Below are 55,571 nucleotides of genomic sequence, written 5' to 3'. Positions count from 1 at the left end.
CCTCCGCCAGGATCTCCTCTTCGACTTCCGCCTCGAGGAAAGCGATCAGGCCGCGTTCGAAGCGGCTCAGATAGCGTTTCGCCCGCGGCAGCCGCAGCGTTTCCCGAAACTCGGTCTGGCCGTGTTTCACCAACTCGATTAGACGCGGGTGGACATAGGATTTGCGGGCGATCGCCGGCGTGTTGCCGAGCGCCTCCACCACCGGTTCGAGCATCGTCTTGAGGCTGATGTCGTGCGGTGCCGTCGCCAGTGCCTCGAACGCCAGGACGCTCGCGCCCCAGGTGCGGAAATGCTTGGCGGTGTAGTCGGCGCCCATCGCCTCGCGGATGTAGCAGTTGACGTCGGTGGAGGTGACGGGATGCGTCTCCCCCGCGGCGTCCACCCAGCGGAACAGGTGCTGCCCCGGCAGGTCCTGGCACCGCTTCACGAAGCGGATCAGCGAGCCGTCGGTGACGGTCAGCGTGCGCATCTTGCCCGACTTGGCACGGTATTGCAGCTTCAGCCGATCGCCTTTCAGCGTCGCGTGCCGCTTGCGCAGGGTGGTCGCCCCGAAGCTCTTGTTCTCCTTCGCATAGCCCTCGTTGCCGACGCGTACGCGGCCCAGGTCGAGCAGCCGGACGACCGCCGCGACCGCGCGATCCTTGTCCAACGTGCGGTGGCGAAGGTCCGCTTCGACCTTGGCGCGAAGCTTGGGCAGCAAATGGCCGAACTGGGCGCAGCGGTCGTACTTTTCCGCCTCGCGCGCTTCGCGAAAGGCGGTGTGGTAGCGATACTGCTTGCGGCCCCGCTCGTCCCAGCCGATCGCCTGGATGTGGCCGAACGGGTCGGGCGAGAACCAGGCGTCGCGATAGGCGGGGGGCAGGCCGATCGCGTTCAGCCGGTCGATCTCGTCACGATCGGTGATGCGGGTTCCGTCCGTCCCGAAATACCCCCATCCGTGACGCATCTTGCGGCGGGTGATGCCCGGCTGCGCGTGGTCGATGAACTGGATTTCCCCGCCTGTCATTGGATCCTCTCGATTGTCGCTCCCAATGCGCCGCTCGTCGCTTCGTTCCGGAACCGCGGGGAGTGCGGCTTGTTCGACCTTCGCGTTCCCAACAGGATAGGAGAATTCCAATGGCAGACCTTGGCGATGCGCGCGTGCTGATCCTGGCGGCCGACGGGTTCGAGGAATCCGAGCTGTTCGAGCCGCGGCAGGCACTGCTCGACGCGGGTGCGACCGTCACCCTGGCCTCGATCAAGACCGATGCCATCCAGGGGATGGTGCACGACACCGAGAAGGGAAAGACGATCACGCCCGAACTCAAGCTGGAGGACGTGGACGTCGACGATTACGACGCGCTGCTCCTGCCGGGCGGCGTCGCCAATCCGGACAAGATGCGGATGCAGGACCGCGCCGTCGAGATCGTCGGCGAGTTCATGGACGAGGGCAAGATTGTGGCTGCGATCTGCCACGCGCCCTGGCTGCTGGTGGAGGCGGACGTGGTCGACGGCCGCCGCGTCACCAGCTGACCTTCGGTCCGCACCGACCTGGAAAACGCCGGCGCCGACGTGGTCGATGAACAGGTGGTCGTCGACGAAAACCTCATCACCAGCCGCAAGCCCGACGACATTCCCGCGTTCAACCGCGCTCTGATCGAGGCGCTGGAGAACGACCTCGGCGAAGAGGAGGACGACGACGTGGACGCGGAGGCAGGCTCCGGCGACGATTGAGCGTTGCGGGCGGCCGGCTCGCCCGGCCGCCCGTTTCTGCTATGACGGTGCTGGCGGCGCGGGGCCGCTCCAGCTCGAGGATCGCCCATGCGCCTGTCCGCCGTCATCACCGCTGTCCTGCCCCTCTTGGTCGGGGCCGCCAGCGGCCCGCTCGCGGCCCAGTCCAGCGGCCCGTTCACGGTTGCGGAGACTGGCCGCAGCTACGCGCGCCTCCAGGATGCGATGGGCGCGATCGGCGCCGGCACGGGCACCATCCGGATCGCGCCGGGCACCTATCGCCAATGCGCGGTGCAGGAACAGGGGCGGATCGCCTATGTTGCCGCCGAACTCGGCAGGAGCGTGTTCGAGCGGGTCACGTGCGAGGACAAGGCGGCCCTGGTGCTGCGCGGCGCAGGCGCACGGGTCGACGGGCTGGTCTTCACCCATCTCCAGGTGGCCGACGGCAACGGCGCGGGCATCCGCATCGAGAAGGGCGACCTCGCCGTGGCGAACACCCGCTTCATCGACAACCAGTCCGGCATCCTGTCCGCAAGCGACCCGACCGCCACGATCACCGTGGATCGCTCGACCTTCGCTGGCTTGGGCAAGGACCCGACCGGCAATGGTGCGCACGGCATCTATGTGGGCGGATATGGCGCGCTGACGGTCACGCGTTCCCGGTTCGAACGCGGCACCGGCGGACATTATCTCAAGAGCCGGGCCCCGCGCGTGACGATCGTCGACAACAGCTTCGATGACAGCGCGGGACAGGGGACCAACTACATGATCGACCTGTCCAACGGCGCGACCGGGCGCATCGCGGGCAATAGCTTCGAGGTGGGTCCGAACAAGGACAACTATTCGACCATGATCACCGTCGCGCCCGAAGGGGCGGAGAACCCCTCGACGGGGCTGGTGATCGAGAACAACCGCGCCTGGCTCACGCCCGCGTTCCGCTGGAAGACCACCTTCGTGGGAAATTGGTCCGGTGACCGCGTGACGCTGCGCAACAACCAGCTTGCGGAGCGGATCGCGCCCTACGCCGATCGCTAGCGATCACGTCGCCAGCCGCGACCCCAGCCAGCCGGCAAGATACTCCAGGCACGCGATCCGCCGCCACAGGCCGGAGTCGGTGATCCGCTCCATGTCGAAGTAGCGCCGCATTGCCGGGAACGCGGGGTCGATCACCCGGTGCATATAGTCGGGCGACAGCAGCCCGCCATGCTCGTCGCCCATGGGTCGCAGCCGGCGCTGGACCGCATAGCTGTGCTGGCGCACCCAAGCCGGCCGGATGCGCGAGGACCATTCGTCGAACCGGTGGCGCAGGCTCGGCGGCCCGGCGAAGTCATGGCCGTAGGCGGAAGCGTAGCCGGCGAGCACCGGGTCGATCGCCGCCAGCAGCCGCGCCTCGAACGCACCCGCGTGCTTCGCGGCCATGGGCAGCGTCAGCGCGGCCGACACCAGCTGATGGTCCAGGAACGGCATCAGATAGGCGCCGTGCTGCGCCTCCAGGCTGATCTCACGGCCGAACAGCGCCCGGCAGCGCACGCGCGGATAGGTCTGCTCGGCATGGGTGCGCGACATGCTGGTCCGCGCGTCCGGCAGGTCCAGGGTATCGGCGATCTTGTCCGCGATGCGGTCCAGGAACGCCCGCCCTTCGAACCCCGGTGTCGCGTCTCCGGGCGTGAAGCGGGCGAAGAAACTGCGGGCGATGGTGTTCGCGGTCAGCTTCCGATCGGGCAGCAGGAAGAAGTCGCGATAGACCTCCCCACATCCGCCCGAGGCGGCGAGGCCGCCGTTCGCGTGCCGACGCAGCTGGGCTGCGGCATGGCCGCCGTTGTCGAAGATGTTGCCATAGGTCGGCAGCCCGTCGAACTGGTGGAAGTTCGCCTCCACCTGCGCCGGGAACCCCTCAGGTGTCATCGGCGCGGCCGACTTGTCGATCCAGTCGACTGCGAACCCCTCCGCCCGGCCGATTGCCTGCGCGATCCGAACGTCCGCGCTACCCTCCGGCCCATAGACATAGACCGATGGCGTGCTGCCGGCCGCGCGCAGTCCCGCGAACAGCAGCCGTGAATCGATCCCGCCGGAAAGCGGGCAGTGAATGCGGTCGCCGTACGCATCCACATAGGGTGTCACGGTCGCGCGCAGTCGTTCCGCATGCTCGGCGACGCGATCGGGAAGGGGCGTCCGGCTTGGCGCGTCGGGCAGCGGCTTCGCGGTCGCGTGGCGGGTCACCCCGTCGCGGGTGAGCTCCAGCACCCATTTCGGACCCAGCGTCTTCAATTCGGCAAACACCGTGTCGTCGCCGATCGGCACCACGTTGAACGCCTGTTCGTACACCCCCTGCGCATCGAAGCGGACGCTCGGCAGCGCCTGCAAGGCGGCGAGCAGCGAGGTCGAGAAGATGCGCTGGTCCGGGTCGTGGAACAGCTGGAACGCCGCGAAATAGTCGCCGAATAGGAAGGCGCGGCCGTTCTTGCGTACCAGCGCCACGAACTCGCCGCCGATGCGTGACCAGTCCAGCGCCGGCAGCTCCGTCTCGCGCAGCAACGCGGCAAGTGCCGGCGCGCCGAGACGACCGTCGAACACCAGCGTCCCCGCCACCGCTACCAGGTCGTCGCCCGCGACCAGCAAGCCTCCGGCACCGCCGCTCGGCGGCTCGAAATGCAGCAGGGACCAGCCGGGAAAGCTGTGCCTTGTCGGGGCGGCCAGCCCGGCCCGTGCCCCCTGCGCCTGCGCCGCCGCGAACGCCTGCTCGCAGGAGGGGCCGCTGTCCGTACGAGCGAGAAACAGTCCCCCCATCGCTTCCCTATCCCTCCGCCGGCTGGAGTGGCGCCGCGCCGGGCCTCGGTCGCGCCTGCCGTATCGGACGCCACTGGCTCTCCGCACGCTTGCGCGCGAGATAGCCGTCGAGCCCCATCTGCGCGCCCAGCAGCATGAAGACGAAGGGATTGAAGGCGATCGCCACGAACGCTGCGCCCAGCAGGTAGATGAGGTGCGCGTGCTGCAGCGCCGTCGCGAGCGGGGAGGCCCAGGCAAGCTCCGGCGGCGCCTGCGAATAGCGGCGGCGCAGCAGCTCCATCCGGAACAGCCCGCCCAGGTGGATCGCCAGCCACAGTGCCAGCCCGAAATAGCCCTGCTCGCCCAGCATCTCGAAATAGGCGCTGTGGTAGGCGCGCGCCTGGTCGACCTCGAGCGCGCGCTCCACCGTCGCGTTGTTGCGGTCGCCAACCGTGGCGACCGTGTCGTAGCGGATGCGGTTCTGGCGATAGGCGTCGAACCCGCCGCCCATCGGGTGATCCCGCACATAGTCGAGCGTCCACTGCCAAACCGCCAGCCGGGTCGAGGCGGACGTGTCGGCCTGATAGCTGCGGATCGTCTCCATGCGCTCCGTGAAGGTGGAGGGAAGCAGCGGCACTGCCACCAGCGCTGCCGCCCCCAGCATCGACAGGTAGAGCACCCGCCGCTTCACTTCGCGCAGCATCAGCACCGCGAGCAGCCCAACGCACAGCAGGCCCGTCCGTGCCGAGGTGCCGACCGGGATCAGCAGGCATGCGAAGCTCAGCGCATAGCAATAGGTCCGCACCCGCCAGTCCGGCGGAAAGATCGTCCCATGCCGCGTGAACCACAGGATGATCGGAATGGTCGCAATCGCAACGGTGGAAATGGTGCTGCTCTCGTACAGACCCGAATTGTTGGAGACCATGAGGTTCAGCTCGCCATAGCCGCCGCCGGTCACCAGCGTCTTGATGGCGCCCACCACGATGATCGAGGCTGCCGACAGGAGCATGAACAGCAGCAACGCCTCGATCCTCAGGCGCGTGCGCAGGGTCAGCGGCAGGAAGATGGCGAACGCCATCGCCTTCCATACCCAATCCCACTTGTACCGCGCCTCCATCGGGAAGTCGGCGTGCGCCGTCGTGTACCAGCACCAGCCGATCAGCATCATCAGCAGCACCTGCCGAGGAGCGATCCGCAGCCCGCGCTTGTCATCGGCAAGCAGCCATCCGCCGACCGCAAAGGCGGCGGCGATCGCGGAGATCGGCACCGAATTCAGCAGCAGATAGGTCAGCCGCTGCGGCGAGACGATGTCGATATAGGCATAGGCCAGCACGAACAGGAACGGCCGGCGGAAGCCAAAGGCGAACAGCGCTGCCAGGAAGCCGACAAAGGCAAGATCACGCACCGAAGCGGTTCCTGCGCCGCGGCTTGGCCCGTTCGGTATCGGCGTTTGTTTCCCGGTCCAGGTCCGGCCGCCGCAGCAGCAGCCACGCCGCCAGCAGCATCAACCCGTGCGAGAGACCAAGCGAGAAATTGTCGATCATCGTCCCGCTTTCTTACCTCTCGCCGCCCAGCGACTGCACAAGCACGGTTGACGCAGCGTTAAATGCTTTAGAGGCAGGACACCAGCCATGCGGATCCTGCACGTCCTTGATCATAGTCTGCCGCTGCACAGCGGCTATACCTTTCGCACGCGCGCGATCCTGAAGGCGCAGATCGCGCGCGGCTGGACCGTGGCCGGGGTGACGGGGGGGCGGCAGGGCAGCCACGCCGCCCAAGAGGAGGACGTCGACGGGCTGCACTTCTTCCGCACCGATCCGTCCAAACCCGCCCGTGCGCCCCTGGGCGAACTGCGCGAGGTGGCGGCACTCGCCCGCCGCGTCGAGCAGGCGGTCGAGCGGTTCAAGCCCGACGTGCTGCACGCCCATTCGCCGGTGCTCGACGGCCTGGCCGCGCTGCTCGTGGCCCGCCGCCGCAAGCTGCCGCTCGTCTATGAGATCCGCGCCTTCTGGGAAGACGCCGCGGTCGGCAACGGTACCGGGCGGGAGGGATCGTTCCGCTACCGGGCGATCCGCCGCCTCGAAACCTGGCTCGTCCGCCGGGCGAACGCGGTCGCGGTGATCTGCGAGGGGCTTCAGCGCGACCTCGTCACGCGCGGCATCGATCCCGCCCGCATCTTCGTGTCCCCCAACGGCGTGGACATGACGCTGTTCGGCGACCCGCCGCCGCCGGACGCGGCGCTCGCCCGCGAACTGGGGTTGGAGGGGGAGACGATCGGCTTCATCGGCAGCTTCTACGACTATGAAGGGCTGGACGATCTGATCGCGGCGATGCCGGCGCTGGTGGCCAGGCGCCCGCGATTGAAGCTGCTGCTGGTGGGCGGCGGCCCGATGGAGGCTGCCCTGCGCGCCCAGGCCGCGGCGTCGCCGGCGTCGGACGCGATCCGCTTCGTCGGGCGGGTCCCACACGAGGCGGTGGAGCGCTACTATGGCCTGGTCGACGTGCTGGTCTATCCGCGCAAGCACATGCGGCTGACCGACCTCGTCACGCCGCTCAAGCCGCTGGAAGCGATGGCGCAGCGCCGGCTGGTGGCGGCTTCCGATGTCGGCGGCCACCGCGAGTTGATCCGGGACGGCGATACCGGCACGCTGTTCCCGGCCGACGATCCGCAGGCGCTTGCCGAACGGGTGGCCGCGCTGTTTGAAGACCGGGGAGAGTGGGACGCGATGCGCACCCGCGCCCGCGCTTTCGTCGAGCGCGAGCGTAACTGGTCGTCAAATGTTTCGCGCTACGAACCCGTATACCACGCGCTTGTCAGAGGCTTCGCAACGGACGCACCATGGACGCCACAGTCGCTCCCCGACGCTTGAGCCTGCCCGCCGCCACCGCTGCCGCCGTTCTCGGCGGGGGCGTCGTCGCGCTGATCGTGCTGCTGCTGCCCACCGCGTTCCTGGAGCGGCAGGTCGGGGCAAGCGGGCTGCCGGACGTTCTCGCCGCCGCTGCGCCGCCGCTGGGAGTGACGGCGCGGCTCGCGCTGATGCTGTTCCTGGGCGGCGTCGCTGCGGGACTGATGTGGGGGCTGGGCCGGATCGCATTCGGCAAGCTGCCCCTGGTGATGAGGCTGCCGACGATCCGCCATCCAAGACGCGCCGCGCCGCGGGAGATCGCGGCCATTCCGGTCCTGCGCCGCGGCGATGCGCATCCGGACGCCCCGGCCCGCGCGCCCGTGCTCGCGATGCGCGACCTGGGCACGCCCTTTCTGGAGGTGACGGCGGCGAGCACGGTCGCGGCGCTTCCGGCCGAGCCCATCGAGCAGGCGCTGCCGGAAGACCTCGACCTCCCACTCGCTGCCTTCGACCCGGACGCCATCCCGGTGCCGGTCGAGCCGCCCCGGCCGCTGTTCCACATCGATGCGGCATCTGGCGAGGGTGCCGATGCGGTGCTGCTGACCCGCCAGATCCGCGCCGGTTTCGCCGCCCCGCCCGAGCCCGAACCGGAGCCCCCGGTCGAGGAAAGCTCGACCCGCGCATTGCTGGTCCGGCTCGAGCGCGGGCTGGCGCGGCGCGAACGCGGGGAGGGCGCGCCCCAGCTCGCGCGCGGCAGTGCCGGGGACGAGACGCTGCAGGCGACGCTCGCCTCCCTGCGACGCTGGGCCACCAGCGCCTGAGGATCAGCGTTCCTCCACCGTCAGCACTTCGATTTCGGCGCAAAGCCGCTCGCCATCCACCTTGCTCGACAGCATTTCTAGGTCGGCCACCAGGTGCCCACGCAGCGGCAGCTCCGCCTCCGGCAACGCCTGGAGCCACGCCTCTAGTTCCGCTGTCGCCCTCCCAGCCAGCCGGAACCGGTGGCGCGCGCCGTTGAAGGTGGCGCTCGCCCAGGGCGTGCTTTCGATGCCCTCGATCGTGATCCCGTGGCCGCCTGCCTGGCCGGCCAGCAGCAGCCGGCGTTCCAGCAAGGTCGTCACGTCCGGCCCGCGGCTCATGCGCGGCCCTCCTGCTCGGCGATATACGTCTCGATCCGCGCCACCGTGTCGGGCCGCGGTTCGCGTCCGTTGCGCAGGTCGCCGACCAGTCGCGGGTCGTGCACCGCGTTCCGCCCGAACAGCGTAGGCGGCATGCCGCTCGCGTGCAAGAACCGGTCGATCTTCTGCAGAATTGTCACCTGACAATCTCCTGATTCGCATCTTTCTGTTCCGGTTCTGTTCTCGCAAATCCAACTTGTCTAGGAAGATTCCTACGGCTACCAAGAGGCGTGGAACCGGAGCAGCAACGCGCGGTGCTCGCCGCGCTGGCGGCAGAGCGGGGCGAGAGCCTGGCCGCGCTGTCGCGACTGCTCGGACGCAACGCCGCCTATCTTCAGCAATATCTGGAGCGCGGCAGCCCGCGCATGTTGCGCGAGGAGGACCGCGAGAAGCTGGCCCGCTACTTCGGCGTTCCGGAAGCGCGGCTGGGAGGTCCGGTGGTGCCGCACACAGTCGCGATCCCGCGCCTGGACCTTGCGGCCTCCGCGGGACCTGGCGCCCTGGTGGAACTGGAATCCGCCGCACCCTTGCGCCTCGATAGCGAGTTCGTCCGCCGGCTCGGCACGCGGCCGGAGGCGCTGTCGATGATCGCCGTGCGCGGCGACTCGATGGCGCCGACGCTGGAGGACGGCGACTCAATTTTGGTCGACACCGGCTCGCGAGACGGCGGGGAGGGCGTCCAGGTCGTCCGCCACGAAGGCGTCCTGCTGGTGAAGCGCCTGCGCAAAACTACGGACTGCACCGCTCTCGTCAGCGACAATCCCGCCTACCCGCCGATCCTGGTGCGCCCCGGCGACCGCCTGGAGATCGTGGGCCGCGTCGTCTGGCTGGCCCGGCGCCTGCGCTGACCGTCAGCGGCGGTCGACCAGCCACACCGCCAGCGCGATTGCGACGCCCGCCGCCGCACCGACCAGAAAGCCGATCGTCGGCTGGTGGAAGCCGACAGCGCCGAGGATCGTGCCGCCGAGCACGCCGGTCGCGATGGCGAAGCCGCCGGCAGCGGTGTTGCGGGAGGGGCGCGGGTCCATGCCCTGCCTCTGCCATGTCGATGCCGCGCGCGCCAGCCATGCGACACCGCCCCAACGGACCGCCCCGTGCGTGCGGCGCATCGCGGGCCATCGTGCCTAAACGATTGGCGGGCGCCGTGGAGTCGGTCTAGGGAAGCCACTATGTCGTGGCCCTCCCGCCGGCTCGTCCTGCTCGCTGCCGCCGGGTGCGTCACCGCACTCGCGTCCGCAGGCGCGCGTGCGCAGCAGGCGCCCGCCACGCCGGCGCCTTCGGACGACCTGGGCTCGACCCTTGATCCCGCTTCGCCGCTGTCGCCGATGCCCGACATCGGCGTCGACTGGCCCGATCTGTCGCCGGACCCCGCAGAGGCGACCGCATCGACGGACCAGACAGCCGACCTGGCGACGGTGGAGCGCCGCTACGCCTATCGCGTCCTTGGCATCGAGGGGATCGGCGGCGACTTGTTCCGCGAACGCTTCGACGAACTGTCGACGTTGCGGGCGAACGAGGCGCATGCCGCCAACGTGGCCCAGATCGATCGGCGTGCACGCGAGGATGCGGCGCTCCTCAACGACCTGCTGCGCAACGAAGGCTATTTCGACGCGCGGGTGACGACGACGACGTCAGCGGAGGAGGGCAAGCTGCTCGTCACGCTGCAGGTCGAGCCCGGGCCGCTGTATCGCTTCCAGCAGGTGACGCTGCCGGGCGCCGAGGAAGCAGGTGCCAAGGCCCCGGCGCTCGCGACCGCGCTGGGTGTGAAGCCGCAGGACCCGGTCAACGGCGACGCGATCGAGGCGGGCGAGAAGCGGTTGCGCACCGCCGTCGGGCGGGAGGGGTTTCCCTTCGCGCGGGTGCGACCGCCGGTGGTGGCCTTGGATCATGCGACGCGCACCGCCACGCTGGAGATGCCGGTCACTCCCGGCGGGGAACGGCGCTTCGGCCGCATCAGCACGCCCGACGCGCGCGTGTTCGACGGCGAGCATGTGCAGGAGATCGCCCGCTTTGCTCCCGGCGATCCGTACGACGCGGCGGAGGTGGACGACCTGCGCCGCGCGATCATCCAGACGGGCCTGGTGTCTTCGGTCCGCGTGCGGGAGGTGGAGGGGCTTTCGCCCGGCTCCGTCGACCTCAACGTCTTGCTCGAGCCGGCGCCGCCGCGAACGATCGCCGGCGAGCTGGGCTATGGCACGGGGGAGGGGGCGCGCGCCGAGGCCAGCTGGACGCATCGCAACCTCTTCCCGCCCGAGGGGGCGCTGACGGTACGGGGCGTGCTCGGCACCCGCGAGCAGCTGGGCGCGCTCACCTTCCGCCGCAACAACTTCCGTGCACGCGACCGGGTCCTCACGGGTCAGATCTCCGCCTCGCATGTGGAGCGCGACGCGTATGAGGCGGATACCTTCTCCGTCTCGGGCGCACTGGAGCGGCAGACCAACATCTTCTTCCAGAAGACCTGGACCTGGTCGCTCGGTGCCGAGTTGGTCGCCACCGACGAGCGCGACGTGATCGTCTCCACCGGCGAGCCGCGGCGGCAGACCTATTTCATCGCGGCGGCGCCCACCTCGATCAACTATGACGGGTCGGACGACCTGCTCAATCCGACCCGCGGCTTCCGGTTGGGAGCGCGGGTGAGCCCGGAACTGTCGCTGTCGGGCAAGGCGTTCGGCTATACCCGCGCGCAGATCGACGCCAGCGCCTACCAGCCGGTCCGCGACGGGGTGGTGGTGGCGGGGCGCGTGCGGCTGGGCTCGATCCTGGGTGCGCCGCGCGACGCGGTGGCGCCGTCCCGCCGTTTCTACGCGGGTGGCGGCGCGTCGGTGCGCGGCTATGGCTATCAAGACATCGGCCCGCGCGACCCGAACAACGACCCGATCGGCGGGCGCAGCCTCGCGGAATTTTCGCTGGAGGCACGAGTGCGCGCCTTCGGCAACTTCGGCGTGGTGCCGTTCCTAGACGGTGGCAACATTTACACCTCGACGCTGCCGGACTTTTCCGGCTTCCGCTACGGTGCGGGCTTGGGCGTCCGCTATTATTCCAGCTTCGGGCCGATCCGCATCGACGTGGGAACGCCGCTCAACCCGCAAGAGGGCGACGCGTGCGTCGCCGTCTACGTCTCGCTGGGGCAGGCATTTTGAGCGACGAGGAAACGCCCGAAGCGCCGGCCGTCGCCGTGCGTCGGCGCCGACGCTGGGCGCGGCGGATCGCGGGCGCGCTGCTGCTGGTGCTGGGCGCGATCGCGGCGCTCCTGCTGCTGCTCGACACCGGTCTCGGTCATCGGCTGATCGCAAATCGGGTCGCCGCGCTTCAGCCCAAGGACGGCATGCGCTACCGCATCGGCCGCATCGAGGGCTCGATCTACGGCCGCGCGCAGCTGATCGACGTGCGCGTCTATGATCCGAAGGGACTGGTCTTCCGCGCGCCGGTCGCCAACCTCGACTGGAGCCCGTTTGCCTGGCTGTCGAACCGGCTCGACATCACCCGCCTGGTGGTTCCGCGCGGCATCCTCGCGAAATTACCGCAGCCGCGCCCGACCGGCCGCAAGGGGCCCATCCTGCCCGGGTTCGACATCCGCATCGGCGCCCTCCGCATCGATCGGCTTGAGGTGGAGCCCGCAGTCACGGGCGTGGCGCGCGTCGGCCGGCTACAGGGCCGGGCCGACATCCGCTCCGGCCGCGCGCTGGTCGATCTCGCCGCGCGCATCGACGGCAGCGATCTGTTGCGCGTCCATCTGGATGCGGAGCCCGACCGCGATCGCTTCGAGGTCGCCACCCGCGCGATCGGCCGCGCCGACGGCGTGCTGGCCCGGCTCACGGGAATCCGACGCCCGCTGACGCTGCGCATCGACGGCGACGGTACCTGGACCCGCTGGCAAGGCAGCGCGCTCGGGATCGCCGGCGACACGCGAGTCATCGACCTCACCCTCGGAAACCGTGCCGGCGCCTATACGCTCGGCGGTACGCTCGCCCCGGCATCGCTGCTCCACGGCAAGCTCCAGCGGCTGTCCGCACCGCGTGTCCTCGTCAACGGCGCTGCGACGCTGGCCAATCGCCGGCTGGAGGGACGGTTGGGGCTTCGCTCCCGCGCGCTTGCGCTGGAGGCGGAGGGTGGCCTCGACCTCGCACGCCGCGCCTATCGCGACCTGCGCCTCCACGCGCGGCTGCTTCAGCCGGCGGCGCTGTTCCCCAACATGTCCGGCCGCAACATCGAACTGCGCGCGATCCTGGAGGGGGAGTTCGCGACCGCCGCGTTCGACTATCGGCTCACGGCGGATCGCCTCGCGTTCGACGACACCGGCTTCGAGGGTGCTCGCGCAAGCGGGAAGGGACGGCTTTCGCCGGCGCCCGTGACGGTGCCGATCCGGGTGACCGCCCAGCGCGTGACCGGCGTCGGAGACGTCGCGGGCGGCATCCTTCGCAACCTGTCGGTCGACGGCGCGCTGAAGGTGACCGCGCGCACGCTGACGGGCACGAACCTCCGGCTGCGCTCGGACAAGCTCAACGGCACGATCATGCTGGTGCTCGATCTGCGGAACGGGCGCTATGAAGTCGGGCTCACCGGCGGGCTCCGGCGCTATCTGATCCCGGGGCTCGGCATCGTCGACGTCCAGTCGCGGCTGACGGTGGTGCCGGGCCTGAATGGGCGGGGGACGCGGATCGTCGGGCGGGGTGCCGCGCAGATGGTGCGGCTGGACAATGGATTCTTCCGCTCGCTCACCGAAGGCCTGCCCCGAATCACCACCGGGCTCGAGCGGGGCGCCGATGGCGTGCTCTACTTCCGCAACCTCGTCCTGACCTCGCCGGGGCTGACGCTCAGCGGCAACGGCTTGCGGCGGCGTGACGGCACCTTCCGCTTCGTGGGCCAGGGCCGCCAGCGGACCTATGGCCCCGTGTCGCTCGTGCTCGACGGGCGTATCGAGAAGCCGACGCTCGACCTGCGCTTCCAGCGCCCGAACGACACGCTCGGGCTCAGCGACGTGACCGCACACCTTGATCCGACGGCGGAGGGCTTTGCCTTCACCGCTGTGGGCGGCTCTCGTCTCGGCCCGTTCACGGGCGCCGGGCGCATCCTGCTCCCGCGCGGCCAGGACGCGAGCATCGCGGTCGATCGCCTGGACGTGAGCGGCACCCGCGCGAGCGGCGCGATCGCGATCGTCGAGGGCGGGTTCGACGGCCGGCTGGCATTCGGCGGCGGCGGCCTCTCGGGAGAAGTTCGCTTCGTGCCCCAGGGTGGCATCCAGCGCATCGACATCGCCGCCGATGCTCGCAACGCGCAGTTGGGCGGGCAGGGACGGGTGCGCACCGGCCGGCTGGAAGCAAGCCTGCTGCTCGATCCGGACGGAACCACGGTCGACGCCACGCTGACGGCGCAAGGGCTGCGCCGGGGTGCGCTTTCGATCGCGCGGCTCGCCGCCAACGCGAAGCTACGCGGTGGCGAGGGCGAGGTGCGGGCCTCGATCGCCGGCTCGCAGGGCCGCGCCTTTGCGATCCAGTCGGTCACCCAGGTAACCGCCGACGAATATCGCGTGCAGGCCCAGGGTAGCCTCGACGGCCGCACGCTTCGGCTGGAGACGCCGGCGGTGATCCGGCGCGAGGCGGACGGCGGCTGGACGATCGCGCCGACCCGCTTCACCTTTGCCGGCGGGGAGGCGCAGGCGTCCGGCCGCTTCGGCGGCGGCGACACGGAAGTCGCGCTGCAGCTCACCCGCATGCCGCTGACGGTGCTGGACATCGGCTATCCCGGGCTGGGCCTCAGCGGCAACGCCTCGGGCAAGCTCGATTATGCCCTGCGCGACGGCGTGCCGAGCGGGCGGGTCAACATGACGGTGCGCGGCCTGTCGCGCGCCAGCCTGGTGCTCGCGTCGCGGCCGATCGACATCGGCCTGGCCGCGGTGCTCGACTCCAACAAGATCGGCGCGCGTGCGCTGCTGGCCAGCGGCGGCAAGATCATCGGCCGTGCCCAGGCCCGGCTCGCGCCGCTGGGGAGCGGCGGCACGCTGGCCAGCCGCATCGCCAATGCGCCGCTCGCCGCGCAGCTCCGCTACGACGGCCCCGCCGATACGCTGTGGCGGGCTACGGGGATCGAGCTGTTCGACCTTTCCGGGCCCCTCGCGATCGGCGCCGACGTCAGCGGCCGGCTGGCCGATCCGCAGATCCGCGGATCGCTTCGGGCCACCAACGCCCGGATCGAGAGCGGCGCCACGGGCACGGTCCTGACCCAGGTGAACGCGCAAGGCCGCTTCGGCGGATCGCGGCTGGTGATCGACCGCTTCTCCGCCAGCGACGGCCGTTCGGGGCAGGTGAGCGGCACCGGCACGTTCGACCTCGCGGCCGTGCGCGGCTTCGGCATCGACCTGGCGCTGGAGGCGCAGCGCGCCCGGCTGATCAACACGGACACGCTGGCCGCCACCGTCACCGGCCCGATCACCATCCGTTCGGACGGTTCGGGCGGCACCATCGGCGGCGAAGTGCGCCTGAACGAGGGCCGCTATCAGCTCGGCAAGGCGTCGGCGAGCGCACCCCTGCCGCGCATCGCCATTCGCGAGATCAACCTGCCCGGCGGCGACGAGCAGGACGAGGTTCCCCGCCGCCCGTGGCGGTTGAACCTGCAGGCGCGCGCCAGCAAGGGGCTGATGGTATCCGGCCTCGGCCTCAGCAGCGAGTGGTCTGCCGATCTTACCATCCGCGGCGAGCCCACCAACCCGTCGATCCGCGGTCGTGCCGACCTCGTGCAGGGCGATGTCGAGTTCGCGGGCCGCGAGTTCGAGCTGGAGCGCGGCAACATCCGCTTTGATGGGTCGGTGCCCGCGAACCCGGCGCTCGACATCTCCGCCGATGCGGACGCCGAGGGATTGAACGCCAACATCCGTGTGACGGGCACGGCGCTCAAGCCGGAGATCGACTTCACCAGCACGCCCGCGCTGCCGCAGGACGAGCTGCTGTCGCGGCTGCTGTTCGGCACCTCCATCACCAACCTCTCGGCGCCGGAGGCGCTTCAGCTCGCAGCCGCGGTGGCAGCGCTGCAGGATGGGGACACCGGGCTCAACCCGATCAATGCCGTGCGCCGCGCGACCGGGCTTGACCGCCTGCGCATCCTGCCGGCCGACCCGCAGACCGGGCAGGGCACGTCGGTCGCCGCGGGCAAATATCTGACGCGGCGCTTCTATGCGGAGATCGTCACCGACGGGCAGGGCTATTCGGCGACCAACGTGGAGTTCCGCGTCACCCGCTGGCTCTCGCTGCTCTCCTCCATTTCCACGATCGGCCGCCAGAGCGCTAACCTTCGCGTTTCGCGGGATTATTGATCGGCACCTCCGGCGCGGTCGGGCGTTGAGCACAGCGGAAACTGGTGCTGGGGGACCCGCGTTCGCATGACAACGCCGCAAATCCTGTCCGTCTGTGTGCTGACGGGCATGATGCTGCTCTTCATCTGGGGGAAGTTCCGCTACGATGTGACGGCGGTCATCGCCCTCCTCGCGGCGATCGGCTTGGGCCTGGTGAAGCCGGAGGACGCCTTCAGCGGCTTCTCCGACGACATCGTCGTGATCGTCGCCTCCGCGCTGGTCATCAGCGGCGCCGTGCAGCGTTCCGGGGTGATCGAGCGGATGCTCCGGGTGGTGCAGAAATATGTGACCCGGCTGCCCTCGCAGCTCATGGTGCTGTGCGCCTCGGTGGGGTTCGCCTCCGCGCTGGTGAAGAACATCGGTGCGCTCGCCATGTTGATGCCCGCCGCCTTTCAGATGGCGAAGCGCTCGAAGAGCTCGCCTTCCGCGCTGCTGATGCCTATGTCATTCGCGTCGCTGCTGGGCGGCCTCATGACGCTTGTCGGCACCTCGCCGAACATCATCGTCAGCCGCGTGCGAGAGGACATGACGGGCATGCCGTTCCGCATGTTCGACTATCTGCCGGTGGGCCTTGGCCTGACGCTCATGGGGCTGCTGTTCCTGCGCTTCGGCTACCGCCTGCTGCCGGGCGACCGCCGCGCCGCACCGACGATGGGCGAGGCGCTGGACATCCAGGACTATGTGACGGAGGCACGCGTCGCCGAGCGATCCGAGGCGGTGGGGGAGACCATCGCCGCCTTCGTCGCCCGCCACGGCCATGACGTCACCGTCACGCAGGTGCTGCGCGCCGGGATCCGCACGACACCCTGGCGCGAGCTCGAGCTCCGCGCCGGCGACGTGCTGATCCTGGGCGGCGCGCCCGACACGCTCGAACAGGTCATCGCCGGCGACGGGTTGGAGCTGGAGGGGCACGACCGCGCCCAGCCGCAGGGCAGCGAGCACGACGAGGTCGGCGTGATCGAAGCCGTGCTCGGCGCCGACTCGGTGCTCGTCGGCCAGACCGCGGGGCGCATGCTGCTCCAGGCGCGCTATGGCGTGAACCTGATTGCGATCTCCCGCCGGGGCGAGCGACTGACGCGACGCCTTGCGAACACGGTGCTCTGCCCCGGTGACGTGGTGGTGCTGCAGGGCCCGCTCGGGCTGCTGCCGGAGCGGCTTCGCATGCTCGGCTGCCTGCCGCTTGCCGAACGCTCGCTGCGGCTGGGCAACGCGCGCAAGGGGCTGCTGCCGCTGGCGGTGCTGGGGGTGGCCATGGCCGCGACGGCGAGCGGGCTGGTCCCGGTGGCGGTCGCCTTCTTCGCGGCTGCGGCCGTCGTGATCCTCACCGGATCGCTGCCGGTGCGGGACGCCTATAGCCATATCGAATGGCCGATCCTGGTGATGCTCGGCGCGCTGATCCCGGTCAGCGACACGCTGCGCACGACGGGCATGAGCGACATCATCGGCGTCTGGCTCGCGCAGACGGCGGCGTCGCTCCCTGTCTGGGGTGCGGTGGGCCTGATCCTGGTCGCCGCGATGGCGGTGACGCCGTTCCTCAACAACGCCGCCACGGTGCTGGTGATGGCGCCGATCGCCGCCACGTTCGCAGGCGATTTGGGGTACCGGCCGGAGGCGTTCCTGATGGCGACGGCCGTGGGTGCGGGCTGCGACTTCCTCACCCCGATCGGGCACCAGTGCAACACGCTGGTTATGGGCCCCGGCGGCTACCGCTTCGGCGACTATGCGCGGCTGGGGGCACCGCTGTCGGTGCTCGTCCTGCTGCTGGGCACGCCCTTGATCCTGTGGGTATGGCCGGTGCACTGATCCGGCCCGGGAGGGTGCATCGGGTCGCGGCGCTATGGGCCGGGCGCTCCTGGGAACGGCAGGACCCCGGAAGAGAGGCTGCCTGGCGACGAAGTCGCTAGCCGCGCATCCGCCGTGCGATCAGGATCGCGACCAGCCCTGCCACGGCGGTGACGGTGCCGGTGAGCACCCAGTCATATTGGTCGATCATGAAGCTGGAGGCCGGCCAGCGGATGATGCCCATCCCCTGGCCGATCCAGAACAGCCCGACGATCGCCGCGACCGCGCCGGCGATCATCAGCAATCGTCGGGACACGCGCATCAGCGCTGGCCGATCTCGACATAGTCGCGCTGCGTCGGGCCCGTGTAGAGCTGACGCGGACGACCGATCTTCTGGGCCGGATCCGAGATCATCTCGTTCCACTGCGCGACCCAGCCGACGGTGCGGGCAAGGGCGAACAGCACGGTGAACATCTCGGTCGGGAAGCCGATCGCCGACAGGATCACGCCCGAATAGAAGTCCACGTTCGGGTAGAGCTTCTTGTCGATGAAATACTGGTCCTTGAGCGCGATCTGCTCGAGCTCACGGGCGGTATCCAGCACCGGATCGTTGATGCCGAGCTTGTCGAGCACCTCGGTCGCGGCCTTCGACAGCACCTTCGCGCGCGGGTCGAAGTTCTTGTACACGCGGTGGCCGAAGCCCATCAGGCGGAACGGATCGTCCTTGTTCTTCGCGCGGGCGATGTACTCGGGGATGCGATCCGGGGTGCCGATCTCGCGCAGCATGTTAAGCGCCGCCTCGTTGGCGCCGCCATGTGCCGGGCCCCACAGGCAGGCGATGCCCGCCGCGATGCACGCGAACGGGTTGGCGCCCGACGAACCGGCCAGACGAACGGTCGAGGTCGACGCGTTCTGCTCGTGATCGGCGTGGAGGATGAAGATCTTGTCCATCGCCGATTCGATGACCGGATCGACCTCATATTCCTCGGCCGGCACGCCGAAGGTCATGCGCAGGAAGTTGCCCGTGTAGGACAGCTTGTTGTCCGGATAGAGGAACGGCTGGCCCACCGAGTACTTGTACGCCATCGCTGCGATCGTCGGCATCTTGGCGATCAGGCGGTGGCTGGCGATCTGCCGCTGCACCGGATCCGTGATGTCGGTCGAGTCGTGGTAGAAGGCCGAAAGCGCGCCGACGACGCCGCACAGGATCGCCATCGGGTGCGCATCGCGACGGAAGCCGCGATAGAAGTTCGCCAGCTGCTCATGCACCATGGTGTGGCGCGTGATGGTGTTGGTGAACTTGTCGAGCTCGCCCTGGTTCGGCAGCTCGCCGTTCAGCAGCAGGTAGCTGACTTCCATGAAGCTCGACTTTTCGGCGAGCTGGTCGATCGGGTAGCCGCGGTGCAGCAGCACGCCCTGGTCACCATCGATGTAGGTCAGGCCCGACTCGCAGCTCGCGGTCGAGGTGAAGCCGGGATCGTAGGTGAAGGCGCCGGTCTGCGCATAGAGCTTGCGGATGTCGATGACGTCCGGTCCGACCGTGCCCGAGAGCACCGGATAGTCACCGTCCTTGCCCGCTACCTGCAACTTGGCGGTCTCGCTCATCGGGTGTCGTCCTTTCGTTCAGTGGTTGGCCGGAACGGCCATCTGGTCGGCGATGCGGCCGAGGCTTTCCTCGCGTCCGAGCAGTTCGAGAACGTCGAAGATGCCCGGCGAGGTGCGGCGACCGGTCAGTGCGGCGCGAAGCGGCTGTGCGACTGCACCCAGCTTCACTCCGGCTGCGTCCGCCACGCTGCGTACCGCATGTTCTGTCGTCTCCGTATCCCACCGCTCGACCGCGTCAAGCGCCGTGTGCAGCTGCGAAAGCAGCGCGGGCGCATCGCCTGCGAGCAGGGGAGCCGCCGACTCCTCGATCGGCAGCGGGCGGGTGGCGAAAAGGAAGGCGGTGTTGTCTGCGAGTTCGTTGAGGTCGGCCGCGCGCGGCTTCAGCGCCGGCATGGCGCGGCGCAGCAGATCGAGCCCCGCTGCATCCGGAGCCTGGGGCAGGCGAGCCGCGACGAGGTCGGCGAGTCGGGCGTCGTCCGCCTCGCGGATATAGTGGCCGTTCACGTGCGCGAGCTTCTTGAGATCGAAGCGTGCGGGCGAGCGGCCGACACCGGCGAGATCGAATACCTCGATCGCGCGATCGCGGCTGATGATCTCCTCGTCGCCATGGCCCCAGCCCAAGCGCAGCAGATAGTTGTTGAGCGCCTCGGGCAGGATGCCGAGCTCGTCGCGATAGGCGTCGACACCCAGCGCGCCGTGGCGCTTGGAAAGCTTGGCGCCGTCCGCCCCGTGGATCAGCGGGACATGCGCATAGACCGGGTCCGGCCAGCCGCCCTCGACGGCGTCCATCGCGCGGATCAGCGCCAGCTGCCGGAACGCGTTGTTGAGATGGTCGTCGCCGCGGATCACATGGGTGACGCCCATGTCGTGGTCGTCGACCACCACCGCCAGCATGTAGGTGGGGGTGCCGTCCGAGCGCAGCAGCACGAAGTCGTCGAGCTCGGCATTGGCGACGGTGACATCGCCCTGCACCCGGTCGGGGATCGTGACCGCACCGTCCTTCGGCGCCTTCAGCCGCACCACATAGGGCGCGCCTTCCGGTGCGGTGGCGGGATCGCAGTCGCGCCAGCGGCCGTCGTAGCGGATCGGCTTGCCCTCGGCCCGCTGCCGCTCGCGCAGCGCGGTCAGTTCCTCGGCGGTCGCGTAGCATTTATAGGCGTGGCCGGCGGCGAGCAGCTGGTGCGCGACTTCGGCATGGCGATCGGCGCGGGAGAACTGGAACACGGCGTCGCCGTCCCAGTCAAGGCCCAGCCAGCGCATGCCGTCGACGATCGCCTCGATCGCGGGCTCGGTCGAGCGCGCGCGGTCGGTATCCTCGATGCGGAGCAGGAACTTGCCGCCATGGTGGCGGGCATAGAGCCAGTTGAACAACGCGGTGCGCGCGCCGCCGATATGCAGGAACCCCGTGGGGGAGGGGGCGAAGCGCGTGACGACTGCGCCTTCAGGCGAGGTTCCGGTATCCATACTTGCGCGCAACTGCGCCTGCTCCCAAGCTCGAACAATCATGGCCACATCAGCCGCGCCCGCCCCTAGCACGGCCCCTCCGAGGCTTCAAATCAACCGGCGGGTGTATTTCTTGCATGTGGTCGAGCGATGGCTTGAAGCCGAGCGGGACCAGTTGCCGCTGTGGATCCCCGTGGCACTCGGCACGGGCATCGCCGCCTGGTTCGTGCTGCCCAACGTTTCCTCGTGGATGGCGTTCCTGCTCTGTGCGCTCGGCGTCGGTGCGTCAGGCATGGTCTTTCCCACGGCCGGGCGGCTCGGCCGGATCGTGGCGGGTGCCGGGTTGCTGGCCGCGCTCGGCTGCGCGCTGGTGTGGTGGCGTGCCGAGCGCGTCGCGGCGCCGGTGCTGGCGCGGCCCGGCGTCTTCGCCTTCACCGCGCGCGTCGACAGAGTCGAGCCCTTGCCAGCACGCGATCTGGTGCGGCTCCGGCTCGCGCCGGTCGATATGCCCACGCTGCCGCCGATCGTGCGGGTCAACGTGCCGCAGGAAGCACTTCCGGTCGGCGCAGGACCCGGCGCCGTCCTGCGGCTGCGCGCGCGACTCGTACCCCCGCCGCCACCTGCCGTGCCCGGCGCCTATGACTTCACCCGCGTGGCGTGGTTCGACCGCGTCGGCGCGACGGGCCGTGGCTTCGCGCCGGTCGAGGTGGTGGCCCCGGCGGTCAACCCCGCCGCGGGGCTGCGCAACCGCCTGACCGCCCACATCCACCAGCAGGTGCCGGGCAGCGAGGGCGGAGTCGCGGCCGCGCTGGTGACCGGAGACCGGGGGGCGATTGGCGAGGACGCGGACGAGGCGATGCGCCGCGCGGGCCTCGCCCACCTCCTGTCGATCAGCGGCCTCCACGTGACGGCGGTGGTCGGCGCGACCATGTTGCTGTTGCTCCGCGTGCTGGCGCTGGTGCCGGCGCTCGCCCTGCGGGTGCGCCTCCCGCTGGTGGCGGCCTCGGGCGCGGCGCTGGCGGCGATCGGCTATACTTGGCTGTCCGGGGCCGAGGTGCCGACGATTCGCTCCTGCGTCGCAGCCCTGCTGGTGCTGGCGGCGCTGGCGATGGGGCGGGAGGCTATCACCTTGCGGCTGGTCGCGACCGGGGCTTTCCTGGTGCTGTTGCTGCTTCCGGAGTCGCTCGCCGGCCCTAGCTTCCAACTGAGCTTCGCCGCCGTCACCGCCATCGTCGCCCTCCACGAGCACCCGCGAGTCCGCCGGTGGTTCCAGGCGTGCGACGAGGGGCTGCCGCGACGTTTGTTGCGGAACCTCGGATCGCTGCTGCTGACCGGCGTCGCGGTGGAGGCGGTGCTGATGCCGATCGGCCTGTTCCACTTCCACAAGGCCGGGCTTTATGGCGCGCTCGCCAACATCGTCGCGATCCCGCTCACCACCTTTGTCGTCATGCCGGCGGAGGCGCTGGCACTGCTGCTCGATCTCCTCCGCCTCGGCGCGCCGGCCTGGTGGGTAGTCGAGCACGCCCTGTCGCTGCTGCTGTGGCTCGCGCGCACGGTTGCGGCCGCCCCGGGTTCCGTCGCGGCACTGCCGTCGATGCCGGGCGGAGCGTTCGGGCTGATGGTCGCAGGCGGGCTGTGGCTGGCGCTATGGCGCACGCGCGCGCGGCTGCTGGGGCTGGCACCGTTTGCCGTTGGAGCGCTGTGGGCGCTCGCGACGCCCGCGCCGGACCTGCTCGTCACCAGCGACGGTCGGCACCTCGCAATTCGCACGCCCGAGGGAGGCATGGCGATCCTCCGCGACCGGGCAGGCGACTATGTGCGGGGCACCTTGGGGGAGGGGGGCGGTGTCGAGGGCGAGCTGCCCCCGCTCGCCGAGCAGCCTAACGCCCGCTGCACCGCCGACGTCTGCGTCGTCGATGTTGCTGCCCGCGATCGCGTCTGGCGCGTCGTCGCCACCCGCAGCGGCTACCTGCTTCCGGTGCGCGACCTGATCGCCGCATGCCGTGACGCCGACATCGTCGTCAGCGAACGCCGCCTTCCGCGCGGCTGCACGCCCCGGTGGCTGCGGCTAGACCGACCGGTGCTCGCGCAAACGGGCGGCATCGCCATCCGCTTCGATCCGCCCGAGGCGCGCCGGGTCCGCGCGCCCGGGGATCAGCACCCGTGGATCACCCCGCCGACGACGGCGCCCGTGGCGGATCGCTGGCCGCGGCGCAGAAGGAGCGGCCGGGACCACCCGTCTCCCTGACGCCGCACCGCGCCGGCTTCTCGCCCTCAACGACGGAGGTCGCCCTTCTAACCACAGCGGCATTCACTACCGCTGCGAGGTTGGAGCCGAGTCCCCCACAGGCCGCTCGGCACAAGCCTCGCTAACCGAACACCCAGCGTCCGCCTCAGTAGCGGCGCAGCAGTCCTGCAAGCTTCCCCTGCACCCGCACCTGGTCCGGGCGATAGCGCTGCGGATCATAGCTGCGGTTGGCCGGGTCGAGGCGGATCATCGCGCCTTCACGGCGGAAATACTTCAGCGTCGCCTCGTTCTCGTCGATCAGCGCGACCACGATCTCGCCGTCGCGCGCCGCGTCGGTGCGGCGAACCAAGGCATAGTCGCCGTCGAGGATGCCCGCCTCGACCATCGAGTCCCCCGCGACCTCGAGCGCATAATGCTCGCCCGAGCCCAGCAGCGCGGCCGGCACCGGCAGCATCTGCTGGCCTTCCATCGCCTCGATCGGGACGCCGGCGGCGATGCGGCCGTGCAGCGGGATCTCGATGACGTCGTTGGCGGGAGCTGGCGGCGCGACCGGCGCGCTTCGGGCGGGCGCCGTCTTGGCCGGCGCTTTCTTGGCCGTCTCGGGCCGGTCCGGCATCCGCAGCACTTCCAGCGCGCGGGCGCGGTTCGGCAGACGACGGATGAACTGGCGTTCCTCCAGCGCGCTGATCAGGCGATGCACGCCCGACTTCGACTTGAGGTCGAGCGCTTCCTTCATCTCCTCGAACGAGGGGGACACGCCGGTTTCCTTCAACCGGTCGTCGATGAAGCAGATCAGCTCGTGCTGCTTGCGCGTGAGCATGCGGTCCTCCGTCGGAACAGATATGGAACCTTTAGGAAACGGAGCCGCCCCCTGTCAACCGATATCCAGGATTTCCACCGAGTCGCCCGCTTTTGCCGCGCCAGCATAGGGAGGACGCACGATCAGGCAGTCTGCCCGGGCGAGCGTGCGTAGCATGGAGCTGTCCTGCGCGGGGGCGGGGAAGGCAACCCCGTCGCGCAGTTCCGCGCGCAGGTGATCGGCCCTCCGGTCGTTCGCGGCCAGCGGCGCGCCGAGCGGCACCACGCGCCGCCGCGACAGCGGATCGGCCGCGCCCGCCAGCATGCGCACCAGCGGCAGCAGGAACAGCGTTGCCGTCACGAAGGCGGAGACCGGATTGCCTGGCAGGCCCAGCACGACGGCGTTGCCGAGCCTGCCCGCCATCATCGGCTTGCCCGGCCGCATCGCGATGCGCCAGAAGTCGATCCGCGCGCCTGCCGCCTCCAGCGCCGGCCGCACCAGATCGTGGTCGCCGACGGAGGCGCCCCCCGTCGTCACCAGCACATCGGCATCCACCCCGGCGAAGGCGGCGGTGAGTGCGGAGAGGTCGTCCGGCAGAATGCCCAGGTCGATCCGTTCGACGGGCAGCTCCCCGAGCAGGCCCGCCAGCAGCACGCCGTTGGACTCCGGAAGCCCGGCGTCGGGGGGCGAACCCGGCGGCACGAGCTCGTCGCCCGTGGCCGCGATCGCCACCCGCACCCAGCGCCGGACGGGAACCATGCCGTGCCCGCCCACCGCCAGCAGCGCTGCCGCAGCCGGCGTGATCGCCGCACCTGCCGACAGCAGCCGCTCGCCTGCGGTAAAATCCAGCCCGGCCGTACGCACGCTGCTGCCGCGCCGCGGCGGCCCTTCGCCCGCCAGCATCAGACGGCTGCCCTCGCGCGCTGCCTCTTCCTGCACCAGAACCGTGTCGGCGCCCTCGGGCAACGCGGCCCCCGTGAAGATGCGCGTCGCCTGGCTCGGGCCAACGCTGCCGCCGAACGGCCGCCCGGCCGCGGATTCCCCGATGACCTCCCAAGGTCCGGGCAGGTCGTCGAAGCGGATCGCGTAGCCGTCCATCGACGACAGCGCCCGCTCGGGCTGGGTGCGCAGCGCCGGCAGGTCGTCGGCTGCCCAGCGGCCGATGGCGTCGCGGATCGGCACCGTCTCGACGGCGACCGGCTTGGCGAGGCCCAAGACCCGCGCCTGCGCCTCGTCGAGCGGCAGCAGGCTCACGCCTGCCAGTCTCCGGACTTGCCGCCCGATTTGGCGAGCAGGCGCACGCCGTCAATCACCATGCCGCGGTCGAGCGCCTTGGCCATGTCATAGACGGTGAGCAGCGCGACGGAGACGGCGGTCAGCGCCTCCATCTCAACCCCGGTCTTGCCGTCCGTCGCGCAGGTCGCGGTCGCGACGATGCCCTCCGCCTCGATCGTCAGGTCCAGCACCACGCGGGTGAGGGGCAGCGGATGGCACAGCGGCACCAGGTCGCTGGTGCGCTTGGCGGCCATGATCCCGGCGACCCGCGCCACCGCAAGCACGTCGCCCTTCTTCACCAGCCCGTCGCGGATCGCTGCCAGCGCCTCGTCCGACATGGTGATCCGGCCGGTGGCGGTCGCCTGCCGCGCCGTCACCGCCTTGTCGCCGACGTCCACCATGCGGGCATGGCCCTCGGCGTCGAGGTGGGTGAGGCCGGTCATCGGGTCAGGGCGCGGGTTGCCGCCTCGACGTCGTCCTGCCGCATCAGCGCCTCGCCGATCAGGAAGCAGTGGATGCCGTGCTCCGCCATCGCGTCCAGGTCGGCGCGCCCCGTCAGCCCGCTTTCGGCCACGAAGGTGCAGCCCTCCGGCGCGTGCGCAACCAGCTCATAGGTGCGATCGAAGTTCACGGTGAAGTCGCGCAGGTCGCGGTTGTTGACCCCGATCAGCCGCGTCTTGAGCTTCAGCGCCCGCTCCAGCTCCGGATAGTCATGGACCTCCACCAGCACGTCCAGCCCCCGCTCCAGCGCCGCCGCCTCGATCTCCGCCATCTGCCGGTCTTCCAGGGCCGCCACGATCAGCAGGATCGCGTCCGCCCCCAGTGCGCGCGTCTCCGCCGCCTGCCATGGATCGATGACGAAGTCCTTGCGCAGCACCGGCAGGTCGCAGGCCGCGCGCGCGGTGACCAGATAGTCGTCCGATCCCTGGAAATACTCCTCGTCGGTCAGCACCGAGAGGCAGGCCGCACCGCCCGCCTGATAGGCGCGCGCATGGGCCGGCGGGTCGAAGTCGGCACGGATCAGCCCCTTCGACGGGCTCGCCTTCTTGATCTCGGCGATGATCGCATGCCCCTGCTTGGCGTCGAGCGCGGCGCGGAAGCCCCGCGGCGGCGTCTGCATGCCCGCCCGGCGGTCGAGCTCCTGCACCCCTGCCATGCTCTTGCGGGCGGCGACCTCGGTGCGCTTGGTCTCGAGAATCTTCGAAAGCATCGTGCTCATGCGTAGGCAATCCATGCGTCCAGAAGGCGCCGGGCGGCACCGGAATCGATCGTGTTGGCGGCAAGCACCGCGCCCTCGGCAAGGTCGCTCACCTTGTCCGCGATCACCAGCGCGGCCGCCGCGTTCAGCAGCACTGCGTCGCGATAGGCGCTTTCCTCGCCCGCCAGCAGCCGGCGCAGCGCCAGCGCATTGTGCGCGGGGTCGCCGCCGCGCAGCGCCTCGAGCGGGCTCGCCGGCAGCCCGGCGTCCGCGGGCGTGATCCGGTCGGGCAGGGCGACCAACCCGATGCGCACCACGCGGGTGGGGCCGGCGATCGAGATCTCGTCCAGCTCCTCCTCGCCCGCGATCACCGCGGCCGCCGTGGCGCCCAGGCGTTCCAGCGCCTCCGCATAGAGGGGCGCATAGTCGGGACGTGCGATGCCGATCAGCTGGCGCTCGACATGCGCAGGGTTTGCGAGCGGACCCATCAGGTTGAAGACGGTGCGCCGGCCGATCTTCTGGCGCAGCGGCTGGATGCGTCGCATCGCCGGATGGTGGTTGCCCGCGAACAGGAAGGCGATGCCGATGTCTGCCAGTGTCTGCTCGGCCATCGCCCCGGCGCGCATCATGTCCAGGCCGAGCGCTTCGAGCGTGTCCGCAGCCCCTGCCTTGCTGGATGCAGCCCGGTTGCCGTGCTTGGCCACCGGCACGCCGGTTGCCGCCACCACCAGGCTGACGGCGGTGGAGACGTTCAGGGTATGGTGCCCGTCGCCGCCGGTGCCGCAGACGTCGATCGCCCCGGGCGGCGCGTCGATCGGCACCATCCGCTGGCGCATGGCCCGCGCGGCCTCGGCGATTTCGATGCTGGTTTCGCCACGCTCGGTGAGCCCGACCAGGAAGGCGATGATCGCCTCTTCCGACGCCTTCCCGTCGAGGATGGCACCGAACGCCTCGGCCGCGCTCTCGTGCGACAACGGCGTCTCCGTCGACGGCAGCAGGACGGTGGTCGTCATGCCGCGCGCTGCTTCGGCGAGATGCCGGTGCTCTTCAGCCAGTTCGCAAGCATCGCATGGCCGTGTTCGGTGGCGATGCTCTCCGGGTGGAACTGAACGCCGTGGATCGGCAGGCTCACATGGCGCACGCCCATAACGCTGGCATCGCCGGCGGTGCAATTGACCACCAGCGACTCCGGCACCTCCGTCACGATCAGCGAATGGTAGCGGGTCGCGGTGAAGGGGCTGGGGAGCCCTTCGAACAAGCCGGTGCCGTCATGCTCGACCGGACAGGTCTTGCCGTGCATCAGCCCGCCGCGCACCACCTTGCCGCCGAAATGCTGGCCGATCGCCTGGTGGCCCAGACACACGCCCAAGAGCGGCCGTCCGGCCTCCGCACAGGCGGCGACCAGGTCCAGCGAGACACCCGCCTCGTTCGGGGTGCACGGCCCCGGCGAGATGAGGAGGCCGGCGGCATTGCTCGCCAGCGCCTCTTGGGCGGTTAGCGCGTCGTTGCGCACGACCTTCACCGGCGCACCCAGCTCCATCAGGTAATGGACCAGGTTCCAGGTGAAGCTATCGTAATTGTCGATGACAAGGATCATGGCTTTGCCATAGCGCCGCCGCAGTCTGGCGCAACGCTGCGCTGGACCCGATCGTTGGTCGGGCGTGTGTTTTGCGTTCAGGAGGTTGGCATGGTTCGTTGGATTCTCGTGGCGGCGCTGGCGGCATCCCCGGCCATGGCCCAGGAAGCCGAGAAGACCAGCAGCGCCCCCCCGCAGCGCACGCGCAGCGTCACCGTCTATGGCAAGGAGGAATGCCCCAAGCCCGAGACGGAAAACGAAGTGGTCGTCTGCGCCCGCAAGGACGAGAGCGAGCGCTTCCGCATCCCCAGCGAGTTGCGCAACCCGCCCTCACAGGAGGCAGCCGCGCAAAGCTGGGCGAATCGCGCCGAGACGATGATGGAGGTCAACCGCGTCGGCCTGCCCGACAGCTGCTCGCCAGTCGGCACCGGCGGCCAGACCGGCTGCAACCAGCAGTTGCTGCGGCAATGGTACCAGCAGCGCAAGGCGCAGCAGCAGGCGGAGCAGTTCCCCCGCGCCGGAGACTGATCGCGCTATCGTTCGCTTCTTCCAATCCGTACCCCGGCGGAAGCCGGGGGCCAGCTGCGGTGACTTGGCGGTCCCGCTCACAGGCGGCGCCGTGCCTGACTGACCTGGCGTTTGCCGGCCCTCTTCCGATCCCCTGCCGTGCTCCCGCGAAGGCGGGAGCCCAGGGTTCCGAAAGCCAGCCGTCGCTGTCCTGCTAAACTCTGGATCCCCGCATTCGGGGGGATACAAGGTGGGTGGAGGGGCCCCCGCTTTTCCGACGTCCTCTGCCGGAGCGGGCGGCGATCCCGCCCCCGCTATTGCCCGAAGCGGGGGCCGCTCGCCTGGGCGATCGCCTCGCGCGCGGCGGCGAGCAGCGCGCTCGCCTTGGCCTCGCACTCGCGCTGTTCATAGTCCGGGTTGCTGTCCGCGACGATGCCGGCGCCTGCCTGGACGTGCATGGTGCCGTCCTTGACCACCGCAGTCCGCAGCACGATGCACGAGTCCATCGATCCGTCCGGCGAGAAATAGCCGACGCCGCCCGCATAGGCGCCGCGCGTCTCCCCCTCCAGCTCGGCGATCACCTGGCAGGCGCGGACTTTGGGCGCGCCGCTGACCGTGCCCGCCGGAAAGCCGGCGAACAGCGCATCCAGCGCGTCGTGATCCGGCGAGAGCCGGCCGACCACGTTGGACACGATATGCATCACGTGGCTGTAGAACTCGATGCCGTAGCTGTCGGTCACCCGCACGCTGCCCGCCTCGGCCACGCGGCCGACGTCGTTGCGGCCCAGGTCCAGCAGCATCAGATGCTCGGCGCGCTCCTTGGGATCGGCGAGCAGGCTCGCGCGCTTCTCCGCGTCCTGGACCGCGGTCGCGCCCCGCGGACGGGTACCGGCGATCGGACGGATCGTGATTTCACCGTCGCGCACCCGGACAAGGATCTCCGGGCTCGAGCCGATCAGCGAAAAGCCCGGCAGGTCGAGGTGGTAGAGGAACGGTGACGGATTGATCCGCCGGAGCGCACGATAGAGCTCGAACGGCGGCAGGGTGAAGGGCGCGGTGAAGCGCTGCGCCAGCACCACCTGAAAGATGTCGCCCGCGCTGATATACTCCTTCGCGCCTGCGACCATTTCCGCATAGCGGCCGGGCGCCAGTGCGGGGGTGAGGGCGATCTCCTGCGCTTCCTGCCGGGCGGGCTCCGGAAGCGGCGTGCGGGCGAGCCGAGCGGCCACGTCTTCGATCCGCGCCGCGGCGGTGGCGATCGTCGCCTCCGCCTCGGCCGATCCGGGCCACACCGGCGCCACCAGGAACAGCGCGTCCGAAAGGCGATCGAAAACCATCAGCAGCGTCGGCCGCACGAACACCATGTCCGGCAGGTCGAGCGGATTGGCCGGCGGCCGATCGAGCTTCTCGACCAGGCCGATCGTCTCATAGCCGAAATAGCCGACCAGACAGGCGAGGGCGCGCGGCAGCGCCTCGGGCACGTCCATCCGGCACGAGGTGACGAGCGTGCGCAGCGCTTCCAGGGTCGGCTCCGCGCACGGCTCGAACGCATCGCGATCGGACAGCCAGTGGCGGTTGATCGTCGCCTCGGCGCCGGTCGCGCGGAACACCAGGTCCGGCGCGAGCCCGATCAGGCTGTGGCGTCCGCGCACCGATCCGCCCTCGACCGACTCGAGCAGGAAGTCGCCGCGGCCGGGCTCGATGAGCTTGAGCGCGGCGGCCACCGGCGTCTCGGTGTCCGCCACCAGCCGCTGCCACAGCAGCGCCGGCGTGCCCGCGGCAAGCGCTGCCTGCGCGCCCTCGCGTCCCTGGATCAAAGCTCCGTTCTCCAGCGTCAGTTGGCCGCGCCGCCTTGGCCGGCGAGCGTCGTGCGGACGCGGGCGACGGCGGCGTCGTTCTTGGTCACGCCGACGTTGCGGCGGACCGCCTCGGCGAACTGCTCGGCATATTCCTGGCCGACGACCTGGCCCAGGCCGCCGCGCGCGGAGGCGACGGCGCGCTTGTCGCCGCTCGCATCGCCGGCCGTGATGCTGTCCAGGTACACCACGAACCAGCCGCCGTTGCCCGGCGCCGCGATCAGCCGCGCCTTCTTCGGCGTCATCGAGAACATCAGCTCGACGGGCGGGGGCACGTTGCCCTGCTGGGCCGCGAGCTGCGCACGGGTTGCGGTCAGCGGCGTGGGTGCCGGCACCTTCAGGCCCGATGCGGCCACCGCCTGGGCGAGCGGCGTGCCGCCGTTCACCTTGGCGAGGATCGCCGCTGCGGCCTTGCGCGCTTCCTGCTGCGCGCGCTCGGCGACGAACGCCTTCTGCACGACGTCGCGGACCTGTGCGAGCGGGCGAGGAGCCGCCGGAAGTACCCGGTCCAGGCCGACGACCGCGAAGCTGCCGTCCTGCTCGATCTGCACGATCTGCGGTGCATCGCCCTGCTCGGCGCCGAAGCCGGCCTCGATCACGCGGGCGAGCGCCGGGTCGGCTGGAACGTTCGGCTGGTCCGGATTGGTGCCGCCGCTGGTGACGGGCGCGGTGCTCTGTGCGGAGAGCTTGGCCTCGCTCACCACTTCCGCAAAGGTGGCGCCATCGTTGATCGCGCCGTCGATCTTCTCCTGCACCGCGTTGATCGCGCCCGCCGCCTTGCTGCGGCTCAGCTCTGCGACCAGCTCGGCACGAGCCTGCTCCAGCGTCTTGCCGGCGACCTTGGTGACCTTCTCGACGCGCAGCACGTGCCAGCCGAGCGGCGAGCGAACCGGGCCCACGACGGCGCCTTCGCCTGCTGCAAAGGCAGCGGTGGCGATCGCCTGCGAGGTCTGTGCGCCCAATGCCGCCTTGTCGAGGTCGCTGAAGCTTGCCGCCTCCAGCCCCGCCGTGCGGGCGGCGGCATCGATCGCGGTGCCGCCCTTTACCTTGGCGGCCAGCTGGTTCGCCGCATTCTGGTCGGCCAGCACCACCTGGCGGACGGTGCGGCGCTCGGTTGCGGCAAAGCGGCTGGCGGCCGCGCGATAAGCCTGCGCGATCTCCGCCTCGGTCGGTGTCGCCTGCGCCGCGACGCTGTCGGCTCGCACCAGGGCGTAGCGGATCACGCGCCGCTCCGGCACCGTGTAGCGCGCGCGGTTCTTGGCGTAGAAGGCGGTCAGTTCCGCGTCCGTCGGCGGGTTGCCCTGCGACACCGCGGCAGAGGGGATCAGCACGATCTGCCCCGCGCGCTTCTCGAGCATCAGTGAGGCATAGGGCAGGGCGATCTGCTCCGGAAGCTGGGTGGCGCCCACGGTCGGGCTCACCAGCCACTGGGCGAGCATGTCGCGGCCGATCGCCTCGCGCAGGCCCGCCGGGGTCATGCCGCGCTGTGCGATCGCACGCTCGAAGGTCGCCTGGTCGAACTTGCCGTCAAAGCCCTGGAACGCGGGGATGCTCGCGATCTGCCCGTCCACCAGCTTGTTGTTCACCGCCATGCCGACCTTGTTCGCGAACTTTTCCAGCGCGATCGAGGTGACGAGCCGCGTAAGGATGTTCTCCACGCCGCCGGCTGCGATCAGCTGCTGCATGTCGACGTTCGGGTCGCGCTGGCGGGCGCCTTCCAGCTCCTGCTGCACCTGCTTGGTCAGCTCGGCGTCGTGCACCTTGTGGCCGCCGACCTTTGCGACCACATCGCTGGATGCGCCACCCGGGCGCAGGCCGCTGATGTCGCCCGCGGCGAACGCCAGGGCGATCACGACCAGGAACGCGAGTGCGATCCCCTTGCCGAGGGTCGAGTTGAGAAACCGCCTGACGAATGCGAGCATCGAAGAGCTACCGATCCTGCCGGAAAAAAAGAACGGGTCGCTTTAGGGCGCAGGCTGCGCGGCTTCAAGCTTGTGCGGGCAGCAGGGCTTGGTATCGCCGGCAACAGACACAAAGGAGATGGGCGTGACGCGACGCAAGCTGGTGACCGGCAACTGGAAAATGCACGGGCTGCGTGCCCAGTTGAAGGAAATCGCAGCGATCGAGGCAGCGGCTGCTGCTCACCCGCATGTCGACGTGGCGCTGTGCGTGCCGGCGACGCTGATCGCCGCTGCGGTCGATCATGTGCAAAGCGTGCGCATCGGCGCGCAGGACGTTCACGAAAACGAGCACGGGCCCCACACCGGCTGCGTCTCCGCGGCGATGCTGGTCGAGGTGGGTGCCCAGACCGTGATCGTCGGCCACTCGGAACGGCGCGCCGACCAGAACGAGACCAGCCACGACGCCTGGGCCAAGGCCGCCGCTGCCCGCAAGCAGGGCATGCACGTGATCCTGTGCGTGGGCGAAACCGAAGCGGAGCGCAACGCCGGTCGCGCCGAGCGCGTCGTTCAGGCGCAGATCGAGAAATCGGTGCCCGAGGATGCCGACGGCGACTGGTTCACGCTTTCGTACGAACCCCGCTGGGCGATCGGCACCGGTCGTACGCCTACGACCGAGGAGATCGCCTCGATCCACGCGATCGCGCGCGCCAAGCTGCGCATGATGGTGGGCGACGCGGCCGATCGTATCCGCATCCTCTACGGCGGCTCGGTCACCGGGGAGAACGCGGCCAAGATCCTGGCGGTGGAGAATGTCGACGGCGCGCTCGTCGGCGGTGCCAGCCTGACTGCGGAGAAGTTCGTGCCGATCATCCAGGCGGCCGCGGCGATCTGAGCGGGCGCGGCGCCGGCGGTCTGCGCGGGCTCGGGCTGGGATCGAAGCGTGTCGACACGAACCCGCCACCCGCCACCTGTACCCCGGCGAAGGCCGGGGTCCAGTTGCAACCACGGTTGAAAATCGTGCATCGGCGCGGCCCTCTCGCACCCTGCCGGAAACTGTTCCAGGAGGGGCGCCATCTCCTACCTCCGTATCCCCGAGAAGGCGGGGATCCAGGGCCAAGCAGAGCAACGACTTACGGTTTCCGAAACCCTGGACTCCCGCCTTCGCGGGAGCACGGCGGGATTTGCAGCGAGTGTTGGTCCAACGCTCGAACAGCGCTAGCCAGACGGCAGGGGGTTCACCGGGTTCCGGCATTCACCCTGGTGCCAGCTTCCCGTCAAAGGCGCCCGGTGCCGATCCGCTTCAACCGGCTGCGCCTGCTCGCAGACTTACGCCGCAGCCCCGCGCCGACGACGCAGCAGCAGGCCCGCCATTGCCAGCCCCACAAGCATCAGCGCCCAGGTGCCGGGCTCCGGCACCGGCTTCGGGCCGCCGGGATCGGTCGGGGTCGTCGGCGTATAACCGCCGGTATAGGTACCCAGGTGGAACTCGCCGTTCTGCACCAGGCTGCCGAACACGGCCGATCCCTGGATATAGTTGCCGGTGTTCGCAGCGGCGCCAGGCGCCAGCACCGATCCACCCCAGGCGGTCGTCAGCGACAGGTTCTTCGCGTCCGCGAAGTTCCAGATGACATGTTCGCCGAGACCCTGGGTGCCGCCGAGAAAATTGTCGTTCAGCACGACGTTCGCGCCGCTGACGTTGACGATCGCGGTGTCGGCGCCGTTGAGGTTGAACTGGATCTCGCCGATGCGGTTGAGGTCGTCAGCCGTCAGGTTGAACACCGCGACGCCCTTTGCGTCGGGCTTCGCGTTGAAGGTCGCGCGATTGTTGGCGAAGGTGACGGTGCTGTTCGCCTCCAGCTTCGTCATGCCCTGCGACAGGTCGGTCATGCCGCTGGCGAGCAGGCTCTTCTGCTGCTGCAGCCCTTCGAGGAAACCGGCGTTGGAGGCCAGTCCCGAGTTCACCGTGTTCTGGTTCACGTTGGTGTTGGCGATGCTGCCGCCGACCTGCACCGTCTGCGCTGCGCCGTTCAGATTGAAGCCGCTGCTGACGTTGCCGCCCACCACGGCGCCCGACCCGTTGTTGAGGTTCTTCGCGCCCCCGGTCACGTCGCCCACGACGATCAGGCCGGGCGTGTCATAGGAGGACGGCGGCGGCGTCTTGATCTGGTAGTTCGACGAATTCCCGTCGAGATTGCCGCCGACGAAGGTCCGCCCCTCCACCTCGGAACTGGAGGTCAGGTCCCCCAGCACGATCAGGTTCCATTCCTTCAGCGCGTCGACGCCGACCACCGGCGAGGCGACCGCCGGGAGGGCGAGGGCGGTAGCCGAGAGGGCGGCTGCGAGGAGGCGGGTTCTCATGCCTCCTGCGTACCCGTTTCGCGCGTGCCCTACACGTGAAGAATTGGTTAACCCTGTCCCAAAATGCGCCGGTTCAGCGACCGTCGTAGCGCCGGCGCAGCAATGCCCAGGCCGCGCGCAGGCCATAGGCGTCGCCGCCCTTGGGCCGACCCGGCTTGGGAGACGGCCGCCACGCGAAGGTATCAAGATGCGCCCAGGCGATCTCCCCGGGCACGAACCGCCGGAGGAACAGCGCGGCCGTGATCGCCCCGGCGAAACCGCCTTCGGGTGCATTGACCATGTCGGCGACGCTCGATTTCAGCATGTCGTCGTAGGCGTCCCACAGCGGCAGCCGCCACAGCGGGTCCCCTTCGGCCGTGCCGCAGGCGAGCAGGTCGGCTGCCAGTGCCTCGTCATTGGCGAAGGTCGCGGGCAGGTCCGGACCCAACGCGACGCGCGCGGCACCGGTGAGCGTCGCGAAATCGATCATCAGCTCCGGCTGCGATTCGACGGCGCGGGTGAGCGCATCGCCCAGGATCAGCCGCCCTTCCGCGTCCGTGTTGGTGTTCTCGACCGTGATACCCTTGCGGGTGCGGAGCACGTCGCCGGGCCTGAAGGCGTCGCCGGCGATCGCATTCTCCACCGCGGGCACCAGCAGGTGCAGCCGGACCGGCAACCGCGATTCGATCATCAGCGTGGCAAGCGCCAGCGCATGGGCGGCACCGCCCATGTCCTTCTTCATCAGCGCCATGCCGCTGCCGGGCTTGATGTTCAGCCCGCCCGAATCGAAGCATACGCCCTTGCCGACGATCGCGACGCGCGGATGCGCCGGATTGCCCCATTCGACCTCGATCAGCCGCGGCTCGCGACCCTTGGCGGCGGCCTTTCCTACAGCATGGATCATCGGGTAGCCCCGTTCCAGCTCGGCACCCTTCGTCACCGTCAGCGTGGCGCCATGCGCGCTGGCGAGGCTTGCCGCCTGCGCCTCCAGCTCGGCGGGGCCGAGGTCGTTGGCGCCGGTGTCGACCAGGTCGCGGACCAGCAGCGTGGCCGCCGCCTGTCGCACCACATCGTCGACCCGCGCCGGGTCGCCGGTCAGCAGGATACGAGGGCCTTCGCCACCCTCGTCCTTGCGGTAGCGGGTGAAGCGGTGCTGCGCGACGATCCAGCCGAACGCCGCCGCGCCGGGCTCGCCGCTGTGGAGGCGGTAGCTGCCGGCGGGCAGCACCTCGGCCAGCTTGGCCAGGCACCAGGAGGAGAGTTCGCTTGTGTTCGCCACGACAGCGACCACCGACCAGTCCTCGGCTCCTTCGCCGGGAAGAATGGCGTGGGCAAAGCCCGTCGGCTTCAGCCGCTGCGCGACGATCGCGGCGCGGTGGCGGGGCGGCTGCTGCCCGAGCCACGCGTCGAACCCCTGGGGGTCCACCAGGTGGATGGTGCGGGCAGGTTGGCCGCGATCGGCCTGAAGCAGCGAGGAAAGCTCGGACATGGAGGTGATCTAGGCTTTGGACCGGCCGAGCGAAAGACCTTGCTCCGTTCCGGACACGCTACCGGCTCGCCCGTCTGTTCGCGCTTTGGGCGCGCGGATAGGCAGGCGGCAGTGCCGGCGGGGGGCTGGAGGGGCGAGGGGAGGCTGGTCTGTTCGAAGACGCGCGAAAGCTCGGAAATGCGGCGTTGGAGGCCGATCTCTGCATCATCGGAGCGGGCGCCGCTGGCCTAACCTTAGCCTCACCTTTCGCCGGCACGGGGGTGCGCGTGCTGCTGCTGGAGAGCGGTGGCGAGGGGATCGAGCGGGAGGTGGAGCAGCTCAACGGCAATGCAACGGTCAGCGGGCTTCCCTATCCGCTGCAGGCGTCCCGCCTCCGCTACATCGGCGGGACGACCAATCACTGGTCGGGCCATTGCTACCGCTTCCTCGACCGTGACTTTGCGGCGCGGCCGGGCATCCCCAACACGGGCTGGCCCATCGCCCTTGCCGACCTTGCGGACTATCTGCCGGAGGCGTCGAAACGGGTGCTGTTCCGGGAGGACACCGTCGATTGGTCGCCGGAAGCCTGGCGTCGGCGCCTGGCGACGCAGGGTTGGCCGCTCGACCCGCAGTTGTTCGAAACCCGGCTGACGTTCGTCGCGCCGATCAATCCCCAGACCGGCAACCGCACCTTTGCCCGCTATGCGCCTCCTGTCGCCAAGGCGCCGAACATCCGCTTCCTCCACCACGCCAACGTGACCGAGCTGGTCGGCTCGGCGGATGGCACCAGGATCGAGGAGGCGACGGTTCGCACGCTCACCGGTACCGAGGCGAAGGTCCGCGCCGGCGTGTTCGTTCTGGCCGCGGGCGGGGTCGAGAATGCCCGGGTGCTGCTCGCCTCGCGCCGGCCGTTCGCGGCGGGCCTCGGCAACGCTCACGACCAGGTCGGGCGCTACTTCACGGACCATGTCGTGATCTACCAGGACTTCGCCCGCAATCCGGCCGTGCCGATGGACCGGCTGATGGCGTTCCAGGACTATCCGGGCGATACCCACACCGTCAGCCACTTCCTGCTCACCGACACAGCGCTGAGGCGGGAGCGGATCGACGACGTCTTTCTGCGCGTGACTCCCGTCTACGAGCAGCCTACCGCCGGCGGTGCCGCTGCCAAGCGGCTCCAGGACGGCATCGCCGTCGGAGACGCCGGCAGCATCCGCGGCGAAGACCTTTCTACCGCGCTCGCCCATCCGCTCGACACCGCGGGCTGGGCAGTCGATCGCGGTTATTGCCGGGCGGAGCCCACCCGCTACCGCGTTGCCGCTCGGCTGGAGCCGCGGCCGATCCCCGAGAGCCGCGTGACCCTCACCGATGCGGTGGACGCGCTGGGCATGCCGATCCTCAATCTCCACTGGGCGCTGGCGGACGAGGGCAAGCGCTCGCTCCACCGCAGCCTGATGCTCTTCGGCGAGGAGACCGGCCGGCGCGGGCTCGGCCGGTTGCGCCTGCGCTACGATCCCGATGCGCCGTGGCCGGACTTCCCCGAACTCGACATCGGCTATCATCACACCGGCACGACCCGCATGAGCCACGATCCGCGCCAGGGGGTGGTCGATCGCGACTGCCGCGTGCACGGCGTCGGCAACCTCTATGTCGGGGGAAGCTCGGTGTTCCCGACTGCGGGCAGCGGATCGCCCACGATGATGCTGACCGCCCTCGCGCTACGGCTTTCCGATCATCTCAGACAGGAGCATTTCGCATGAAGCTCTCGCGCCGCGGCTTTGCCGCCGGGGCCGGTGCGCTGCTGGCGGGCGGCGCAGGCCTGGCGTTGCCACCGGTTCGCCGCACCTTGTGCGGCTCGCCGGAGCAGCGCTACCGCCAGGACGCGATGGCGAGTCTCGGCCGCGCCTGCGTGCGCTGTGACCCTGCGCTTTCCCGTGATGCCGTGCGTGCCGACTGGCGCGCACTCGGCAGGCCGGACGACGAGCGATTGGCAGGCTTGGTGACGGCAGACTTTGCGGAGGGCCGGACCCGGCAGGTGGACGGCTGGCTGCTCGCCTCGACAGAGGTGCTGGCCTTCGCCGCCGCGTATCATGGGATCGCCGCATGAAGGCGCTGGGCGGGACCGGCTTGCTGCTGCTGGCGGCACTCTCCGGGTGCCGGGGCGAGAAGCCGCGCGCCGCGCTCCCGCAACCCGCCGCCTTCGCTGCCTGCCAGACCTGCCATCGCACCGAGCCGGGCGCCGCTGCGCTCGGCCCCAGCCTCGCGGGCCTCGCCGACCGGCGCGCGGGGAGCCTCCCCGGCTATGGCTATTCCCCCGCGATGCAGAAGCTGGAGGGCAACTGGGACGAGCCGCGGCTCACCGCGTTCCTGCTCAACCCGAACGGCGTCGTGCCCGGTACCCGCATGGCCTTTGCGGGGCTCGAGAACCGGAAGCAGGCGGCCGAGGTCGCCCGCTATGTGCTCAGTCTCTCAGGAGAATGAAATTCCGATCAGCCACTGCCCCTGTTCCGCGAGTCCGCGGATCAGGGGGCAACAGCGGTTCGCGCGCGGTACTCTGGGCTCCCGCCTGCGCGGGAGCACAAGCAGGAGGAGGGACCCTCTCACTGTCCTTTCGGAGGAAGGTAGGGCCTATGGATCGAAGATGGCCGGGGCGCCGATAGGGCGAACTCGGCGCACCCACCGAATGCCCGCAACGGCGCCGACTTTCGCCGGACGCCGTGGTACTCAGAAGCCAGCCCGCCCTCGGCTCCCTACCGGGGAACCAGCCGCCGTTCAGCGGCTGACCGGCACCCCGTAGAGGTCGTGCTCGTCCGCATCCTCCACCAGCACGGGGACGATGTCGCCTTGTGCGAGATGGCCGGAGTCGCGCAGGAACACCTCGCCGTCGATGCCAGGCGCGTCTGCCTGAGAGCGGCCGGTGGCGCCGCCCTCTTCATCGACGTCGTCGATGATGACGGGGATGGTGCGGCCGACCTTTGCCTGGAGCTTGGCTGCCGAGATCGCCGCGGTCTTCTCCATCAGGCGGGTGTAGCGCTCTTCCTTCACTTCCTCCGGCACCGGGTCCGGAAGCGTGTTGGCAGCCGCACCCTCGACCGGCTCGAAGCGGAAAGCACCGACGCGGTCGAGCTGCGCTTCGTCCAGCCAGTCGAGGAGATACTGGAAGTCCTCCTCGGTCTCGCCGGGGAAGCCGACCACGAAGGACGAGCGGATCGCAATGTCCGGGCAGACCGCACGCCAGCCGCGCAGCCGCTCGAGCACCTTGGCGTCGTTGGCCGGGCGCTTCATCGAGCGGAGCACCTTGGGGCTGGCGTGCTGGAACGGGATGTCGAGGTAGGGGACGATCAGCCCCTGCGCCATCAGCGGGATGACGTGGTCGACGTGCGGGTAGGGATAGACATAGTGCAGCCGCACCCAGACCGGCTGGTCGGGCGTGCCGAGCTTGCCGAGCTCGCGGGCGAGGTCGGTCATGTGCGGGCGAACCTCTTCGCCCTTCCACATCCGCGGCTGGTCGCGGATGTCGATACCGTAGGCAGAGGTGTCCTGGCTGATGACCAGCAACTCGCGCGTGCCTGCGGCCACCAGCTTCTCCGCCTCGCGCAGGATCGCGTCGGGGCGCCGCGAGGCGAGGTCGCCGCGGATCGCCGGGATGATGCAGAAGGAGCAGCGGTGGTTGCAGCCCTCGGAAATCTTCAGATAGCTGTAGTGGCGCGGCGTGAGCTTGAGCCCCGCCTCGGGCACCAGATCGACGAAGGGGGAGGGGATCGGCGGCGCCGCCTCATGCACGGCCTCGACCACTGACTCATACTGATGCGCGCCGGTGATCGCGAGGACGTTGGGGAAGCGGGCGCGAATCGCCGCGGCCTCGTCACCCATGCAGCCGGTGACGATGACGCGGCCGTTCTCGGCGATGGCTTCGCCGATCGCCTCCAGGCTCTCTTCCTTGGCGGAATCGAGGAAGCCGCAGGTGTTGACGAGTACGACGTCTGCGCCGGCATAATCCGGCGACAGCCCGTAGCCGTCGCTACGCAGCTTGGTGAGGATCCGTTCGCTGTCGACGAGGTTCTTCGGACAGCCGAGCGAGACCATCCCCACTTTGGGGGCTTCAGGAAGTCTGGTTGCCATGATCGCCGGGCGACATAGTGATTTCATGCGAAAAAGATAGGGGCAGGAGGGGGTTGCCGGCGCTCAACTTGTCGGCGCGCGAAACACGAACCAGGCGCCCAGCGCGATCAGCGCAAAGCCGATCAGGTGGTTCACCGTGATCTTCTGCCCCAGGTAGAGCACGGAAAAGGCGCAGAAGATCGCCAGCGTGATCACCTCCTGCATCGCCTTGAGCTGGGCGGCCGAATAGACCTGCGCGCCGATGCGATTGGCGGGCACGGCCAGGCAATATTCGAAGAAGGCGATGCCCCAGCTGCCGAGGATGATCAGCAGCATCGGCGCGCTGCGGACCTTCAGATGGCCGTACCAGGCGAAGGTCATGAACAGGTTGGAGCAGACCAGCAGCAGGACCGGCAGCAGCCGGGTCGCGACCTCCGGCATCAGGGCAGCGTCGGCCCGGAGGCCGTTTTCCGGTTCGGGACGATCTCCACGATCAGGTCTCCCGCCTGGAGCGATGCCGCCTCGGTTTCGGCGAAGCTGAAGAAGCGGTCGCCGCGATAGACGCGTACGCCAAGCCCCGTCGAGATCGCCGAGAGCGGCTTTCCGATCTCCTCCGGCCGGACGGGGCGCTCCGACAAGGCGACGGGGCCGCCGATTGAGGCGAGATCGTTGATATAGCCCGCCATATGCGGTCCGCGGCAGGACCCGGCCAGCAGCAATCCGGCAAAGCTGATCGGGTTGATCACGGTCGTGGCGCCCGCTGCCCGCGCCGGCAGTTCGTTGTCCTCTGCCTTGACGATGATGCTGATCGGCACCGTCGGGGCCAGGTGGCGCGCGGTAAGCGTGATCAGGATGGAGGTATCGTCCCGTCCGGCCGCCACGATGATCGTCCGGGCGTTTGCGACGCGCACGTCCTGCAAGACCGTGTCGCGCGTTGCATCCGCCTGGAGGACGGTGCAGCCAAATGCCTCGGCCGCGGCGAGGTTGTCCTGATCGCGGTCCACGACGACGATCCGCTGCGGCATCTCGCCCCGAGCGATCAGTTCGGCGACCGCCTCGGAACCGGTCTTGCCGAAGCCCGCGACGATCACATGGTCTTCCAGATTCTTTTGGATGCGCGCCATCAGCCATCGGTCCCAAGTACGTCGAAGCACGAATTGATAGGTGGTGCCGATGAACAGCAGCACCACGAAGACCCGGATCGGAGTGACGATCAACGCGTCGAACAGGCGGGCGCGCTCGGACACCGGCGCGATATCCCCATAGCCCGTCGTCGTGATGGAGATCATCGTGAAGTAGATGACGTCGAGGAAGCTGACCTCGCCGTCGTAATTGTCCCGCAGCCCGGTGCGGTCGAACCAGTGGACGCTGATGGCGAGCGCGAGCAGCGAGAGAACCGCCACCACCCGCCAGGCGATCTGGGCCCAGACCGGCGTCTGGGACGCTCGCCTGAGCGTTCGGTGGGAGGGTTCGCGCCGGTTCACCGCGCGGGCAGCTTCGACAGCGGATCGACGGGCGCGCGGCCCTGGCGGATCTCAAAGTGCAATTGCGGTCGGGCGGCATAGCCGGTCTCTCCCGAAACCGCGATCTGCTGGCCGCGTTTGACCGACTGCCCCCGCTGCACGAGCAACTCCTTCGCATGCCCATAGACGCTGGTGTAGCGGTCACCGTGCCGGAGGATGACGACGCCGCCAAGGCCTGGGACGCCGCTGCCGGCGTAGGCAACGACGCCGTCCGCCGCCGCGAGGACCGGCGTGCCCAGAGGCACCGCGATCTTGATGCCGTCGTTGCGTTCCCCGCTTTCGCCCGCGCCGAACCGCTTCACGACGGTGCCGCTGGCGGGCCATTGGAACTGGCCGGCCAGGCGCGCGGGCGGGGCCACCGCTGCACTGGGGGGCAGCACGCGGGCGGGCGAAGCGGTCGCTCGGGCGGGCTTGTCCTCCGGCTCGATCGCCGGTTCGCCGCCGGTCAGAATGTCGTCGATGTCGAGGCGGAAGGCAGCGGCCCGTTCGGCGACGCTCATGCCGGCAGTCGCCGCGGCGCCGGGGATCAGGATCCGCTGTCCGGTGCGCAGGATATAGGGGTCCTCCAGGCCGTTAGCGGAGACGATCTTCGACCAGGGCACGCCATAGGCGCGGGCAATGGCGATGCCGGTCTGCCCCTCGCGCACCAGATGGTAGCGGCCGCCCGGAATGGTGAGCTTCTGCCCCGGATAGATGGTGAAGGGCGGGGCGAGACCGTTGGCACGCGCGATCGCTTCCGATCCCGCGCCCGTCTTGTTCGCGATCGCGCGCAGCGTCTCTCCGCGGGTCACGGTGTGGACGTCCTGAGCCACGGTCCGGGCGTCTGCCACGACGCGGTTGACCTCCCACGCGGGCGGCGCGGTCGGCGGCGCAGTGACGCCTTCCGCCTGCGGCTGTGCGCTACCCGTCCGGTCATCCGGCGGCCCCGCCACGGTCTTAGATGGGATCTGCTGCGGCCGGCCGCCGGGAATGCAGGCACTCAGCAGCCCCAGTGCCAGCAAGGGCAGGGCGCGGCAGCAAGCGCGTTGGCCGATCATGCGTTCCCCCTCGATCCCTTGCCTGGCGGGCAAACCGGTTTTCAGCGCGTCGGCGCGAGCGTCTCCAGTCCGCCCAGATAGGGCTGCAGCACGTCCGGCACGCCGACGCTGCCGTCGCCGCGCTGGTAATTCTCCAGCACTGCCACAAGCGTGCGGCCGATGGCCAGGCCGGAGCCGTTGAGCGTGTGGACGAAGCGCGTCGCCTTTTCACCCTCGGGCCGGAAGCGCGCGTTCATCCGGCGCGCCTGGAAATCGGTGCAGGTGGAGCAGCTCGAGATTTCCCGATAGCGATCCTGGCCCGGCAGCCACACTTCCAGGTCATAGGTGCGCCCGGCCGAGAAGCCCATGTCGCCAGTGCACAGCTTCATGCGCCGGAACGGCAGGCCCAGGCGGGTGAGGATGTCCTCGGCCGCGGCGGTCATGCGCTCATGCTCCGCCTCCGACTGCTCGGGCGTGGTGATGGAGACCATCTCCGCCTTTTCGAACTGGTGCTGGCGGATGAAGCCGCGCGTGTCACGACCGGCCGCACCCGCTTCGGAGCGGAAGCAGGCCGTCAGCGCGGTGAAGCGCAGCGGCAGCTCCGTCTCGCTCAGGATCTTGCCGGCGACAATGTTGGTGAGGCTCACCTCGGCGGTCGGGATCAGCCAGCGCCCGTCGGTGGTGCGGAACAGGTCCTCGGCGAACTTGGGCAATTGTCCGGTTCCGAACAACGCCTCGTCGCGGACCAACAGCGGCGGCACGACCTGTTCGAAGCCGTGCGCATCGGAAAGCGTGTCCAGCATGAACTGGCCGAGCGCACGGTGCAGCCGTGCGGCGCCGCCGCGAACCAGCGTGAAGCGGGCCCCGGAAAGCGCCGCGCCGGTTTCGAAGTCGAGGCCGATTGCGGGGCCGATCGCGTCGTGCTCCCGGACGGCGAAGTCGAAGCTCGGGCGCTCGCCGCGCTCGTGCACCAGGGCGTTGTCGTCTTCGTCGGCACCTTCCGGCACGTCGGCCAGGGGAAGGTTGGGGATGGACGCTAGCCGCGCGGTGAGGTCCTCGCCGATCGTGCGCTCCTCTGCTTCCAGAACGGGCAGCCGTTCCTTGAGGATCGCCACCTCCGCCATCAGGGCAGCGGCGGTCTCCTCGTCGCGCTTCGCCTTGGCAGCGCCGATCGCCTTGGACGCTTCGTTGCGACGGGCCTGTCCTTGCTGCAGCTCGGTCACCAGCGCGCGACGGCGCTCATCCAGGGCGACGAGCTCGGCCGATACCGGCGCAAGCCCCCGGCGGGCTAGCGCTGCGTCGAAGGCTGCGGGATCGTCGCGGATCAAACGGATGTCGTGCATGGCCGCGGCTATGGCCGGGCGTTCCGCGCCGTGCAAGCCGCAAGACCAACCGGGGAAACCTGTACGGCGAACGATGCGTTGGGCTGGCAACTGGAACGAGAGGAGACCCTTCCATGCAGATCCCCCACGACGCCTTCGTGCTTGTCGCCGACGGCCGCAAGATGCTGTTCCTGCGCAACGAGGGTGACGCGGTGCAGCCGAACCTGCAGGTCGAGGCCAAGGAAATCCATCCGAATCCCAAGGACAGCGACCAGAAGCGGGATGCGTCCGGAACCGCGTCTTCCACCCAATCCGGCCCCGGCGCCCCCGCGGTCGCCCGCAACGGCTCGATGCATGCCCAGGGTGGCGGCGCGCAGTTTGCGCCTTCGCGCGGCACCTTCGAGGAAACCGACTTCCACCAGCTGGAGGAGGATCGATTTGCCGCAGAGACCGCAGAGATGCTGCGCAAGCGCGCGCTCAGCAACGAGTTCGACAAGCTGATCATCGTTGCGCCGCCCAAGACGCTCGGCGAACTGCGCAAGCATTACCACAAGGAAGTCAGCACCCGCCTGATCGGGGAACTGGACAAGGACCTGACCGGGCATCCGGTGGATCAGATCGAGCGCCTCCTGCTCGACGCCTGACGCGCACGAGCCCCGAAAGAGGAAGGGCCGCGCGAGGCGATCGCGCGGCCTTTTCTATGCGGAGGTTTCGGCCTGCGACTTGCGGGCGAAGCGGCGGCGGCCGACCAGCGCCGCGGCGGCGCCGCCGAACAGCAGCAGCATCGGCGGTGCGGGCACCGGAGCGGGCGGTCCCGGAGGTCCTGGAGGACCGGGCGGATGGCCATGCGAGCTGCCGGAACTGGTCGACGTCGAACTGGACGTCGAGGAGGAGCTCGACGTCGAGGACGAGGTGGACGTGGAGGATCCGCCGCTGCTGGTGGAGGTCGACGATCCGCCGGTGGATGTAGACGTCGAGGATCCGCCGGTGGACGTCGACGTCGAGGATCCGCCGGTCGAGGTCGAGGAGCCTCCGGTCGACGTCGAGGTGGAGGAGCCACCGGTGGAGGTCGACGAGCCCCCCGTAGACGTGGACGAGCCGCCGGTGGAAGTGGAGGATCCCCCTGTCGAAGTTGAGGATCCTCCACTCGAGGTCGAGCCCCCGCTCGAACTGGAACTCGTGGTCGAGGAGATGACGATGCCGCTCGATCCGCCGGTGCCGCCGACGAAGCCACCGCCGCCGAAGAAGCCGCCGCCGCCGTAGAAGCCACCGCCACCGGTGCCGCCGACGACCACAGGACCGCTGCTCCCGCCGCTCGGCGCGATCGGGACCTCGCCGCTCGAACCCACATAGACGGGGGGCGGGACCGACGGTTCCGGCGCCCCGGCGACCGTTACCACGGGCGGCGGACAGGCGGCGGTCGCCACTGCCGGGTTGCGAAGCAGCCGCTTGGTGGGGCGGGGAGTCTCCTGGCGCGCGACTCGCTTCTTCGGGACGATGCGTTTGGTGATGCCGTAGCTGGTCGGATTCTCGGCCACGTGCACGGCGCCGCCTCCGACCAATGCGCCCCCACAGGCGCATGCACAGAGTTTCGCCAAGGCCATACGAACCGACATAGTGCCACTCTTCATCTTTGGCAGGAGTCGCAGCCGTCGGATGACGGCCGCGCTACGCTCGCACGCACCGGGTCCGGCGCACCGTGCGGAGCGAGAGACCATTAACGCATCTATAACCATATAGTGGCGTGCGTTTACAGCCTTCTCGGCGCCGTCCGGGCGCCTGTGTCGTTATGGTACGGACGCGGAAGTGTTCGCACATCGGAACATCTGCAAGCTTCCAAGTCATGATCGGCGGTGTCCAGAATTTCCCCGAAGTCGATCGGGATAAAAGCTAGTGTTCCTGCGGTTTTGTGGCGCTTGTGATGGCTTGTGCTTGTCAGTATAGGCGCGCCAGGCACAGGCGGTTCCCCCGCCAGTACGTTCGGGCGGGAGACCGGGGTGGAGAGTGGGGATGGCAAGTGTATTTGATTTGACCGGGCAATCTGACACACCGCCCGTTGCGGCCAATGACCAGGTCGCCGATGGCTATCGTCCGAGTTCGGACGAGCCGTTCATGAACCTGCGTCAGCAGGCATATTTTCGACAGAAGCTGCTCGCGTGGAAGGAAGCGATCCACCGCGAGGCACAGGGCACGCTTTCCCAGTTGCAGGTGGACTCGCTGCGCGAAGCGGACCTGACGGACCGTGCATCGAGCGAAACCGACTGGTCGATCGAACTGCGCACCCGCGATCGCCAGCGCAAGCTGATCGCAAAGATCGACGCGGCCCTCCGCCGTATCGAAGATGGCGAATATGGCTATTGCGAAGTGACGGGCGAGCCGATCTCGCTGGGCCGGCTGGAAGCGCGACCGATCGCCACAATGACCGTCGAGGCGCAGGAGCGGCACGAGCGGCAGGAGAAGATCTCTCGCGAGGAGTAGACCTCACACCGCCGCACCGTTAACTTTTGGGTAAGGAGTTGCTGGTTGAGGTCTGCCGAAGCACGCGTTCGGAGTAGATAGGATCAGCGAGGATATTTCCCCCGACGGCCAGCACAAGCGCGCCCAGGATCGCGACAGCCTCCTGCTCACTGCCACGCTGCGGCGGGTGGGGCGCGGCGATCCGGTGCCGGTGCGGATCAGAAACCTTTCGGCAGGCGGACTGATGGCAGAGCACGGGCCGGTGCTGCCCGTAGGAGCCGAGGTGGAGATCGACCTGCGGGGCGTTGGCCTGGTACGCGGGACGGTGGCTTGGTCCACCGAAGGGCGCATCGGCGTCGCCTTTGTCGAGGAGATCGACCCGAAGGCTGCACGCAAGCCGGTCACCGTTCGCAAGCCAGAAGCACAACCGCTCAAGCGTCCGCTTTGATCCTGCAGCTTTGGTGAGGTCCCCACGCTCTGCACGCGCTTTGCGGGCGCGGGGGCATGCGGGGGTCGTGGGGCACGGATCTTTCGACCCGCGCCCGCAGGCATCACTGCGCCGTCATCTCTTGCTTGATCTGCAACTTGCGCTTCTTGAGCGTGGCGAGCGTCTCCTGATCCGGGGACGGGCGTCGCGACTCGGCCAGGATCTGGCTGTCGAGCAGTGCGTGCTTCGCCTCAAGCGCGGCGAGATGGCCAGTCTGCATGGATGCAATCCTCTGCTGTTGGGGTTGGGGGAGGAGCATTAGAACACGCGATTCTCCGCTTGTCTCCGCACTCGCCGCGCGCTTTCGACGCGCCGTGCGGAAAGTGCAGACGGAGCGTTGCACCCTTCCTCGACACAGGCAATGGTTAGCGGATGCACGATCCCGAGATCACGACCCAGCTGGAGCACCTGCGCGTGGAGCATCGCGACCTGGATGATGCGATCGCCGCGTTGGTGGTGCAGGCAAGTCCCAACCAGTTGCAGATCGCCCGGCTCAAGCGGCGCAAGCTGCGCCTGCGCGACGAGATTGCGGTCCTGGAAGACCAGCTGATCCCCGACATCATCGCCTGACCGCGGGCGCGTTCCAGAACGGGACCGCATCCTTGTTCTTGATCATATCGCACTGCAACCAGCTGTGGCATCTCCACGGGCCATGGATCGCTTCGCTCCGCCTCCTGCGCTGCATCACCGGCTGATCGGGCCGCTCCACGTCGAGGCGATGCTGCTCGCTGACGAAGCGCGGGCCTATTTCGACCTGACCGGCAAGCGCGACCGCGGCCGACTGGACCCGATCGCGCGGGTCGCCTTCTCCTGCGAATCGCTCAAGCTGACGACGCGGCTGATGCACGTGACCTCCTGGCTGCTGACCCAGCGGGCCCGGGAGGCCGGAGAAGTGGAGGCACGACACGTTCTCACGAGCAACCGCGCGCTCGGGATCGCGCCGGAGACTGCCGAGGATGTGCTCGCGCTGCTTCCGGAGCCGGCCCGTGTGCTGATCGAGGCCAGCATCGACCTTTACCGGCGGGTGGAGCGGTTGGATGCCGCTCAAGGAGCGGATGCTGCAAGCCCCGCGCGCGTCATGCTCGCCAGGCTCTCCGCCAGCTTCTGATCCGGGCCCCGGGCTACAGCAGCCCGGCAACTTGCCCCAGCAGCACGCAGTTCAGCGTGATGACGGCGGCACAGATCGTCCACGCCGCAATCTTCATGACCGGGCCGTTGACGAAGCTGCCCATGCGCCGCCGGTCGCTCGTGATCTGCACCAGCGGATAGACGGCGAACGGAAGCTGAAGGCTGAGCACCACCTGGCTCGCCAGCAGCAGCTGTGCCGTGCCGCTCGCACCATACCAGGTCGCAACCACGGCCGCCGGCACGATCGCGATCAGCCGGGTGATCATCCGCCGCATCCAAACCGGCATCCGCAGGTCCAGGAAACCTTCCATGACGATCTGGCCGGCGAGCGTGCCCGTCAGCGTGGAGTTCTGCCCGGACGCGAGCAGGGCGATGCCGAACAGGATGCTTGCCACGCTCGCGCCCAGCATGGGCGTCAACAGGGCGTAGGCGTCCTGAATCTCGGCAACATCGGTTCGCCCGGCGGTATGGAACGTCGCGGCGGCGAGCACCAGGATCGAGCCATTGATGAAAAGCGCCAGCATGAGCGCCACGGAACTGTCGATGGTGGCGAGCTTCACCGCCTCCTTGCGCCCTTCCAGCGAGCGATCGAAGCGCCGGGTCTGCACGATCGAGGAGTGCAGGTAGAGATTGTGCGGCATCACCGTCGCGCCGAGGATGCCGATGGCGACATAGAGCATGGCCGGGTTGGTGACGATCTCCGGCTTGGGGATCAGCCCGGCGGCGATGCCGGCGAGGCTCGGCTGCGCCAGGAACAGTTCGACCGCAAAGCACCCGGCGATGATGATCAGCAACGCGACGATGAACGCCTCGAGCTTGCGGAAGCCATATTGCTGAAGAAGCAGGATCAGCATGACGTCGACCGCCGTCAGGCAGACGCCGAGCGCAAGCGGAATGCCGAACAGGAGCTGGAGCGCGATCGCGGTGCCGATCACCTCGGCAAGATCGCAGGCGATGATCGCCAGTTCGCAGAGCACCCAGAGCATCCAGCGGACGGGCGTGGAATATTGCTCGCGGCATGCCTGCGCCAGATCGAGCTCGGTCACGATGCCGAGCTTTGCCGACAGCGCCTGCAGCACCATCGCCATGATGTTGGAGATCAGGATGACCGACAGCAGCGTATAGCCAAAGGCCGATCCGCCCGCGAGGTCGGTCGCCCAATTGCCCGGGTCCATATAGCCGACGGCAACGAGGTAGCCTGGGCCCGCGAAGGCGCCCAGTTTCCGCCAGAAGCTGCCGGCGCCTGCAGGCACGCTGATGCTCCGATTGGCGCCGGGGAGGCTGGGTGCCCGGGGTGCGGCGGCACCCCCGGCGAGCGGTGAAGAACTCGCCGGGGGTGGGGTCATTCTGCCATTCTTCCTCGGTATTCGCTGTTTCGCGCGAGCCTCAGAGCGCCGCGCTCGACTTGAGCAGGCCGTTCACACCCTTCGGGAAAAAGCCGCCGCTGGTTGCGACCTTGTTGCCGAGATAGACGATGTTGAGAACCTGCGTTGGGGTACGCGCGAACGCGATCCCCGTTCCGTCAGAAGGCACGATGTTCGACGCATTGTTCACCAGCCGGACGCCTTGATCCGTGTCGCTGCCGGCGCCGTCGAGCGCGTCGCGCGCATTGGAGATCTTGTCGGTGGCGTCCAGCAGCGACGCCATGTTGACGCCCTTGCGGTAGAGGACGGTACGGACGAGCCCCGCGTGATAGGCTTCCGACGCCTGGATGCCGGCCGTCGCGTCGATGTAGCTGGTGGTGCTCAGATACTGGATGGCGCCGCGATAGGCGGTGACGCCCACGTCCTCGAACAGGAATGCCGCGAGCAGGAAGTTTTCGTCGTTCGCGTACGGATCGAACGTCTGTCCCTGCTGGATCAGGCCTGCGGCGACAGCCGCGCTTGCAAAGGCGCTGGTGGCGGACGTGCCGAGGTCGATCGCCGGCTGCGCGATCACCGGAGTGCCGATCGTCCGGCGGAGGAAGGCGACGTGCGCCTGCTCGTCCGCTGCGATCTCGCGCGCATAGCGCGCCACCAGCGGATCGGTGAAGTTCACCTGGCGTCCACCCGTCGCCTCGCCCGCCGTACCGGCGCCCGAGAGAAGGCTCGAGGGCAGGCCCGCACCGGTTGCGGCGAAGGCATAGAACTGCGCCTCGAGATATTCGAGGTTCAGCGCGAAGTTGAGCACGTCGGCTTCGGTGGCCGTCGGCGTCGGCGTCGGCGTTGCGGTTGCCGATCCGGTCGGCGTAGGCGTCGGGGTGGCCGCAGTGGTCACCGTACCCGCGTCGTCGTCATCGTTGCCGCCGCACGCCGACAGCACCGCGGCACCGGCCGCGGCGATGCCGAAGCCGCCTGCATAGCGGAAGAATTCACGGCGCTCGGCGCGACGCTTGTCGCTGGCTTCGAGCACCTGCTGGAGGGGTTCCTGCTGATCCATGGTAAGCTTCCTGCCTGTCGGTGCGTCAGTTGGCGTCGCTGGTCTTGACGGCGCCGTTCACCCCGTTGGGGAAGAAGCCGCCCTTGTCTGCCGCCGCCGCGCTCAAGAAGAGGACGTTCAGCGTCTGCTTGAACGAACGACCCAGCACCAAGCCGTCGTCGTTGGTCGGCACGATGTTGCTCGCGTCGCCCCGGTTGCTGATCCCCTGGTCCAGGTCGCTGCTGCCGTCATAGCCGTCGCGCGCGTTCGACAGTCCGTCGGCGCGCGTGATCAACCCGGGATTGGTCGAGCCCTTGGTATAGAGCGTCGTGCGAACCATGGCGGCGTGATACGCCTCGGTCGACATGATGCCGCTCGCCACCTGAAGCAGGGTGCTGCTCTTGATGAGGGTTGCCGCACCGCGATAGGCGCTGACCCCCAGATCCTCGAACAGGAAGGCCGCGAGAAGGAAGTTCTCGTCGCTGGCATAAGGATTGAAGGTCTCGCCGGTGCCGATGATGCCGGCCGCACGGGCAACCACCGAGAAGGCACTGGTGGCGCTGACGCTCAGGTCGATGGCAGGCTGGGCAACCGCGGAGGTGCCCAGCGCGCTGCGCATGAACTCGACATGGGCGAGCTGGTCCTGCGCGATCTCCCGCGCCATCTGGCCGACGACCTCATCGCTGAAGGTGACTTTCGCGCCACCCGTCACGCTGCCCTGCGTACCCGTACCGGTAAGAAGGGTGCTGGCGATCCCGCTGCCGGTGATCGCCAGGGCGTAGAATTGCGCCTGGAGATACTCGATCTGGAGCAGGAAGTTCAGGATGTCGGCATCGCTGATCCCGCTCGTCGCAGAGGTCGTGGGGGTGGGCGTCGGGGTCGGCGTTGGGCTCGACGAGCCGCCGTCGTCATCGTCGTCGCCGCCACAGGCGCTGACCAACGCCGCACCTGCCGCCGCGACGGTGAAGCCGCCCGCATAGCGCAGGAAATCACGCCGGTCGGCGCGGCGCCGCTCCTGCGTGTCCAGAACCTCGTCCAGCCCCGTGTCGTCGCTCATCAACGCCTCCCAATGAACACGTCGGTCCGCCGTTCTGCGGTGTTGCCGCGCCCAGCTCCCGACGGCACGCTCCGTCCATGCCGATCCGGCAAGGATGGTCCGTGTCCGAACCGCTGCTGTTACCGGCGATTGCGTCGATTACCAACTGTCTTTCGGCAGGATGCCAAACGCGAGCCACTACAGGCTGGGTCGCCTCGACGAGCGATGTCGTGACTGAAGGGGGGGCAGGATAGGTCCCGCTATCCAACACGCACACCTATCCTGCCGTCAGAATGTCATGTTTCTGAGGAGGAAGGTGGTGGACGCACTTGGGCTCGAACCAAGGACCCGCTGATTAAGAGTCAGCTGCTCTACCAACTGAGCTATGCGTCCGTCGCCTTTGGCGAGGGCGGTGGGCTAGGCCCGCCGCGTTGGAGGCGGCCAACTAGCAACGTCCCCCAAGCCTGCCAACCCCAAAAATGCAGTGCAGCGAAGTTTTTTCACCAGCGCTGCTGATCGCGGTTGCTCCGGTCGATCGACATCAGAATGCCGAGCGATAGCAGCACCGTCATCTGGGCCGATCCGCCATAGCTGACGAGCGGCAGGGGAATGCCCACCACGGGGGCCAAGCCCATCACCATCATGAGGTTGATCGCCACATAGAAGAAGATGGTCGTGGCGAGTCCGGCCGCGGCGAGGCGGGCGAAGCGGGTGTTCGAGCGCACGCCCACGTTCACGCCCCAGCGGATGACCAGCAAGAACGCCAGGATCAGCAGCACGCCGCCGATCAGGCCCCATTCCTCGGCCATCGTGGCGAAGACGAAGTCGGTGTGACCTTCGGGGAGGTAGTCGAGGTGGCTCTGGGTGCCTTGAAGGAAGCCCTTGCCGAAGATGCCGCCGGAGCCGATCGCGATTTTGGACTGGCTGATATGATAGCCAGCGCCGAGCGGGTCGCTCTCCGGATCCAGGAAGATCAACACCCGGTTGCGCTGATAGTCGTGCAGCAGGAAGTTGAACGCCACGGGCACGATCACGACGAACGCCAGCGCGCCGCCGATGAACAGTCGCAGCGGTAACCCTGCCAGAAACATGACCGTCAGGCCGCCCGCGGTGATCATCAGCGCGGTTCCGAGGTCGGGCTGCAGCATCACCAGCGCGGCGGGCACGCCGATCAGCGCGAGCGCAGGCCAGATCGCACCGAAGCGCCGGATCTCGGAAGGCGGCAGAAGGTCGTAGAAGCGCGCAAGGGCCAGGACGATGGCAGGCTTCATCAGTTCGGAAGGCTGGAGCCGGATGATGCCGATGTCGAGCCATCGCTGGCTCCCGCCGCGCACCGCCCCCAGCAGTTCCACCAGCAGGAGCAGGACGACGATCACCGCATAGGCGGGAAGGGCGCCTTGTTGCCACACCGAGAGGCGGACGCGCGAAATCACCACCGCCGCGGCGACGAAGACCAGGAAGCGGATGCCCTGGCGGAGCGCCCACGGATTGATGCTGCCGCCGGCGGCGGAGAACAGCACCACCAGCCCGAATCCGCCGATCGCCAGCACCAGCACGAGCATCCGCCACGGCAGCTGGGCGAGCGCCGACGGAACGAGGCCGAGGCCGATGCCGGAGTTCTTGATGCGCTTCATTCGGGCCGCTTCACTCCGGGCTACGGCTGGTGTTGGACTGGGCGACGTCGCCTTCGGGCACGGCCTGGTTGGCGATCGCCGCGTCGACGGCGTTGCCGACCGCCTCCGGCGTGTCGACCGTCGCGGGGGCGGGCGCCACCTGCGCAGCGGCGTTGGCAGCCTGGAAGGCGGCGGCTTCCGCCCGCATGCGCGTGGCGATGTCGCCGCCCCAGGTCGGCTCGAACTCCGCCAGCGACTTCATCGCCCGCTCCTTGTCATAGAGATAGGTGAAGATGTCGCGGGCGATGATCGGGGTGTCGAGGTTCCGGATCAGGTGGGCGTTGTGCTCCAGCACGATGCCGGCCGCGTAGCGCGGGTTGTCCGCCGACGAGAAGCAGATGAACAGCGCGTGGTCGCGCAGCTTGAACGGCAGCTGGGCATTGCTGACCACGCCGGAGCGGCGCTCTGCCATGGTGATTCGGCGCACCTGGGCGCTGCCCGTCTTGCCGGCGATGGTGACGCCCGGCACCTGCATCCGCGCCGCGCCGCCGGTACCACCGTCGTTGACCACGGCGAACATCGAATCCCGAACGATCGCCATCTGCTCGGGCGTTGCCGAGAGCAGCGGTGCGGTGGGAGCGCGGCCGTTCAGCAGCAGCCGGGGCTGAAGCGCGCGGCCCGAGGCCAGCCTGGACGCCATCACCGCCAACTGGAGCGGGTTGGCGAGCACGTACCCCTGGCCGATCGACGCGTTCAGCGAATCCGCCACCGTCCAGGGCTTGCCATATTTCTTCAGTTTCCACGCCGAATCCGGCATGGTCCCGTAGCGCTGGGAGGAAAACGGCAGGTCGAAGGTCTGGCCGAGCCCAAGCGAGCGGGCGACCTTGGCGAACATGTCGTAGCCGAACCGGCGCGCCATCTCGTAGAAGTAGATGTCGCAGCTCTGCGCCACTGCGCGGCGCATGTTGGTGGGGCCATGACCGCCGCGCTTGTGGCAGTGGAAGACGCCGGTACCGACGCGCATCGCGCCTGAACAAAACACTGTCTCCTGCGGGTGCACGCCCGCTTGCAACAGGGCCAGCGCGTTCATCGGCTTGACCGTCGAGCCGGGGGGATACAGCCCCTGAAGCACCTTGTTCATCAAGGGGATGTGGTCGTCTTCCGACAGCATCTTCCATTCGAGGCGGCCGATGCCGTCGGAGAAGCTGTTCGGATCATAGGCCGGCATCGACACCATCGCCAGGATGTCCCCGGTCAGACAGTCGATGACGACCGCGGCGCCAGAATTCGTGCCCAGGCGGCGGGCCGCATATTCCTGCAGTCCCGCGTCGATCGTCAGGCGGACGGTCTGGCCGGGGCGGTCCGGACGGGTGGCGAGTTCGCGCACCGGCTCGCCGCGGGCGGTGACCTCCACCCGCTTTTCTCCCGGCACCCCGCGGAGCCGAACTTCCAGCGTCTTTTCAAGGCCATCCTTGCCAAGCTTGAAGCCCGGTGTGATGAGCAGGCGGTCCTTGGTCTCCTGATACTGCTCGGCCGACGCGGCTCCCACATAGCCCGTCAGGTGGGCAACGGCCGCTCCCATGGGGTAGTTGCGCGAGAAGCCGCGCGCCGGGACGACCCCCGGAAGGTCGGGCAGGCGAACGCTGAGCGCGGCATAGCGCTCCCAGGGCAGGTTCTCGGCGACCTGAACCGGCTGCAGCCCGCGGCTGCGCTTCAGGTCAGTCTCGATCCGCTCCATGTCTTCGGCGGGCAGCGCGAGCAGATCCCGCAGCACCCCCAGAACGCGGGCAGGATTCTCCAGCCGGTCCGGGATGATGTCGACGCGGAAATCGGTGCGGTTGTTGGCGATCGGCGCGCCGTTGCGGTCGACGATCCAGCCACGGCGCGGCGGCACCAGCGTCATGTTGACGCGGTTGCTTTCCGCCATCAGTTCGTAATGTTCGTTCTCGGCGACGGCGAGCCACGCCATCCGCCCGGCGAGCAGCAGGCCCATGCCGCCCTGCATCGCCCCCAGCGCAAAGGCGCGGCGGGAAAAGGTGAAGGCCTGGGTCGCCTCGGTAACCACCCGCGACGGGCGGCTCATCTGCCCGCGCTCCGGCGATATTGCCAGGCGCAGAGGCGGGTCATCGCGGGGAAGAGCAGCCCGGAAAGAGCCGTCTGGATGAGCAAGGGGCCGTCCACATAGGCCGAAAGCATGCCGGCAAAGACCCGGCCAAGCGCCAGGCAAAGCGCCACCGCCGCGGTTGCGATCAGCCAGTCCTGCCAGAAGTCCCGCTGGACGAGGCGGGTGTCGAGTACGTCGAGGGCGATGAGGCACAGCGACCAGAGCAGCATCGCGCTGCCGAGCGGCTGGCCGCTCACGAGATCGTCGAACAGGCCCAGGGGTGCGGCCGCCCAGGCCGGCAAGGCATTCGATCGAAACAGCCGCCACGCGAGCAGGGCCAGCAGCCCGAACGGGGGCAGGAACGGGATGGTCGCGATGATCGGCACGATGGTGATCAGCGATCCGATCAGCACCATCACCACGGCTGGACGCCAATGGCGATAGGGCGGTTCGGGTACCGCAAGCTCGATCGGCACGGGCGTGCTCATGGAGCGGCGTCCGGGGCGGGGGCGGGGGGCGACGACGAAGCCGGCGGTGGAGGTGACCA

Annotated in this window: 51 protein-coding genes, 1 tRNA gene and 1 pseudogene (1 of these 53 running past the window's edge); 20 read left to right on the top strand and 33 right to left on the bottom strand. The window is 69.0% G+C overall.

Features of this window, described 5'->3' with window-relative positions:
• A protein-coding gene (locus MHZ35_RS12655) for a DNA topoisomerase IB (protein ID WP_132882773.1) crosses the window boundary here: on the bottom strand, window positions 1–1,006 show its 5' portion. 23 nt of this gene lie to the left of the window's left edge; only the first 1,006 of its 1,029 coding nucleotides appear in the window; the start codon lies at window positions 1,004–1,006; the stop codon falls past the left edge of the window.
• A 110-nt stretch (window positions 1,007–1,116) separates the two neighbouring features.
• Between MHZ35_RS12655 and MHZ35_RS12650 the strand changes: the two are divergent.
• Both MHZ35_RS12650 and MHZ35_RS12645 read left to right on the top strand, forming a co-directional pair.
• Window positions 1,117–1,713: pseudogene (locus tag MHZ35_RS12650) on the top strand (type 1 glutamine amidotransferase domain-containing protein).
• An 87-nt stretch (window positions 1,714–1,800) separates the two neighbouring features.
• Window positions 1,801–2,745, top strand: coding sequence for a right-handed parallel beta-helix repeat-containing protein (locus tag MHZ35_RS12645; RefSeq protein ID WP_239435983.1), 945 nt, complete (start codon window positions 1,801–1,803; stop codon window positions 2,743–2,745).
• Between the two features lie 3 nt (window positions 2,746–2,748).
• Here the strand turns inward: MHZ35_RS12645 and MHZ35_RS12640 are convergent, their stop codons facing one another.
• From MHZ35_RS12640 to MHZ35_RS12630, 3 genes are read right to left on the bottom strand one after another with little or no spacing between them, the layout of a single operon-like run.
• On the bottom strand, window positions 2,749–4,497 hold the full coding sequence (locus MHZ35_RS12640; RefSeq protein WP_239435982.1) for a hypothetical protein: 1,749 nt from the start codon (window positions 4,495–4,497) through the stop codon (window positions 2,749–2,751).
• Window positions 4,498–4,504: 7 nt separating this feature from the next.
• Window positions 4,505–5,881 (bottom strand): putative O-glycosylation ligase, exosortase A system-associated, encoded by a 1,377-nt coding sequence (locus MHZ35_RS12635; protein WP_239435981.1) that lies wholly within the window; start codon window positions 5,879–5,881, stop codon window positions 4,505–4,507.
• Window positions 5,874–6,020, bottom strand: a complete 147-nt coding sequence (locus MHZ35_RS12630) for a hypothetical protein (RefSeq protein WP_164521242.1) — start codon at window positions 6,018–6,020, stop codon at window positions 5,874–5,876. The genes MHZ35_RS12635 and MHZ35_RS12630 overlap by 8 nt, the downstream gene beginning before the upstream one ends.
• 87 nt (window positions 6,021–6,107) lie before the next feature.
• Here MHZ35_RS12630 and MHZ35_RS12625 point away from each other — a divergent pair, with 87 nt between their 5' ends.
• Entirely contained in the window at window positions 6,108–7,346 is a 1,239-nt protein-coding gene (locus tag MHZ35_RS12625) for a TIGR04063 family PEP-CTERM/XrtA system glycosyltransferase (RefSeq protein WP_239435980.1), read from the top strand.
• On the top strand, window positions 7,316–8,143 hold the full coding sequence (locus MHZ35_RS12620; protein WP_239435979.1) for a hypothetical protein: 828 nt from the start codon (window positions 7,316–7,318) through the stop codon (window positions 8,141–8,143). The genes MHZ35_RS12625 and MHZ35_RS12620 overlap by 31 nt, the downstream gene beginning before the upstream one ends.
• A 3-nt stretch (window positions 8,144–8,146) precedes the next feature.
• Here the strand turns inward: MHZ35_RS12620 and MHZ35_RS12615 are convergent, their stop codons facing one another.
• Both MHZ35_RS12615 and MHZ35_RS12610 read right to left on the bottom strand, forming a co-directional pair.
• Window positions 8,147–8,461 carry a hypothetical protein gene (locus MHZ35_RS12615; RefSeq protein ID WP_239435978.1) on the bottom strand — a complete coding sequence of 105 codons (315 nt, stop codon included), beginning with the start codon at window positions 8,459–8,461 and terminating at the stop codon, window positions 8,147–8,149.
• Window positions 8,458–8,640, bottom strand: coding sequence for a hypothetical protein (locus MHZ35_RS12610; protein ID WP_125960534.1), 183 nt, complete (start codon window positions 8,638–8,640; stop codon window positions 8,458–8,460). Before MHZ35_RS12610 ends, MHZ35_RS12615 begins: the two co-directional genes overlap by 4 nt.
• 90 nt (window positions 8,641–8,730) lie before the next feature.
• Between MHZ35_RS12610 and MHZ35_RS12605 the strand changes: the two genes are divergently transcribed.
• Window positions 8,731–9,348 (top strand): LexA family transcriptional regulator, encoded by a 618-nt coding sequence (locus MHZ35_RS12605; protein WP_239435977.1) that lies wholly within the window; start codon window positions 8,731–8,733, stop codon window positions 9,346–9,348.
• A gap of 3 nt (window positions 9,349–9,351) precedes the next feature.
• On the opposite strand, the gene MHZ35_RS12600 is transcribed toward MHZ35_RS12605, so the two are convergent.
• Window positions 9,352–9,528 carry a hypothetical protein gene (locus tag MHZ35_RS12600; RefSeq protein ID WP_164521241.1) on the bottom strand — a complete coding sequence of 59 codons (177 nt, stop codon included), beginning with the start codon at window positions 9,526–9,528 and terminating at the stop codon, window positions 9,352–9,354.
• Between the two features lie 141 nt (window positions 9,529–9,669).
• Here MHZ35_RS12600 and MHZ35_RS12595 point away from each other — a divergent pair, with 141 nt between their 5' ends.
• From MHZ35_RS12595 to MHZ35_RS12585, 3 genes are all read left to right on the top strand, one after another.
• A complete protein-coding gene (locus tag MHZ35_RS12595) occupies window positions 9,670–11,640 on the top strand; it encodes an autotransporter assembly complex protein TamA (RefSeq protein WP_239435976.1) in 1,971 nt (656 codons plus the stop codon).
• A complete protein-coding gene (locus MHZ35_RS12590) occupies window positions 11,637–15,806 on the top strand; it encodes a translocation/assembly module TamB domain-containing protein (RefSeq protein ID WP_239435975.1) in 4,170 nt (1,389 codons plus the stop codon). Before MHZ35_RS12595 ends, MHZ35_RS12590 begins: the two co-directional genes overlap by 4 nt.
• A 66-nt stretch (window positions 15,807–15,872) precedes the next feature.
• Window positions 15,873–17,648, top strand: coding sequence for an SLC13 family permease (locus MHZ35_RS12585; RefSeq protein WP_239435974.1), 1,776 nt, complete (start codon window positions 15,873–15,875; stop codon window positions 17,646–17,648).
• Window positions 17,649–17,745: 97 nt separating this feature from the next.
• Here the strand turns inward: MHZ35_RS12585 and MHZ35_RS12580 are convergent, their stop codons facing one another.
• The 3 genes from MHZ35_RS12580 to gltX are packed head-to-tail and all read right to left on the bottom strand — an operon-like array spanning window position 17,746 to window position 20,696.
• Window positions 17,746–17,949 carry a hypothetical protein gene (locus MHZ35_RS12580; RefSeq protein ID WP_239435973.1) on the bottom strand — a complete coding sequence of 68 codons (204 nt, stop codon included), beginning with the start codon at window positions 17,947–17,949 and terminating at the stop codon, window positions 17,746–17,748.
• Entirely contained in the window at window positions 17,949–19,232 is a 1,284-nt protein-coding gene (locus MHZ35_RS12575) for a citrate synthase (RefSeq protein ID WP_132882783.1), read from the bottom strand. The genes MHZ35_RS12580 and MHZ35_RS12575 overlap by 1 nt, the downstream gene beginning before the upstream one ends.
• An 18-nt stretch (window positions 19,233–19,250) precedes the next feature.
• Window positions 19,251–20,696 carry a glutamate--tRNA ligase gene (gltX, locus tag MHZ35_RS12570; RefSeq protein WP_239435972.1) on the bottom strand — a complete coding sequence of 482 codons (1,446 nt, stop codon included), beginning with the start codon at window positions 20,694–20,696 and terminating at the stop codon, window positions 19,251–19,253.
• Window positions 20,697–20,736: 40 nt separating this feature from the next.
• On the opposite strand from gltX, the gene MHZ35_RS12565 reads away from it, so the two are divergent.
• A complete protein-coding gene (locus MHZ35_RS12565; RefSeq protein WP_446741048.1) occupies window positions 20,737–22,923 on the top strand; it encodes a ComEC/Rec2 family competence protein in 2,187 nt (728 codons plus the stop codon).
• A gap of 145 nt (window positions 22,924–23,068) precedes the next feature.
• On the opposite strand, the gene lexA is transcribed toward MHZ35_RS12565, so the two are convergent.
• From lexA to MHZ35_RS12535, 6 genes are read right to left on the bottom strand one after another with little or no spacing between them, the layout of a single operon-like run.
• Window positions 23,069–23,743, bottom strand: a complete 675-nt coding sequence (lexA, locus tag MHZ35_RS12560; RefSeq protein ID WP_239435970.1) for a transcriptional repressor LexA — start codon at window positions 23,741–23,743, stop codon at window positions 23,069–23,071.
• Window positions 23,744–23,797: 54 nt separating this feature from the next.
• Window positions 23,798–24,976, bottom strand: coding sequence for a molybdopterin molybdotransferase MoeA (locus MHZ35_RS12555; RefSeq protein WP_239435969.1), 1,179 nt, complete (start codon window positions 24,974–24,976; stop codon window positions 23,798–23,800).
• Entirely contained in the window at window positions 24,973–25,440 is a 468-nt protein-coding gene (gene moaC / locus MHZ35_RS12550; protein WP_239435968.1) for a cyclic pyranopterin monophosphate synthase MoaC, read from the bottom strand. The genes MHZ35_RS12555 and moaC overlap by 4 nt, the downstream gene beginning before the upstream one ends.
• Window positions 25,437–26,216: an indole-3-glycerol phosphate synthase TrpC gene (gene trpC, locus MHZ35_RS12545; protein WP_239435967.1), complete on the bottom strand. Its 780-nt coding sequence runs from the start codon at window positions 26,214–26,216 to the stop codon at window positions 25,437–25,439. Before trpC ends, moaC begins: the two co-directional genes overlap by 4 nt.
• On the bottom strand, window positions 26,213–27,208 hold the full coding sequence (trpD, locus tag MHZ35_RS12540) for an anthranilate phosphoribosyltransferase (RefSeq protein WP_239435966.1): 996 nt from the start codon (window positions 27,206–27,208) through the stop codon (window positions 26,213–26,215). The genes trpC and trpD overlap by 4 nt, the downstream gene beginning before the upstream one ends.
• Window positions 27,205–27,792: an anthranilate synthase component II gene (locus tag MHZ35_RS12535; RefSeq protein WP_239435965.1), complete on the bottom strand. Its 588-nt coding sequence runs from the start codon at window positions 27,790–27,792 to the stop codon at window positions 27,205–27,207. The genes trpD and MHZ35_RS12535 overlap by 4 nt, the downstream gene beginning before the upstream one ends.
• A 90-nt stretch (window positions 27,793–27,882) precedes the next feature.
• Here MHZ35_RS12535 and MHZ35_RS12530 point away from each other — a divergent pair, with 90 nt between their 5' ends.
• Complete coding sequence (locus tag MHZ35_RS12530; RefSeq protein WP_125960521.1) at window positions 27,883–28,299, top strand: hypothetical protein; 417 nt, start codon at window positions 27,883–27,885, stop codon at window positions 28,297–28,299.
• A 293-nt stretch (window positions 28,300–28,592) separates the two neighbouring features.
• Here the strand turns inward: MHZ35_RS12530 and trpE are convergent, their stop codons facing one another.
• A complete protein-coding gene (gene trpE, locus MHZ35_RS12525; RefSeq protein WP_239435964.1) occupies window positions 28,593–30,095 on the bottom strand; it encodes an anthranilate synthase component I in 1,503 nt (500 codons plus the stop codon).
• A 17-nt stretch (window positions 30,096–30,112) separates the two neighbouring features.
• Window positions 30,113–32,056, bottom strand: coding sequence for a peptidyl-prolyl cis-trans isomerase (locus tag MHZ35_RS12520; protein ID WP_239435963.1), 1,944 nt, complete (start codon window positions 32,054–32,056; stop codon window positions 30,113–30,115).
• 124 nt (window positions 32,057–32,180) lie between these two features.
• Here MHZ35_RS12520 and tpiA point away from each other — a divergent pair, with 124 nt between their 5' ends.
• The gene (gene tpiA, locus MHZ35_RS12515) at window positions 32,181–32,927 is read left to right on the top strand and encodes a triose-phosphate isomerase (RefSeq protein ID WP_416609390.1); all 747 of its coding nucleotides are present in this window, start codon (window positions 32,181–32,183) and stop codon (window positions 32,925–32,927) included.
• 434 nt (window positions 32,928–33,361) lie between these two features.
• Here tpiA and MHZ35_RS12510 read toward each other — a convergent pair whose 3' ends face one another.
• Complete coding sequence (locus tag MHZ35_RS12510) at window positions 33,362–34,393, bottom strand: choice-of-anchor A family protein (protein ID WP_239435961.1); 1,032 nt, start codon at window positions 34,391–34,393, stop codon at window positions 33,362–33,364.
• A 73-nt stretch (window positions 34,394–34,466) separates the two neighbouring features.
• Complete coding sequence (locus MHZ35_RS12505; protein ID WP_239435960.1) at window positions 34,467–35,861, bottom strand: leucyl aminopeptidase family protein; 1,395 nt, start codon at window positions 35,859–35,861, stop codon at window positions 34,467–34,469.
• A gap of 260 nt (window positions 35,862–36,121) precedes the next feature.
• Here MHZ35_RS12505 and MHZ35_RS12500 point away from each other — a divergent pair, with 260 nt between their 5' ends.
• From MHZ35_RS12500 to MHZ35_RS12490, 3 genes are read left to right on the top strand one after another with little or no spacing between them, the layout of a single operon-like run.
• Window positions 36,122–37,600, top strand: a complete 1,479-nt coding sequence (locus MHZ35_RS12500; RefSeq protein WP_239435959.1) for a GMC oxidoreductase — start codon at window positions 36,122–36,124, stop codon at window positions 37,598–37,600.
• Window positions 37,597–37,947 carry a hypothetical protein gene (locus tag MHZ35_RS12495; RefSeq protein ID WP_239435958.1) on the top strand — a complete coding sequence of 117 codons (351 nt, stop codon included), beginning with the start codon at window positions 37,597–37,599 and terminating at the stop codon, window positions 37,945–37,947. The genes MHZ35_RS12500 and MHZ35_RS12495 overlap by 4 nt, the downstream gene beginning before the upstream one ends.
• Window positions 37,944–38,321 (top strand): c-type cytochrome, encoded by a 378-nt coding sequence (locus tag MHZ35_RS12490; protein WP_239435957.1) that lies wholly within the window; start codon window positions 37,944–37,946, stop codon window positions 38,319–38,321. The genes MHZ35_RS12495 and MHZ35_RS12490 overlap by 4 nt, the downstream gene beginning before the upstream one ends.
• 291 nt (window positions 38,322–38,612) lie before the next feature.
• Here the strand turns inward: MHZ35_RS12490 and rimO are convergent, their stop codons facing one another.
• The 5 genes from rimO to serS all read right to left on the bottom strand — a co-directional run bounded on the left by rimO (window position 38,613) and on the right by serS (window position 43,823).
• On the bottom strand, window positions 38,613–39,962 hold the full coding sequence (gene rimO / locus MHZ35_RS12485) for a 30S ribosomal protein S12 methylthiotransferase RimO (protein WP_239435956.1): 1,350 nt from the start codon (window positions 39,960–39,962) through the stop codon (window positions 38,613–38,615).
• A gap of 63 nt (window positions 39,963–40,025) precedes the next feature.
• Complete coding sequence (locus MHZ35_RS12480) at window positions 40,026–40,382, bottom strand: DMT family protein (RefSeq protein WP_239435955.1); 357 nt, start codon at window positions 40,380–40,382, stop codon at window positions 40,026–40,028.
• On the bottom strand, window positions 40,382–41,425 hold the full coding sequence (locus MHZ35_RS12475) for a potassium channel family protein (protein ID WP_239435954.1): 1,044 nt from the start codon (window positions 41,423–41,425) through the stop codon (window positions 40,382–40,384). Before MHZ35_RS12475 ends, MHZ35_RS12480 begins: the two co-directional genes overlap by 1 nt.
• Window positions 41,422–42,501: a peptidoglycan DD-metalloendopeptidase family protein gene (locus MHZ35_RS12470; protein ID WP_239435953.1), complete on the bottom strand. Its 1,080-nt coding sequence runs from the start codon at window positions 42,499–42,501 to the stop codon at window positions 41,422–41,424. Before MHZ35_RS12470 ends, MHZ35_RS12475 begins: the two co-directional genes overlap by 4 nt.
• A gap of 41 nt (window positions 42,502–42,542) precedes the next feature.
• Complete coding sequence (gene serS / locus MHZ35_RS12465) at window positions 42,543–43,823, bottom strand: serine--tRNA ligase (RefSeq protein ID WP_239435952.1); 1,281 nt, start codon at window positions 43,821–43,823, stop codon at window positions 42,543–42,545.
• Between the two features lie 113 nt (window positions 43,824–43,936).
• Between serS and MHZ35_RS12460 the strand changes: the two genes are divergently transcribed.
• From MHZ35_RS12460 to MHZ35_RS12445, 4 genes are all read left to right on the top strand, one after another.
• Window positions 43,937–44,446, top strand: coding sequence for a host attachment family protein (locus tag MHZ35_RS12460; RefSeq protein ID WP_239435951.1), 510 nt, complete (start codon window positions 43,937–43,939; stop codon window positions 44,444–44,446).
• A 79-nt stretch (window positions 44,447–44,525) separates the two neighbouring features.
• The gene (locus tag MHZ35_RS12455; protein ID WP_239435950.1) at window positions 44,526–45,065 is read left to right on the top strand and encodes a hypothetical protein; all 540 of its coding nucleotides are present in this window, start codon (window positions 44,526–44,528) and stop codon (window positions 45,063–45,065) included.
• Between the two features lie 747 nt (window positions 45,066–45,812).
• Window positions 45,813–46,280 carry an RNA polymerase-binding protein DksA gene (dksA, locus tag MHZ35_RS12450; RefSeq protein WP_125960506.1) on the top strand — a complete coding sequence of 156 codons (468 nt, stop codon included), beginning with the start codon at window positions 45,813–45,815 and terminating at the stop codon, window positions 46,278–46,280.
• Between the two features lie 52 nt (window positions 46,281–46,332).
• Window positions 46,333–46,707, top strand: coding sequence for a PilZ domain-containing protein (locus MHZ35_RS12445; protein WP_274611244.1), 375 nt, complete (start codon window positions 46,333–46,335; stop codon window positions 46,705–46,707).
• Window positions 46,708–46,810: 103 nt separating this feature from the next.
• Here the strand turns inward: MHZ35_RS12445 and MHZ35_RS12440 are convergent, their stop codons facing one another.
• Window positions 46,811–46,966, bottom strand: a complete 156-nt coding sequence (locus MHZ35_RS12440) for a YdcH family protein (protein WP_125960504.1) — start codon at window positions 46,964–46,966, stop codon at window positions 46,811–46,813.
• Window positions 46,967–47,118: 152 nt separating this feature from the next.
• On the opposite strand from MHZ35_RS12440, the gene MHZ35_RS12435 reads away from it, so the two are divergent.
• Together MHZ35_RS12435 and MHZ35_RS12430 are read left to right on the top strand one after the other, a co-directional pair.
• Window positions 47,119–47,316 carry a YdcH family protein gene (locus MHZ35_RS12435; RefSeq protein ID WP_239435948.1) on the top strand — a complete coding sequence of 66 codons (198 nt, stop codon included), beginning with the start codon at window positions 47,119–47,121 and terminating at the stop codon, window positions 47,314–47,316.
• A gap of 82 nt (window positions 47,317–47,398) precedes the next feature.
• Entirely contained in the window at window positions 47,399–47,854 is a 456-nt protein-coding gene (locus tag MHZ35_RS12430) for a DUF1465 family protein (protein WP_239435947.1), read from the top strand.
• A 13-nt stretch (window positions 47,855–47,867) separates the two neighbouring features.
• Here the strand turns inward: MHZ35_RS12430 and MHZ35_RS12425 are convergent, their stop codons facing one another.
• From MHZ35_RS12425 to mreD, 7 genes are all read right to left on the bottom strand, one after another.
• A complete protein-coding gene (locus tag MHZ35_RS12425) occupies window positions 47,868–49,220 on the bottom strand; it encodes an Nramp family divalent metal transporter (RefSeq protein ID WP_239435946.1) in 1,353 nt (450 codons plus the stop codon).
• Between the two features lie 40 nt (window positions 49,221–49,260).
• Window positions 49,261–50,292: a ferritin-like domain-containing protein gene (locus tag MHZ35_RS12420; RefSeq protein WP_239435945.1), complete on the bottom strand. Its 1,032-nt coding sequence runs from the start codon at window positions 50,290–50,292 to the stop codon at window positions 49,261–49,263.
• Window positions 50,293–50,317: 25 nt separating this feature from the next.
• On the bottom strand, window positions 50,318–51,328 hold the full coding sequence (locus MHZ35_RS12415) for a ferritin-like domain-containing protein (protein WP_239435944.1): 1,011 nt from the start codon (window positions 51,326–51,328) through the stop codon (window positions 50,318–50,320).
• 296 nt (window positions 51,329–51,624) lie between these two features.
• Window positions 51,625–51,700 (bottom strand) — tRNA-Lys (locus MHZ35_RS12410).
• A gap of 107 nt (window positions 51,701–51,807) precedes the next feature.
• Window positions 51,808–52,941: a rod shape-determining protein RodA gene (gene rodA, locus MHZ35_RS12405; protein ID WP_239435943.1), complete on the bottom strand. Its 1,134-nt coding sequence runs from the start codon at window positions 52,939–52,941 to the stop codon at window positions 51,808–51,810.
• A gap of 10 nt (window positions 52,942–52,951) precedes the next feature.
• Window positions 52,952–55,003 carry a penicillin-binding protein 2 gene (gene mrdA, locus MHZ35_RS12400; RefSeq protein ID WP_239435942.1) on the bottom strand — a complete coding sequence of 684 codons (2,052 nt, stop codon included), beginning with the start codon at window positions 55,001–55,003 and terminating at the stop codon, window positions 52,952–52,954.
• Window positions 55,000–55,512: a rod shape-determining protein MreD gene (gene mreD / locus MHZ35_RS12395; RefSeq protein ID WP_446741049.1), complete on the bottom strand. Its 513-nt coding sequence runs from the start codon at window positions 55,510–55,512 to the stop codon at window positions 55,000–55,002. Before mreD ends, mrdA begins: the two co-directional genes overlap by 4 nt.
• Window positions 55,513–55,571: the final 59 nt, after the last annotated feature.

This window comes from Sphingomonas sp. ACRSK, assembly GCF_022346685.1.
GTDB lineage: Bacteria > Pseudomonadota > Alphaproteobacteria > Sphingomonadales > Sphingomonadaceae > Sphingomonas > Sphingomonas molluscorum.
The sequence above is the reverse complement of the archived record's forward strand: the minus strand, read 5'-3'. Positions and strand labels throughout refer to the sequence as shown.

What these genes read in the sequence shown, in the direction of transcription:
- MHZ35_RS12645 (WP_239435983.1), top strand. Translation starts at nt 1,801, where the DNA reads ATGCGCCTGTCCGCCGTCATCACCGCTGTCCTGCCCCTCTTGGTCGGG.
- MHZ35_RS12640 (WP_239435982.1), bottom strand. Translation starts at nt 4,497, where the DNA reads ATGGGGGGACTGTTTCTCGCTCGTACGGACAGCGGCCCCTCCTGCGAG.
- MHZ35_RS12630 (WP_164521242.1), bottom strand. Translation starts at nt 6,020, where the DNA reads ATGATCGACAATTTCTCGCTTGGTCTCTCGCACGGGTTGATGCTGCTG.
- MHZ35_RS12625 (WP_239435980.1), top strand. Translation starts at nt 6,108, where the DNA reads ATGCGGATCCTGCACGTCCTTGATCATAGTCTGCCGCTGCACAGCGGC.
- MHZ35_RS12620 (WP_239435979.1), top strand. Translation starts at nt 7,316, where the DNA reads ATGGACGCCACAGTCGCTCCCCGACGCTTGAGCCTGCCCGCCGCCACC.
- MHZ35_RS12615 (WP_239435978.1), bottom strand. Translation starts at nt 8,461, where the DNA reads ATGAGCCGCGGGCCGGACGTGACGACCTTGCTGGAACGCCGGCTGCTG.
- MHZ35_RS12600 (WP_164521241.1), bottom strand. Translation starts at nt 9,528, where the DNA reads ATGGACCCGCGCCCCTCCCGCAACACCGCTGCCGGCGGCTTCGCCATC.
- MHZ35_RS12595 (WP_239435976.1), top strand. Translation starts at nt 9,670, where the DNA reads ATGTCGTGGCCCTCCCGCCGGCTCGTCCTGCTCGCTGCCGCCGGGTGC.
- MHZ35_RS12585 (WP_239435974.1), top strand. Translation starts at nt 15,873, where the DNA reads ATGACAACGCCGCAAATCCTGTCCGTCTGTGTGCTGACGGGCATGATG.
- MHZ35_RS12580 (WP_239435973.1), bottom strand. Translation starts at nt 17,949, where the DNA reads ATGCGCGTGTCCCGACGATTGCTGATGATCGCCGGCGCGGTCGCGGCG.
- MHZ35_RS12575 (WP_132882783.1), bottom strand. Translation starts at nt 19,232, where the DNA reads ATGAGCGAGACCGCCAAGTTGCAGGTAGCGGGCAAGGACGGTGACTAT.
- gltX (WP_239435972.1), bottom strand. Translation starts at nt 20,696, where the DNA reads ATGGATACCGGAACCTCGCCTGAAGGCGCAGTCGTCACGCGCTTCGCC.
- MHZ35_RS12565 (WP_446741048.1), top strand. Translation starts at nt 20,737, where the DNA reads ATGGCCACATCAGCCGCGCCCGCCCCTAGCACGGCCCCTCCGAGGCTT.
- lexA (WP_239435970.1), bottom strand. Translation starts at nt 23,743, where the DNA reads ATGCTCACGCGCAAGCAGCACGAGCTGATCTGCTTCATCGACGACCGG.
- moaC (WP_239435968.1), bottom strand. Translation starts at nt 25,440, where the DNA reads ATGACCGGCCTCACCCACCTCGACGCCGAGGGCCATGCCCGCATGGTG.
- trpC (WP_239435967.1), bottom strand. Translation starts at nt 26,216, where the DNA reads ATGAGCACGATGCTTTCGAAGATTCTCGAGACCAAGCGCACCGAGGTC.
- trpD (WP_239435966.1), bottom strand. Translation starts at nt 27,208, where the DNA reads ATGACGACCACCGTCCTGCTGCCGTCGACGGAGACGCCGTTGTCGCAC.
- MHZ35_RS12535 (WP_239435965.1), bottom strand. Translation starts at nt 27,792, where the DNA reads ATGATCCTTGTCATCGACAATTACGATAGCTTCACCTGGAACCTGGTC.
- MHZ35_RS12530 (WP_125960521.1), top strand. Translation starts at nt 27,883, where the DNA reads ATGGTTCGTTGGATTCTCGTGGCGGCGCTGGCGGCATCCCCGGCCATG.
- MHZ35_RS12520 (WP_239435963.1), bottom strand. Translation starts at nt 32,056, where the DNA reads ATGCTCGCATTCGTCAGGCGGTTTCTCAACTCGACCCTCGGCAAGGGG.
- MHZ35_RS12510 (WP_239435961.1), bottom strand. Translation starts at nt 34,393, where the DNA reads ATGAGAACCCGCCTCCTCGCAGCCGCCCTCTCGGCTACCGCCCTCGCC.
- MHZ35_RS12505 (WP_239435960.1), bottom strand. Translation starts at nt 35,861, where the DNA reads ATGTCCGAGCTTTCCTCGCTGCTTCAGGCCGATCGCGGCCAACCTGCC.
- MHZ35_RS12495 (WP_239435958.1), top strand. Translation starts at nt 37,597, where the DNA reads ATGAAGCTCTCGCGCCGCGGCTTTGCCGCCGGGGCCGGTGCGCTGCTG.
- MHZ35_RS12490 (WP_239435957.1), top strand. Translation starts at nt 37,944, where the DNA reads ATGAAGGCGCTGGGCGGGACCGGCTTGCTGCTGCTGGCGGCACTCTCC.
- rimO (WP_239435956.1), bottom strand. Translation starts at nt 39,962, where the DNA reads ATGGCAACCAGACTTCCTGAAGCCCCCAAAGTGGGGATGGTCTCGCTC.
- MHZ35_RS12480 (WP_239435955.1), bottom strand. Translation starts at nt 40,382, where the DNA reads ATGCCGGAGGTCGCGACCCGGCTGCTGCCGGTCCTGCTGCTGGTCTGC.
- MHZ35_RS12470 (WP_239435953.1), bottom strand. Translation starts at nt 42,501, where the DNA reads ATGATCGGCCAACGCGCTTGCTGCCGCGCCCTGCCCTTGCTGGCACTG.
- serS (WP_239435952.1), bottom strand. Translation starts at nt 43,823, where the DNA reads ATGCACGACATCCGTTTGATCCGCGACGATCCCGCAGCCTTCGACGCA.
- MHZ35_RS12460 (WP_239435951.1), top strand. Translation starts at nt 43,937, where the DNA reads ATGCAGATCCCCCACGACGCCTTCGTGCTTGTCGCCGACGGCCGCAAG.
- dksA (WP_125960506.1), top strand. Translation starts at nt 45,813, where the DNA reads ATGGCAAGTGTATTTGATTTGACCGGGCAATCTGACACACCGCCCGTT.
- MHZ35_RS12440 (WP_125960504.1), bottom strand. Translation starts at nt 46,966, where the DNA reads ATGCAGACTGGCCATCTCGCCGCGCTTGAGGCGAAGCACGCACTGCTC.
- MHZ35_RS12435 (WP_239435948.1), top strand. Translation starts at nt 47,119, where the DNA reads ATGCACGATCCCGAGATCACGACCCAGCTGGAGCACCTGCGCGTGGAG.
- MHZ35_RS12430 (WP_239435947.1), top strand. Translation starts at nt 47,399, where the DNA reads ATGGATCGCTTCGCTCCGCCTCCTGCGCTGCATCACCGGCTGATCGGG.
- MHZ35_RS12425 (WP_239435946.1), bottom strand. Translation starts at nt 49,220, where the DNA reads ATGACCCCACCCCCGGCGAGTTCTTCACCGCTCGCCGGGGGTGCCGCC.
- MHZ35_RS12420 (WP_239435945.1), bottom strand. Translation starts at nt 50,292, where the DNA reads ATGGATCAGCAGGAACCCCTCCAGCAGGTGCTCGAAGCCAGCGACAAG.
- MHZ35_RS12415 (WP_239435944.1), bottom strand. Translation starts at nt 51,328, where the DNA reads ATGAGCGACGACACGGGGCTGGACGAGGTTCTGGACACGCAGGAGCGG.
- rodA (WP_239435943.1), bottom strand. Translation starts at nt 52,941, where the DNA reads ATGAAGCGCATCAAGAACTCCGGCATCGGCCTCGGCCTCGTTCCGTCG.
- mrdA (WP_239435942.1), bottom strand. Translation starts at nt 55,003, where the DNA reads ATGAGCCGCCCGTCGCGGGTGGTTACCGAGGCGACCCAGGCCTTCACC.
- mreD (WP_446741049.1), bottom strand. Translation starts at nt 55,512, where the DNA reads ATGAGCACGCCCGTGCCGATCGAGCTTGCGGTACCCGAACCGCCCTAT.